Annotated in this window: 49 protein-coding genes, 3 tRNA genes and 1 riboswitch (1 of these 53 running past the window's edge); of the genes, 40 read left to right on the forward strand and 12 right to left on the reverse strand. The window is 53.6% G+C overall.

The window, feature by feature from the left end; all coding sequences use genetic code 11:
* The 4 genes from CULFRC11_RS04525 to CULFRC11_RS04540 all read left to right on the forward strand — a co-directional run.
* Positions 1-195 carry the 3' end of a THUMP-like domain-containing protein gene (locus tag CULFRC11_RS04525; protein ID WP_023635529.1) on the forward strand. The gene continues 1,017 nt to the left of window position 1, outside the view, so 195 of the gene's 1,212 nt are visible here — the last part of the coding sequence; the start codon falls outside the window, past its left edge; its stop codon occupies positions 193-195.
* Between the two features lie 118 nt (positions 196-313).
* Positions 314-1,108 carry an electron transfer flavoprotein subunit beta/FixA family protein gene (locus CULFRC11_RS04530; RefSeq protein WP_013911291.1) on the forward strand — a complete coding sequence of 265 codons (795 nt, stop codon included), beginning with the start codon at positions 314-316 and terminating at the stop codon, positions 1,106-1,108.
* Between the two features lie 19 nt (positions 1,109-1,127).
* Complete coding sequence (locus CULFRC11_RS04535) at positions 1,128-2,084, forward strand: electron transfer flavoprotein subunit alpha/FixB family protein (protein ID WP_023635530.1); 957 nt, start codon at positions 1,128-1,130, stop codon at positions 2,082-2,084.
* Positions 2,085-2,203: 119 nt separating this feature from the next.
* On the forward strand, positions 2,204-3,331 hold the full coding sequence (locus CULFRC11_RS04540) for a cysteine desulfurase family protein (protein ID WP_031270198.1): 1,128 nt from the start codon (positions 2,204-2,206) through the stop codon (positions 3,329-3,331).
* On the opposite strand, the gene CULFRC11_RS04545 is transcribed toward CULFRC11_RS04540, so the two are convergent.
* Positions 3,328-4,197 carry a spermidine synthase gene (locus CULFRC11_RS04545; protein ID WP_023635532.1) on the reverse strand — a complete coding sequence of 290 codons (870 nt, stop codon included), beginning with the start codon at positions 4,195-4,197 and terminating at the stop codon, positions 3,328-3,330. The two genes, CULFRC11_RS04540 and CULFRC11_RS04545, sit on opposite strands and share 4 nt — an antisense overlap.
* A gap of 118 nt (positions 4,198-4,315) precedes the next feature.
* Between CULFRC11_RS04545 and mnmA the strand changes: the two genes are divergently transcribed.
* Together mnmA and CULFRC11_RS04555 are read left to right on the forward strand one after the other, a co-directional pair.
* Entirely contained in the window at positions 4,316-5,440 is a 1,125-nt protein-coding gene (gene mnmA / locus CULFRC11_RS04550) for a tRNA 2-thiouridine(34) synthase MnmA (protein WP_031270201.1), read from the forward strand.
* Positions 5,441-5,457: 17 nt separating this feature from the next.
* Positions 5,458-6,429 carry a uroporphyrinogen decarboxylase/cobalamine-independent methonine synthase family protein gene (locus CULFRC11_RS04555; RefSeq protein ID WP_023635533.1) on the forward strand — a complete coding sequence of 324 codons (972 nt, stop codon included), beginning with the start codon at positions 5,458-5,460 and terminating at the stop codon, positions 6,427-6,429.
* Positions 6,430-6,452: 23 nt separating this feature from the next.
* Here CULFRC11_RS04555 and CULFRC11_RS04560 read toward each other — a convergent pair whose 3' ends face one another.
* Positions 6,453-7,151, reverse strand: coding sequence for a 3'-5' exonuclease (locus CULFRC11_RS04560; RefSeq protein WP_023635534.1), 699 nt, complete (start codon positions 7,149-7,151; stop codon positions 6,453-6,455).
* Positions 7,152-7,208: 57 nt separating this feature from the next.
* On the opposite strand from CULFRC11_RS04560, the gene ligA reads away from it, so the two are divergent.
* Entirely contained in the window at positions 7,209-9,308 is a 2,100-nt protein-coding gene (gene ligA / locus CULFRC11_RS04565; RefSeq protein WP_023635535.1) for an NAD-dependent DNA ligase LigA, read from the forward strand.
* 46 nt (positions 9,309-9,354) lie between these two features.
* Here the strand turns inward: ligA and CULFRC11_RS04570 are convergent, their stop codons facing one another.
* A complete protein-coding gene (locus CULFRC11_RS04570; RefSeq protein WP_023635536.1) occupies positions 9,355-10,017 on the reverse strand; it encodes an ACT domain-containing protein in 663 nt (220 codons plus the stop codon).
* Positions 10,018-10,416: 399 nt separating this feature from the next.
* Here CULFRC11_RS04570 and gatC point away from each other — a divergent pair, with 399 nt between their 5' ends.
* Together gatC and gatA are read left to right on the forward strand one after the other, a co-directional pair.
* Positions 10,417-10,710, forward strand: a complete 294-nt coding sequence (gene gatC / locus CULFRC11_RS04575) for an Asp-tRNA(Asn)/Glu-tRNA(Gln) amidotransferase subunit GatC (protein ID WP_013911300.1) — start codon at positions 10,417-10,419, stop codon at positions 10,708-10,710.
* 5 nt (positions 10,711-10,715) lie between these two features.
* Complete coding sequence (gatA, locus tag CULFRC11_RS04580) at positions 10,716-12,200, forward strand: Asp-tRNA(Asn)/Glu-tRNA(Gln) amidotransferase subunit GatA (RefSeq protein ID WP_023635537.1); 1,485 nt, start codon at positions 10,716-10,718, stop codon at positions 12,198-12,200.
* A 98-nt stretch (positions 12,201-12,298) separates the two neighbouring features.
* Here the strand turns inward: gatA and CULFRC11_RS04585 are convergent, their stop codons facing one another.
* A complete protein-coding gene (locus tag CULFRC11_RS04585; protein ID WP_031270206.1) occupies positions 12,299-12,793 on the reverse strand; it encodes a GNAT family N-acetyltransferase in 495 nt (164 codons plus the stop codon).
* Between the two features lie 222 nt (positions 12,794-13,015).
* On the opposite strand from CULFRC11_RS04585, the gene CULFRC11_RS04590 reads away from it, so the two are divergent.
* Positions 13,016-14,464 carry a DHA2 family efflux MFS transporter permease subunit gene (locus tag CULFRC11_RS04590; protein WP_023635539.1) on the forward strand — a complete coding sequence of 483 codons (1,449 nt, stop codon included), beginning with the start codon at positions 13,016-13,018 and terminating at the stop codon, positions 14,462-14,464.
* Positions 14,465-14,494: 30 nt separating this feature from the next.
* Here CULFRC11_RS04590 and CULFRC11_RS04595 read toward each other — a convergent pair whose 3' ends face one another.
* Positions 14,495-14,827 (reverse strand): hypothetical protein, encoded by a 333-nt coding sequence (locus tag CULFRC11_RS04595; RefSeq protein ID WP_038620477.1) that lies wholly within the window; start codon positions 14,825-14,827, stop codon positions 14,495-14,497.
* A gap of 132 nt (positions 14,828-14,959) precedes the next feature.
* Positions 14,960-15,152, forward strand: a riboswitch (cobalamin riboswitch).
* A 50-nt stretch (positions 15,153-15,202) separates the two neighbouring features.
* Here CULFRC11_RS04595 and CULFRC11_RS04600 point away from each other — a divergent pair.
* The 8 genes from CULFRC11_RS04600 to mgrA all read left to right on the forward strand — a co-directional run bounded on the left by CULFRC11_RS04600 (position 15,203) and on the right by mgrA (position 23,303).
* Positions 15,203-16,237, forward strand: a complete 1,035-nt coding sequence (locus CULFRC11_RS04600) for a FecCD family ABC transporter permease (RefSeq protein ID WP_013911305.1) — start codon at positions 15,203-15,205, stop codon at positions 16,235-16,237.
* 1 nt (position 16,238) lies between these two features.
* Entirely contained in the window at positions 16,239-17,006 is a 768-nt protein-coding gene (locus CULFRC11_RS04605; protein WP_023635541.1) for an ABC transporter ATP-binding protein, read from the forward strand.
* Between the two features lie 29 nt (positions 17,007-17,035).
* Positions 17,036-18,103 carry an ABC transporter substrate-binding protein gene (locus CULFRC11_RS04610; RefSeq protein WP_023635542.1) on the forward strand — a complete coding sequence of 356 codons (1,068 nt, stop codon included), beginning with the start codon at positions 17,036-17,038 and terminating at the stop codon, positions 18,101-18,103.
* A 193-nt stretch (positions 18,104-18,296) separates the two neighbouring features.
* Positions 18,297-18,800, forward strand: coding sequence for a hypothetical protein (locus tag CULFRC11_RS04615; protein ID WP_230478263.1), 504 nt, complete (start codon positions 18,297-18,299; stop codon positions 18,798-18,800).
* Between the two features lies 1 nt (position 18,801).
* Positions 18,802-19,164, forward strand: coding sequence for a transcriptional regulator (locus tag CULFRC11_RS04620; RefSeq protein WP_023635543.1), 363 nt, complete (start codon positions 18,802-18,804; stop codon positions 19,162-19,164).
* A 146-nt stretch (positions 19,165-19,310) separates the two neighbouring features.
* Positions 19,311-20,339 carry an ATP-dependent 6-phosphofructokinase gene (locus CULFRC11_RS04625; protein ID WP_014525642.1) on the forward strand — a complete coding sequence of 343 codons (1,029 nt, stop codon included), beginning with the start codon at positions 19,311-19,313 and terminating at the stop codon, positions 20,337-20,339.
* Between the two features lie 162 nt (positions 20,340-20,501).
* A complete protein-coding gene (gene gatB, locus CULFRC11_RS04630) occupies positions 20,502-22,007 on the forward strand; it encodes an Asp-tRNA(Asn)/Glu-tRNA(Gln) amidotransferase subunit GatB (RefSeq protein ID WP_023635544.1) in 1,506 nt (501 codons plus the stop codon).
* Positions 22,008-22,187: 180 nt separating this feature from the next.
* Positions 22,188-23,303 carry an L-glyceraldehyde 3-phosphate reductase gene (mgrA, locus tag CULFRC11_RS04635; protein ID WP_014836257.1) on the forward strand — a complete coding sequence of 372 codons (1,116 nt, stop codon included), beginning with the start codon at positions 22,188-22,190 and terminating at the stop codon, positions 23,301-23,303.
* A 47-nt stretch (positions 23,304-23,350) separates the two neighbouring features.
* Here mgrA and CULFRC11_RS04640 read toward each other — a convergent pair whose 3' ends face one another.
* Positions 23,351-24,085: a LysE/ArgO family amino acid transporter gene (locus CULFRC11_RS04640; protein ID WP_038620483.1), complete on the reverse strand. Its 735-nt coding sequence runs from the start codon at positions 24,083-24,085 to the stop codon at positions 23,351-23,353.
* A 70-nt stretch (positions 24,086-24,155) separates the two neighbouring features.
* Here CULFRC11_RS04640 and CULFRC11_RS04645 point away from each other — a divergent pair, with 70 nt between their 5' ends.
* On the forward strand, positions 24,156-25,046 hold the full coding sequence (locus CULFRC11_RS04645; RefSeq protein ID WP_023635546.1) for a LysR family transcriptional regulator ArgP: 891 nt from the start codon (positions 24,156-24,158) through the stop codon (positions 25,044-25,046).
* 109 nt (positions 25,047-25,155) lie between these two features.
* On the opposite strand, the gene CULFRC11_RS04650 is transcribed toward CULFRC11_RS04645, so the two are convergent.
* Positions 25,156-26,298: a glutathione S-transferase family protein gene (locus tag CULFRC11_RS04650; protein ID WP_023635547.1), complete on the reverse strand. Its 1,143-nt coding sequence runs from the start codon at positions 26,296-26,298 to the stop codon at positions 25,156-25,158.
* 107 nt (positions 26,299-26,405) lie between these two features.
* Here CULFRC11_RS04650 and CULFRC11_RS04655 point away from each other — a divergent pair, with 107 nt between their 5' ends.
* Positions 26,406-27,227, forward strand: coding sequence for an HNH endonuclease family protein (locus tag CULFRC11_RS04655; RefSeq protein ID WP_023635548.1), 822 nt, complete (start codon positions 26,406-26,408; stop codon positions 27,225-27,227).
* An 89-nt stretch (positions 27,228-27,316) separates the two neighbouring features.
* Positions 27,317-28,870, forward strand: coding sequence for a DoxX family protein (locus CULFRC11_RS04660; RefSeq protein ID WP_023635549.1), 1,554 nt, complete (start codon positions 27,317-27,319; stop codon positions 28,868-28,870).
* A gap of 68 nt (positions 28,871-28,938) precedes the next feature.
* On the opposite strand, the gene ilvD is transcribed toward CULFRC11_RS04660, so the two are convergent.
* The 3 genes from ilvD to CULFRC11_RS04675 form a co-directional block, all read right to left on the reverse strand.
* On the reverse strand, positions 28,939-30,780 hold the full coding sequence (ilvD, locus tag CULFRC11_RS04665) for a dihydroxy-acid dehydratase (RefSeq protein ID WP_023635550.1): 1,842 nt from the start codon (positions 30,778-30,780) through the stop codon (positions 28,939-28,941).
* A 216-nt stretch (positions 30,781-30,996) separates the two neighbouring features.
* Positions 30,997-31,548, reverse strand: a complete 552-nt coding sequence (locus CULFRC11_RS04670; RefSeq protein WP_038620487.1) for a PH domain-containing protein — start codon at positions 31,546-31,548, stop codon at positions 30,997-30,999.
* A 51-nt stretch (positions 31,549-31,599) separates the two neighbouring features.
* Positions 31,600-33,294: a mechanosensitive ion channel family protein gene (locus tag CULFRC11_RS04675; protein WP_023635552.1), complete on the reverse strand. Its 1,695-nt coding sequence runs from the start codon at positions 33,292-33,294 to the stop codon at positions 31,600-31,602.
* A gap of 427 nt (positions 33,295-33,721) precedes the next feature.
* On the opposite strand from CULFRC11_RS04675, the gene CULFRC11_RS04680 reads away from it, so the two are divergent.
* From CULFRC11_RS04680 to ilvC, 3 genes are all read left to right on the forward strand, one after another.
* On the forward strand, positions 33,722-35,653 hold the full coding sequence (locus CULFRC11_RS04680) for an acetolactate synthase large subunit (RefSeq protein WP_013911320.1): 1,932 nt from the start codon (positions 33,722-33,724) through the stop codon (positions 35,651-35,653).
* 9 nt (positions 35,654-35,662) lie between these two features.
* Complete coding sequence (gene ilvN, locus CULFRC11_RS04685) at positions 35,663-36,181, forward strand: acetolactate synthase small subunit (RefSeq protein ID WP_013911321.1); 519 nt, start codon at positions 35,663-35,665, stop codon at positions 36,179-36,181.
* A gap of 139 nt (positions 36,182-36,320) precedes the next feature.
* Positions 36,321-37,334 carry a ketol-acid reductoisomerase gene (gene ilvC, locus CULFRC11_RS04690; protein ID WP_014525652.1) on the forward strand — a complete coding sequence of 338 codons (1,014 nt, stop codon included), beginning with the start codon at positions 36,321-36,323 and terminating at the stop codon, positions 37,332-37,334.
* Positions 37,335-37,412: 78 nt separating this feature from the next.
* Here the strand turns inward: ilvC and CULFRC11_RS04695 are convergent, their stop codons facing one another.
* Complete coding sequence (locus CULFRC11_RS04695; protein ID WP_230478264.1) at positions 37,413-38,165, reverse strand: hypothetical protein; 753 nt, start codon at positions 38,163-38,165, stop codon at positions 37,413-37,415.
* Between the two features lie 139 nt (positions 38,166-38,304).
* Here CULFRC11_RS04695 and CULFRC11_RS04700 point away from each other — a divergent pair, with 139 nt between their 5' ends.
* From CULFRC11_RS04700 to CULFRC11_RS04745, 10 genes are all read left to right on the forward strand, one after another.
* Positions 38,305-39,288 carry a cation diffusion facilitator family transporter gene (locus tag CULFRC11_RS04700; RefSeq protein ID WP_023635554.1) on the forward strand — a complete coding sequence of 328 codons (984 nt, stop codon included), beginning with the start codon at positions 38,305-38,307 and terminating at the stop codon, positions 39,286-39,288.
* 121 nt (positions 39,289-39,409) lie between these two features.
* The gene (locus tag CULFRC11_RS04705; protein WP_031270217.1) at positions 39,410-41,224 is read left to right on the forward strand and encodes a GmrSD restriction endonuclease domain-containing protein; all 1,815 of its coding nucleotides are present in this window, start codon (positions 39,410-39,412) and stop codon (positions 41,222-41,224) included.
* A 59-nt stretch (positions 41,225-41,283) separates the two neighbouring features.
* The gene (locus CULFRC11_RS04710; protein WP_230478265.1) at positions 41,284-42,840 is read left to right on the forward strand and encodes a hypothetical protein; all 1,557 of its coding nucleotides are present in this window, start codon (positions 41,284-41,286) and stop codon (positions 42,838-42,840) included.
* Between the two features lie 154 nt (positions 42,841-42,994).
* Positions 42,995-44,590: a phosphoglycerate dehydrogenase gene (gene serA / locus CULFRC11_RS04715; protein WP_038620490.1), complete on the forward strand. Its 1,596-nt coding sequence runs from the start codon at positions 42,995-42,997 to the stop codon at positions 44,588-44,590.
* Between the two features lie 202 nt (positions 44,591-44,792).
* Entirely contained in the window at positions 44,793-45,812 is a 1,020-nt protein-coding gene (locus CULFRC11_RS04720) for a 3-isopropylmalate dehydrogenase (protein ID WP_038620495.1), read from the forward strand.
* Between the two features lie 120 nt (positions 45,813-45,932).
* Positions 45,933-47,801 carry a DUF294 nucleotidyltransferase-like domain-containing protein gene (locus CULFRC11_RS04725; protein ID WP_080742808.1) on the forward strand — a complete coding sequence of 623 codons (1,869 nt, stop codon included), beginning with the start codon at positions 45,933-45,935 and terminating at the stop codon, positions 47,799-47,801.
* Positions 47,801-48,412 carry a 3'-5' exonuclease gene (locus tag CULFRC11_RS04730; RefSeq protein WP_023635558.1) on the forward strand — a complete coding sequence of 204 codons (612 nt, stop codon included), beginning with the start codon at positions 47,801-47,803 and terminating at the stop codon, positions 48,410-48,412. The genes CULFRC11_RS04725 and CULFRC11_RS04730 overlap by 1 nt, the downstream gene beginning before the upstream one ends.
* Positions 48,413-48,474: 62 nt before the next feature.
* Complete coding sequence (locus tag CULFRC11_RS04735) at positions 48,475-48,813, forward strand: hypothetical protein (RefSeq protein WP_023635559.1); 339 nt, start codon at positions 48,475-48,477, stop codon at positions 48,811-48,813.
* Between the two features lie 118 nt (positions 48,814-48,931).
* Positions 48,932-49,729: a fumarylacetoacetate hydrolase family protein gene (locus CULFRC11_RS04740; protein WP_023635560.1), complete on the forward strand. Its 798-nt coding sequence runs from the start codon at positions 48,932-48,934 to the stop codon at positions 49,727-49,729.
* Between the two features lie 62 nt (positions 49,730-49,791).
* Positions 49,792-50,460 carry a class I SAM-dependent methyltransferase gene (locus CULFRC11_RS04745; RefSeq protein WP_023635561.1) on the forward strand — a complete coding sequence of 223 codons (669 nt, stop codon included), beginning with the start codon at positions 49,792-49,794 and terminating at the stop codon, positions 50,458-50,460.
* Between the two features lie 6 nt (positions 50,461-50,466).
* Here CULFRC11_RS04745 and CULFRC11_RS04750 read toward each other — a convergent pair whose 3' ends face one another.
* Complete coding sequence (locus CULFRC11_RS04750; protein WP_023635562.1) at positions 50,467-51,585, reverse strand: isochorismate synthase; 1,119 nt, start codon at positions 51,583-51,585, stop codon at positions 50,467-50,469.
* Positions 51,586-51,614: 29 nt separating this feature from the next.
* On the opposite strand from CULFRC11_RS04750, the gene gltX reads away from it, so the two are divergent.
* The 6 genes from gltX to CULFRC11_RS04780 all read left to right on the forward strand — a co-directional run bounded on the left by gltX (position 51,615) and on the right by CULFRC11_RS04780 (position 57,244).
* Complete coding sequence (gltX, locus tag CULFRC11_RS04755) at positions 51,615-53,102, forward strand: glutamate--tRNA ligase (protein WP_038620502.1); 1,488 nt, start codon at positions 51,615-51,617, stop codon at positions 53,100-53,102.
* 270 nt (positions 53,103-53,372) lie between these two features.
* Positions 53,373-54,506 carry a CE1 family esterase gene (locus CULFRC11_RS04760; RefSeq protein WP_023635564.1) on the forward strand — a complete coding sequence of 378 codons (1,134 nt, stop codon included), beginning with the start codon at positions 53,373-53,375 and terminating at the stop codon, positions 54,504-54,506.
* A gap of 102 nt (positions 54,507-54,608) precedes the next feature.
* A tRNA-Gln gene (locus tag CULFRC11_RS04765) sits at positions 54,609-54,680 on the forward strand.
* Between the two features lie 34 nt (positions 54,681-54,714).
* Positions 54,715-54,787, forward strand: a tRNA-Glu gene (locus CULFRC11_RS04770).
* Positions 54,788-55,040: 253 nt separating this feature from the next.
* Positions 55,041-56,450 (forward strand): cutinase family protein, encoded by a 1,410-nt coding sequence (locus CULFRC11_RS04775; RefSeq protein WP_023635565.1) that lies wholly within the window; start codon positions 55,041-55,043, stop codon positions 56,448-56,450.
* Positions 56,451-57,168: 718 nt separating this feature from the next.
* Positions 57,169-57,244 (forward strand) — tRNA-Glu (locus tag CULFRC11_RS04780).
* The last annotated feature ends 427 nt before the right edge of the window (positions 57,245-57,671 follow it).

Genomic DNA, 57,671 nt, shown 5'->3' on the forward strand with positions numbered 1-57,671 from the left:
AAACACGATTGCGGGAGTTTAGAGATTCTTGTACGTGGAGTAGACGTGGACCCTGATGTTCTACGAAAGAAACTCGGGCTTAAGGGGAAACGGCCTATGGCAGTCTTCTGCACTCGCGTTGGTTCTCAAGGTGTGGGGCTTATTTGTGAGGCCCGTGAGTACGCAGATGAGCCACCCCATACTTTTGTGCACTAGACTTGCCCAACGTGTGCGTCGTCGAGACGCGAGATAAAGCAAGAGACTGTTTCGATTTTTCGGTAGGGGTGTCACCTTGACTCCCTGCTCTGAGAGAAGAAAAGAAGGGATGACACCGATGCCCGCAATCGTGGCTCTGGTCAAAAATGTTCCCGATACATGGTCAACAAAGAAGCTTGAGAGTGATTTCACTCTTGATCGCGTCAACGTTGATTCTGTGATCGATGAGATTAACGAGTACGCGGTGGAACAAGCACTGCGGCTTAAAGAGTCCAATCCAGATGCTGGTTATACGGTAGTCGCCCTTTCCGCCGGTCCGGCAGGCTCTGAGGAAGCATTGCGCAAGGCGCTCGCTATGGGGGCAGATCAAGCGATTCTTCTCTCGGATGAAGCGCTCGCTGGCTCTGATGTTCTGGGAACCGCATGGGCACTGAATAACGCGATTAACCAGATTCCAGATGTCGCGCTTATCGTCGCGGGCTCTGCCTCTTCCGATGGCGCTATGGGAGCGGTTCCCGGAATACTTAGCGAGTATCGTCAGCAGCCCGCTCTCACCAGCATGCGTGAGATTACTCTGTCGGGGAATACCATCAGCGGTATCCGGGAGACCCATGACGGTGATTTTGCTCTTGAGGCAACGCTTCCTGCGATCGTGGCTGTCACAGAAAAAGCAGATAAGCCTCGATTCCCTAACTTCAAGGGCATCATGGCCGCTAAAAAGGCCGAAATCCAGCAGTTTAACTTGGTGTCCATAGGGGTCGCCCCAGAACACGTGGGGCTTGCACATGCCGCTACCGCTGTTACCGCTGCTACGGAGCGCGCGGCTCGTCAAGGCGGCGACGTGATCAACACAGACCCGCGTACCGCCGCTGCCGCCATCGCAGACTTCCTAGCCGCTGAGAAGCTCATCTAAAAAAGGAGAAGAACAGACAATGTCAACTGTTTACGTACTTGTCGAACACGCCGACGGACAGGTTCTTCCCGCAACCGGAGAGCTTTTCACCGCTGCGCGAGTGCTAGGCGACGTCACGGCCGTCGTCGTAGGCACCCCAGGGACTCATGAACCGCTCGTGTCTAAGCTGGCCGAGCTTGGCGCCACCTCCATCGTTGCGGCCCAGGCCGCCGACGTGGATTCTCGTATCGTGATCCCACAAGCAGATGCTCTATCGATGCTTGCGGCAGCCGCGCCGGGTCCGATCCTTTTGGACGCAGGAGTCCACGGTAATGAGATCGCGGGACGGCTTGCAGCGCGTCTTGCCTCTGGTGTGCTGTGCGATGTGGTCGGAATCAACCCTGATAGGACCGCACATCTTTCTGTGTTTGGCGATACGTTCGATGTTTCTGCCGCAGTCGGGGGCGCAAGCCCGATTTACACATTGCGTCCCGGAAGCGTGGAAGCTGTGCCTTCTCCTGCAGCAGGAACCGTATCTGTCATGGAGATTCCCACTGCCGCTGTGAAGGACGTAAAAGTAACCTCCTTTACTCCAGCGGTTAAGGGCGATCGCCCGGATCTGACCAGCGCGAAGGTCGTCGTGGCAGGTGGTCGCGGAGTGGAATCCGCGGAGAACTTTGGTTCTATCGTCGAGCCGCTTGCCGACGCCCTCGGCGGGGCTGTGGGTGCTACCCGCGATGCTGTTGACCTGGGATACTACTCGGCGCAGTATCAGATCGGGCAAACAGGCGTTACGGTCTCTCCCGATGTATACATTGGCCTCGGCATCTCTGGTGCTATTCAGCACACATCCGGAATGCAGACCTCAAAGAAGATCATCGTCATCAACAATGATGAGGATGCTCCGTTCTTCTCTATTGCAGACCTGGGCGTGGTGGGAGATATTCATGAGATCACCCCGCTACTTGTCCAGGAGATTGCGCAGCGGAAAGCCTAGGAGCACGAGCTTTGTTTCAAAGTATGCCGAGCCTTGTGTATCAAGGGACTCGGCATACTTTGTGTAAAAAGGGAACCGGCTTCCTACTCGGAGTGCAGCGCCGAGTAGAATCGGCCTCCATGCAGTCGAGTTATTTTGATCATGCCGCAACCACGCCAATCCGTAGGGTTGCGCGAGAAGCTTGGCTAGACAATGCTCATCTGGTTAATCCAGCAAGCCAATATGGTTCGGGGCGTGCAGCACGGAGCGTCCTTGACACCGCGCGCGAGGAAATTGCCGAGTTGCTCGGATGTGAGCCCATTGAAGTCTTATTCACTGGTTCAGGTACGGAGTCTGACAATATCGGCGTTGCAGGATTATGGCAGGCCAGTGATCTTACTCGGATCGTTAGCACGGGGATAGAACACCCCGCGGTGCTTGAGACACTGAAATACCTTGAGACGCGTGGCGCCGAGGTAGACATGCTGCCCGTCGGTTCAGACGGGATTGTCTCGGATCTTTCACAGTTGGATGAACCTGCTGCTGTGGCTGCGGTGATGTGGGCAAATAACGAGACTGGTGCGATACAGCCGATCCACAAAGTGGCTTCGTCTGCTGCCGCCGCGGGTACGCCTCTCCATGTTGATGCCGTGCAAGTGGTGGGGCATCTTCCCATGAATTTTCATGAGCTTGGGGCTACCACGCTTGCAGCAAGTGCCCACAAATTTGGTGGGCCTCGGGGCGTTGGTTTGTTGTTGGCTCGACGCTCGCCTGCTCCTCGTCCTATTTTCCATGGTGGTGGGCAAGAACGTGGCATTAGATCTGGAACCGTGGATGTGGCTGGGGCTGCGGCTACGGCTGCGGCTTTGTCTGAAGCAGTCGCTGAGATGGAGCAGGAACAACGCAGAGTAATGGCATTGCGCAACGAGCTTCGCAGTCGCATTCTAGAAACGATTGATAACGTTGTGCTGCATACCCCGGACGATGCATTGCCAGGGCACCTTCACGTGTCTTTCCCCGGAGCAGAAGGCGATAGCCTCATTATGCTTCTGGACTCGCTTGGTTTGGAAGCATCCACCGGTTCAGCATGCTCAAACGGAGTGAACAGGGCCAGCCATGTTCTTTTAGCTGCAGGGGTGGAAGAAAAGATTGCCCGCAGCACCATTCGCTTTACTCTTGGCCGGACAACGGGGGAGGCGGACGTCGAGAAGCTTGTGCAACAGCTACCCGACGTCGTCAGGCGTGCACGTTTAGCCGGTATGGCCTAGGCGGCTGGTGGATCGAATCGGGGTATCCCTGCGGCCATGAAGTTACGAGTCCAGGCATCGTCCTTGTAATGGGCAGGTACTCCGCCTCCTAGCAAGGAACGCGTTATGTGTTGCGTCGCTGTAAGGTCGGGGAGCGGAGAGTCTGTGCCGATCAGTATGAGGTTTCCGTACCTTCGCCCCTTGAGCATTGCAGGGTCCGAGATGCAGGCGACGTGTGTAAAAACTTCTGCCATGCCTTTAAGCTCAGCACGGGCACCCCGGAGATCGGAGTGGTCCCCGCAGTTGGCCACGTAGAGTCCTCCCGGCGCGAGGCTGCGGTGGCAGTGGCGGAAAAACTCGACGGTTGTTAGCGGGAGCGGGGTGGAATCGCCAGCGAAGACGTCTCTGATAATTACATCCCGGCTTGCATCGGTAAAAGAATTGGTTACCTCTCTGGCCTCACCCACGCGGATCTTTAACAACGGGGCGCGGGGAAGATCGAACCATACGCGAGCTAATCGAGCTAGCTCGCCATCCAATTCCACTACGGTGTTCCGCGACTTGGGGTATTGATGCGCTAAGTAGCGAGCCATCGTGCAGGCACCGCCACCTAAATGTGTGACTCTGAGTGCAGTCGGCGATGCATGGGCGGTGACAAACCACTCTACGGCTGCGGCAATCCACCGCATGTACTCGTATTCAAGCCTGCTGGGGTCTTCACATATATGGCTCGATGGTACCCCGTTGACGTAGACCTCCCAGGCATGAGACATGAAAGAATCTGGTCGAAGTTCCACTGTTCCCGTAGACGTGGGGTAAACCCCTGCTACGGGCCCATTACTAGCGTTGATATCCGGTGAAACCCGACCACCTTTTTTCCTACCCATGAGCGATAAGGTTACAGTGCCTATGCTGAGTGACTGGGAATAAGACTAAGATAGCTCCGTTGAACAAGTAGCGGGCGTGGTCGGCACTGAGGACAATATAAGGAGTACAAGGAATCACATGCGAGTTCTTGCAGCGATGAGTGGCGGAGTGGATTCAGCAGTGGCAGCAGCGCGAGCTGTCGCAGCGGGCCACGAGGTAGTAGGCGTACACCTTGCGCTCTCGCAGGATCCGCAAACAGTACGAGAATCTTCTCGTGGTTGTTGTTCACTAGAGGATTCCGCAGATGCCCGCAGGGTATGTGACAAACTGGGGATTCCTTTTTATGTGTGGGATTTTTCGGATCGTTTTAAAGAAGACGTGATTGATGACTTCATCTCCTCCTACGAAGCGGGAGAAACACCGAATCCCTGCCTTAGATGCAATGAAAAGATCAAGTTTGCTGCGTTGCTGGAACGCGGTATCGCTTTGGGATTCGATGCCGTAGTAACTGGCCACTACGCTCAGCTCACCCAGCCCGCAGATGGCGGTGACGGCTATTTGCGCCGTGCTATTGACCCGGAAAAAGATCAGTCGTATGTGCTTGGCGTGCTCAGCGAAAAAGAAATCGCGCATTGTATGTTCCCTGTGGGCGATACCGTTAAACCCAAGATTCGTGAAGAAGCGGCAGCTCAAGGCTTTTCCGTGGCAAAAAAGCCGGATTCCTATGACATTTGCTTCATTCCTGATGGCAATACGCAGGCGTTCCTGGGTCGGCATATTGGTCTTAGGCCGGGCATGATCGTGGATGTAGAGGGGCAGCCCTTGAAAGAGCACGACGGTGCTTGGAACTACACCATTGGTCAGCGCAAAGGGCTTGACATTAAGCAGCCTGCGGCAGATGGAAAACCGCGCTATGTCACCGATATTGATGCTGCGACAGGAACCGTAACCGTGGGATCGCGTGACGACCTTTCTGTGAGCCGGATTTACGCTGACCGCTTGAAGTATCTCCACCCAGCCCTCAGCGGAGAGTTCTCTGCAGAGGTTCAGGTTCGGGCACATGGTTCCGTGGTGCCCTGCCAGGTGAGCGTCGATTCGCACAACGATACGATGACTATCACCCTGCACAAGCCGTTGTCCGGCGTGGCGCGTGGTCAGGCCGCAGTGATTTACTTGCCGGATGCCGGCGGGGATATTGTGCTTGGGTCTGGAACAATCTACGACACCCAGAAGGCCACCGGTACGCACCTCACTAGCGCCTAGCTGCGGAGAGATTTTCTATGGCAACATTCGCTTTAGGCCCTATGCCTGGTACGAGCATGATCGATGCTGCAGATGTTATTGCAGGCGAAACCGGAGATATGAGAGCACTTCCGCAGCTTCCTAGTCGCGGTCTAGGATCCGATGCTGTCGGCCGGACGTGTACGTTGATGCCTGATCTTCCGGTAGAAAAGGGGCCAAGGTCCTGGCGCTTGAGCGCGCGGCCGCAGCTACTCACTCACCGGATCTGGGACCGCATGGAGGAAGACCTGGATCAGTTGCAAGAGCAGTGGGGAAGTACCCCTATGCTCAAAGCACAAGTGTTGGGCCCTTGGACGTTGGCGACTCACATGGAACTTCCCAATGGGCATCGAGCCGTCACTGATTCTGGCGCACTGAGAGACATCACAGAGGCTCTGACGCATGGGGTGAGAGAACACGTATCTGACTTGCATAAGCGTTTCGACGCTCACATCCGCATACAAATCGATGAACCAGCGCTCTCTGCGCTACGCCGTGGGGAGATCCAGGGCACAAGTGATTTTGATACGATCCCAGCCGTTCACCCTAAAGACCTAGGGGAACGTCTTGCCGGCGTTGTAGAAGCGGTGCGCGGAGAGAACGTAGACCTGGTGCTACTTAATGAGACTGGCAGGGAACCCAACGTGGACGTTGCTGTTCTTGCAACAGTAGATCAAATCCTCATCTCTCCTACTCGCGTTAAAGGAACGAGGCTTCTCGACGCCTTCGGGGAAGCACTCGCGTCGGGAATGCTCGCTGGTTTAGGGCTTTACGGTACGAATGCCCGCGATCTTGCTATTGCTGTGGCCAGGTTCTACGACGAGCTCGGTATAGAACGTCACGCCTTGGCGCACGCAGATATAACCCAGTCTTCCCCTAGGATTGACACAACTCTTGTGGAGGTGGCCCATGATCTAGCCACCTTGCGGGAAGTCGAGGAGATTCTGCAGCGCGATGCGGGCGATCTTTAGTTTTGGGTGAGCGGTAGTACGGTTCATCCCTGCATCGGCCAGGACGTATTGATAGAGGATACGTCTTTGCCCTTGCCCTCAAAATAGTTTTTGAGGTTCGTCTGAAATTCGTAGTATTCGACGGCTTGGAATTCCATGAGCTCATTGAGGGATTTTTGAGAAATCTCCTCTTTAAAGTTTCGATTTGCTTGCATCCACGCTATGCGCGCCGCCGCGAGTGCATCGGAGGTAGCCTCATGAGCATTGTCTAAACGCACGTTGTAGTGCTGGCAGAGATCCGTAAGCGTGCGCTTGCCCTTGCGGAATCGGTCGAGGGCTTTATCCATGACGTAAGGGTCAAACACCGGGCCGGTAACAACAAAATCACCAGTGAGCTTTCTTAGCACCGTGAGATCATATGCAGCGTTATAAACAATGAGCGTCAGCCCGTCAGCCCACGCTTGTTGGATAGCCGCTACGGTTTCCTGTAGCACTTCTTCATGCGGACGCCCGTGTTCGCGTGCATATTCCGTGGTGATGCCGTGGACCTTTGCGGCTTCCTCAGGGATCTCTATTCCAGGGTCTGCCAGAAGTTCCTGTGGGTGGGCACCGTTGCTATCGATCCTGACGAGCGCAGAGGACACGATGCGGGCTTCATGAGGGTTCGCAGAGGTGGTCTCGAGATCAAAACTTAAGACCTTCATCGGATCAAAGACAGCAACATTAGGGTCAAGAGAGTTCATGACTCACACCCTAGACAATCCCTTCAACACCCGGTGTAACCCGGTGGCTCATCAGCAATGAAGGGCAGCGTATGGGGTCAGAAGCCGCTGAAGTTAAGCACCAACGATAAACTAGCTAGCGTGACTGATTCCAATATCGAACTCCGCAGACAATGGGACGAACTCGCCGAACAAGTGCGGTATCACCGTGATGCGTACTACAACGGCACACCTGAGATCAGTGACCAAGACTTTGATGCACTGTTTCAGGCACTCCAAAGGCTTGAAACAGAACACCCCGAACTCGCAGTTCCAGATAGCCCTACTTTAGAAGTCGGAGCGCCTGTAGCTTTGGGCTCTAGTTTTAATAACGTAGAGCACCTGGAACGTCTCATGAGCTTGGATAACGTGTTTGATGCTGCGGAGCTTTCCGACTGGCTCCAAAGAACACCGGCGCAGTCGTACCTTACCGAGCTAAAGATCGACGGACTCTCGCTAGACCTCATTTACCGCGAGGGAAAACTATGGCGTGCGGCTACCCGCGGCGACGGCCGGATAGGCGAAGACGTCACGGAAAACGCAAAAGTGATTGCGGATGTGCCGCATCAGCTTTGTGAAAGCGCAGAGTTCCCTGTTCCCGAGCTATTGGAAGTTCGAGGCGAAGTCTTCATCGCCGTAGAAGATTTTGCAGCGGTTAACGAGCAACGCCAATTAGAGGGGGGGAAACCCTTTGCTAATCCGCGAAATGCTGCTGCCGGGTCATTGAGACAAAAAGACGTTGAGGCTGTTAAAAAGCGCCGACTTCGGATGATCTGTCATGGGCTTGGCGCTACCAAAGGCTTTACCCCAGCGTCGCAGTATCACGCGTACGAGGCGTTGGCGGCGTGGGGATTGCCTGTGTCTCCCTACACCGAGTTGGTTCACTCAGCGGCAGAAGTGCAGGAAAAAGTTCTGTATTGGGCAGAACACCGTCACGACGCAGCCCATGAGATGGACGGGGTTGTAGTCAAAGTAGACAGTATCTCAGAGCAGCGGGCATTGGGTGCTACAGCCCGTGCCCCTCGATGGGCTATCGCCTACAAATATCCACCAGAAGAAGTCACCACGGAGCTTTTAGATATTCAGGTGGGCGTAGGAAGGACCGGGCGTGTCACCCCCTTCGCCGTTATGCGCCCTGTTTTTGTCGCCGGATCCACTGTGTCCATGGCAACGCTGCACAACCAAACGGAAGTAAAACGTAAAGGGGTGCTCATAGGAGACACCGTGGTGATCCGCAAAGCCGGTGAGGTGATCCCAGAAGTCCTTGGACCGGTAGTGGAAAAGCGAGACGGGACTGAACGTGAGTTTATTTTCCCCACGTTGTGCCCTACCTGTGGTACCCGGCTTGCTCCGCAAAAAGAAGATGATGCGGACTGGCGCTGTCCCAATTCTCAGTCATGCCCGGCCCAGCTCAGCACGCGTCTAACCTATCTCGCAGGACGCGGTGCCTTTGATATTGAGGCTTTGGGAGAAAAAGCGGCGGAGGATCTTATCCGGACGGGCGTGCTTATCGACGAAGCCGGGTTGTTTAATCTCACAGAAGAAGACCTTCTCAAGACCCGTGTGTACACGACAAAGAAAAAGACACTAAATGCTACAGGGGCCAAGCTGCTGGCCAACTTAGAACAATCGAAAAAAGCTGACCTTTGGCGGGTTCTCGTTGCACTATCCATTAGGCACGTTGGTCCCACCGCCGCTCGAGCTCTAGCTGCCCGCTATCACTCTATGGACGCATTGCGCGCAGCCAGCGCGGAAGAAATCGCCGATACTGAAGGTGTAGGGGCCATCATTGCACAAAGCTTCAAGGATTGGTTCGAGCTTGATTGGCACGTCCACATCGTAGAACAGTGGGCTCTCGCCGGCGTGACTATGGCCGAAGAGACCTCTCAACTACCGGAACAGACATTGGCAGGCATGACCGTTGTTGTTACTGGTTCTTTGGAAGGATTTAGCCGCGACTCTGCTAAAGAAGCCATTATTAGCCGTGGCGGTAAGGCATCCACATCGGTTTCTAAAAAAACTGACTATGTTGTTGTCGGAGAAAACGCTGGTTCTAAGGAAACCAAAGCGCGAGAACTCGGACTCACCATTCTCGATGAAGCTGGCTTTATCCAACTACTAGAAAACGGGTCGGCATAAGCATCAGGTGTAGAGAGCAGTGGGGGAGACGCTCTCTACACCTGTCTTATTTATTCAAAATCCTGCCAAGGATCGTTCCCAGGTTTCCTAGGTGTTCCACCTCGCTGCTGAGGTAATCCGGTCCGCCCACACGCCCGATGACAAGCACAAGGTTTGTCCCGATGAGCGGGGCTGCAGCAAGGGAGGAATCTAGGAGCCCCCACGACTGTGGGATCCACGGCTCGGACTCAGGAATGAGTGTGCGCGCTTGCTCGATGGGGACTATGTCAGGGCTGGAACCGTCGTCCTCAGGGGCGGCAATAGAAGCGGTGACACGCGTGACTCCGCCGTGGACGTCGAGAAGCACTGCCCACGTAGAAGTAAGCGCCTGCGGCATATTGTTAACGAGTTTTGCCAAGGAATCAGAATGTGTATTAGCCCCGGCAACCGACGCCAGCATTGCGATTTGCCCACGACGATCAACACGGCCAGAAAATGGACGAATGGAATCGACGTCTACGCCCTCTACCTCGTGAGCGGCTGTGATTAAAGCGTCCGCCATCGTGCCTGCAGGAAGCTCGATCACCATATCGTCCATGACGGTGCCGTCGGGAAAAGACTCGACGACGTCTACGGAGGAAATATTGCCGTCGACAAGTCCAATGGCCTCTGCTAAGCGTCCGAGGCTACCTGGCGCATCGGGGATATGAACACGAATGAGGTAGGACATGAACAATCATCGCCTTTCTAGGGCGCAGCTCCGCTAAAAATGTAAGTCCGGTATATCGGACGGGATTTGGAAAATACCTATCAAATACTAGGCGCCGATAATAATACGTTGTCTACGTTATGTGGTGGCGCTCTAGGGGACAGTATTTACAATGTTTATCGATTCTATAAGGGAAAGTCCCATTAATCTTGTGCTACGGAAAACCAGTGAATGAAATGTTTTAAGGGGCATTAGGAAAGTCACAAAGCGGTTTCCTAGGGGCTAGCCCGGTGCAGATGCTGAAGCAGAGAACCTGTGCAGTAGTATGTTCAAGAATGACAATGACCTCGTGCCGGTAGAGCGTGGCATGTAGGTTTACGTATTTTAATTAGTACCCAATGTGAGAAGGATCGACGAAAAGTGCCTGAGATTTCGCGCGATGAAGTCGCACACCTGGCCAAGTTATCGCGCTTGGCATTGACTGACGAAGAACTCGACCGATTTGCAGCGCAAATTGACGGCATCATCGGTAACGTGAGCGCTGTTCAAAAAGTCGCTGCAGAGGGGGTAGAGCCGATGAGTCACCCGCACTCGATTAAGACCACCATGCGTGAAGACGTAATTGAACAGATTATGACTCCAGAGCAGGCTCTTGATCAGGCTCCAGCTGTTGACCAACAGCGTTTCGTCGTTCCACAGATTCTAGGGGAGTAGTCCGAATGACCAATTATCTCGTGCCGGAGTCCGGACTCACATCACTTTCTGCTGCCGAACTCGCCCAGAAGATTCATTCCCGTGAGGTTACCTCGCGTGAGGTCACCCAAGCTCATCTTGACCGCATCGCTGAGGTCGATCCCACTCTTAACGCATTCTTGCATGTGGGTGCCGCGGAAGCGCTTGCCGCTGCCGACGAAGTGGACGCCGCCTTAGACCGTGGAGAAGCTCCAGCATCTGCACTTGCCGGTGTTCCTATTGCTCTTAAAGACGTCTTTGTCACCACGGATGCACCAACCACGTGTGCCTCAAAGATGTTGGAAGGCTATGTTGCGCCTTATGACGCAACCGTCACCAAGAAACTTCGTGCCGCAGGCATTCCGATTTTGGGTAAGACAAACATGGATGAGTTCGCCATGGGCTCGTCCACGGAAAACTCCGCTTACGGCCCAACCCGCAACCCATGGGACACCGACCGCACACCAGGCGGCTCCGGTGGCGGTACATCCGCAGCTCTTGCATCCGGTGAAGCGCCACTCGGTATTGGCACCGACACAGGCGGTTCCATCCGCCAGCCGGCAGCCCTCACCAATACGGTGGGAGTGAAGCCAACCTATGGCACTGTCTCTCGCTACGGCTTGGTGGCCTGTGCATCGTCGCTAGATCAAGGCGGACCAACCGCAAGAACCGTTCTGGACACCGCGTTGCTCCATGAAGTCATTGCAGGCCATGATAAATATGACGCTACCAGCGTAGATCGGCCAGTTGCTCCTGTGGTGGCAGCAGCGCGGGAAGGTGCAAACGGAGATCTGAGCAGCGTTAAAATTGGCGTGGTCAAGCAATTCGACCGCGACGGTTATCAGCCGGGAGTATTGGAGCAATTCCATGCCGCCGTGGAACAGCTTACGTCCCAGGGCGCAGAGATCGTGGAAGTTGATTGCCCACACTTTGACGATGCTCTGGCAGCGTACTACCTGATCCTTCCATGTGAGGTTTCTTCCAACCTGGCGCGTTTCGACGGCATGCGTTACGGTCTGCGCGAAGGCGACGACGGAACGCATTCGGCGGATGAAGTCATGTCACTGTCTCGTGCGGCTGGATTCGGCCCCGAGGTAAAGCGTCGCATTATCCTGGGAACCTATGCACTTTCTGTGGGCTACTACGATGCGTATTACCTGCAAGCACAGCGCGTACGTACCCTCATCGCTCAAGATTTTGCTGCGGCCTATGAAAAGTGCGACGTCTTGGTTTCCCCAACTACGCCAACCACTGCCTTTAAGCTCGGCGAGAAAATCTCTGATCCTTTAGCTATGTACAACTTTGATTTGTGCACCCTGCCGTTGAATCTTGCCGGCTTGTGCGGAATGTCTGTTCCTGCAGGATTGGCAAAGGACACGGGGCTGCCCGTGGGCTTGCAAATCATGGCACCAGCATTCTGCGATGACCGCCTGTACAAGGTGGGCGCCGCATTTGAAGCAGGCCGTAAGTAAACTGCTTTTGTGCTATAATCCCTTTCTTTACTTAGCGGAATGTGCCGGTAAGGAAAGGGGTTTTACTATCCAATGCCTAGGGGTACGTGATGGAGCCTTCAGAACAAGATTTGCATCACATAAAAACCCGAGGCCTCATCAAAGGACACCTCGGAGAAACCAAGGTGTGAATAAACCTGATGAGCCTTGGCGTTTGCTTTATCCACGGAGAGTGAGATGCCCGGCGCTCCCAGATTTTTAGCTAACGTTATGGCGGCCTTGAGTAGGAGAGAGGCTACGCCTGTGCCGCGAAATCTCGACTCGATGGCAATGGCAACCTCGGGGATCTCCTCGTTGACGTAACCGTAGCCGTGGTTGGTTTCGGTTCCCCATAACAACCAAGCGCCGCCGGCAGGGATCCTGTTATTGTCCCAAGCGATAAAACCGCCATCTGTAGGATTCCAGTGATCTATATAAAAATATGTGTCGTTAATAAAGTTTTGGCTTAACTCGGAGGTTTCATCACCATACACATCCGTGAGGAAGTTGAGTCGCGCAATATACGTGCGGTCAACCTCGCGTGTTGGGAGAAGAACAATAGTCTGTTCGGTCATGACAGCAGAGTGTATACGTAGTGTCGCGGTGTATTGTGGGACGAGCGCAATGAGCATTGGCACGGAAGCCGTCTATATAACCTTGAAATTGTATCGCGGATGACGTGTTCGTAGGAGAAGAGCGGGTAGCGACGCACGCTGGGGAGCTTCTTCTGCTACCACTGGATGCGCACTACGTAGCGCAAGAAGATAGCCCCAGGTTCATAGAAAGAAGGAACGCCTATGAGCGTTGAGTCCCGTGATAAGCACGTTGATCCTGATGCGGGAAGATACAGCTCACAAGGTTCGGATCCCTATCCAGCTATGCCACTCCCAGAAAAGGAAGCCTGGCCAGCGCTGATTGCCTTGTGCATCGGCTTTTTTATGATTCTGCTTGATCAAACCATCGTGGTGGTGGCCACTCCAGCATTACAAAAAGAGCTGGGAGCATCATATAACGAGGTTATTTGGGTTACTTCGGCGTACCTTCTCACCTTCGCTGTGCCACTTCTTATCACGGGTCGTCTTGGTGATCGGCTTGGTTCACGAAATGTCTATGTTGCTGGAATGATCGTGTTCACGCTGAGTTCTCTGGCATGTGGCTTTGCCCCAAATATGATCACGCTGATTATTGCTCGGGCAGTGCAAGGCCTAGGGGCTTCCCTCCTTACACCGCAAACTATGAGCCTGATTAATCGGATGTTTGCTCGTGAACGACGAGGAGCCGCATTAGGAGTATGGGGCAGCGTGGCGGGCTTGGCTACCCTCACCGGCCCTATTTTAGGTGGCTTTATTACGGCTTCGTTTGGTTGGCAGTGGATCTTCTTTATTAATGTCCCGCTTGGGATCGTGTCAGTCTGGTCAGTGATCCGTCTAGTGCCACGGTTGCGGCCGACCAATCGCAGCATTGACGGCTTGAGCATGGTGCTCTCTGTTATCGCTGTTTTTTCCCTTGTGTTTGCTCTCCAAGAGGGTGAAAATGCCGGTTGGGGCTGGTGGATTTGGGTTCTTATCGTAGTAGGACTTGTGGTTTCTGTACTGTTTGTTTACCAGCAAGAGCGGGCAGAAAAAGCAGGAAAAGATGCTTTGATGCCCTTGTCACTCTTTTCGATCCGCAATTTTTCACTAGGAAACATCGGCATCACTGCCATGGGGTTTGCTATCGCGGGCACGCCTTTGCCGATCATGTTGTTTTTGCAGCAGGTGCACGGGTTAACAGCTTTTCAAGCAGGCCTATTTTTGGTTCCGCAAGCACTCATTTCTGTGATATTTTCCCCGTTCATCGGAAAGCTTTCAGATAAACGTTCGCCCCACCACATAGCAGCTTTTGGCTTTACGACGATGGCCATTGGACTTGGAAGCGTTGCGCTTGTGATGATTCTCGAGGTTTCTGTTTATTGGGTTCTTCTTGCGTTTGTCATCTATGGGCTGGGTAATGCGTTCGTATGGTCGCCCAACTCTACATCGACGATGCGGGATCTTCCGTTGCACCACATGGGAGTGGGATCTGGCGTGTATAACACCACGCGCCAGATCGGATCGGTCATGGGATCAGCGGCTATCGGGGCAGTATTGCAATGGCGAATCATGGTTGCCAGCCCAAGCTTGGCCTACGGCGAAGCCGTTTTGGTAGGTGCGGGATTCCTCATCTTCGGCATTATGTCTGCTCTTTTAGCTAAAGAAAACAGCTAGCCGGCCTCGGAGACGCCGCCAGAAAGCGACTTAACGAGTATCCGATAATGCGTAGGAGGCTGTTGCCGTTGCAGCGGTGACCGTTAGTACCGCAGGCCATGCGCCGATCTTTTTTGCAAGCGGATGGCTAAGGCCGAATGCTCCAATGTACGTTGCAGTGAGAGCGGAAGTGAGCGGGGCGCCACCTTTTGCCCACCAAGAACGCCCTGCCCACACACCTGCAGCTGCTAGGACTACGCCGCCAAGTGGTCGTATACCTGTCTCGCGTGCAGTAAGCCAGCCTCCTATAAGGCCACTAGCAATAACTGCAGATGTGTTGACCTCCGCGGGAGGCTTAATATCAAAACCCATAAATTGTGCCATGTTGCTCATGCTACAGGCTGAGATGTTTGTGCGATGTGAGCGTTTGGTAGGAGAGGGGCGTCGATACGCTTTTGCGTCAGGGGTGTCGCACTGAGAGATTCGTTTTCTTAGGATCTTGACATTTATAATGTAGAAGACTTTCAGTGACTGAGTGAGTGGCGATAGCGTCACATCGGGAATCTGGTGCAAAACCAGAACTGGCGCGCAGCGGTGAGGATACAACTTCAATTACCTTGAGATACCACTGGGCTTAGATTCCTGGGAAGGGCGTAATTGTGGGCTTGAGTATCTAAGTCCGAAGACCGGCTTAGTCAGCAGGCTTGTACTGCCGCCTCGCGATTTTAGGCGGACAGACTGACTCAAGTGGGTCTTGTAGTGCGTAAAATTGCCACTCCAGCGCTTTTCCTGATTATTGCAGGACTAGCCGCACTGAGTTTTGTGGTGTCTTTGTCTTTTGGGTCGGTTGATTATTCACGCTCGGAAGTGTGGGAAGTGGTGCGCCAGCACCTTGCAGGGGAGACCTATTCCGATCAAGCAGTAGACGCAGTGGTTTGGGAGCTTCGGGCACCCCGTGGTTTGCTTGCGCTTATCGTAGGAGCGGGGTTGGCCCTTGCCGGTGTGACAATGCAAACGCTTGTCCGAAATCCGCTGGCTGACCCGTATTTGCTGGGTATTTCTTCCGGCGCGAGTGTAGGTGCAACCGCAGTACTCGTGTTTGGCGTCTTGAGCGGCTTTGGCCTTTATTCGCTCTCAGCTGGTGCTTTGATTGGTGCACTTGTGGCCACGTTAACTGTGTATGCGGTGACTATTGCTCAAGGTGGGCTGACGCCACTGCGCCTCATCCTCTCAGGTGTAGTTCTGTCTTCCGCTTTCTCCGCGCTTGCTAGTTTTTTGGTGTTTAAAGGACCTGACGCTCGCGCTGCGCAGGGCGTGATGTTCTGGATGCTCGGATCAGTTGCCGGAGGACAATGGAACAAGCTCCTCATACCGGCAGTCGTGGTGCTTGTCGCTTTTGTTATTTTGATGCTGAGTAGTCGCCAGATGGATGCTCTTGCTGCAGGCCCAGACACGGCTGCCGCTTTAGGCGTTCGAGTGGGGTTGCTGCGCCAAGGCCTGTTTTTTGTGCAAGCTCTCCTCGTAGGTGCCATGGTTGCTGTGGCTGGCGGCATTGGATTTGTGGGCCTGGTAATTCCGCACTTGGCACGAATACTCGTGGGGTCGCTTCATCGTCGTCTTTTGCCTATCGCTGCAGTGTTTGGTGCGCTTTTTATGGTCTGGGTTGACGTGCTCGCCCGTGTTGCCGCACCGCCACAGGAGATTCCGCTGGGCGTGGTCACTGGAGTTATCGGAGCGCCGCTCTTCCTGATTCTTATGGGAAGAAAAAACTATCATTTTGGGGGTCAAGACTAAAATGACACGTTTTCAAGCAGCAGGCGTTGCGTGTGGATTTGACCGGACAGTATTGCTCCGAGATGTTGACTTTACGGTGGACAGCGGCACCATGACCGCGATAGTCGGCGTCAATGGAGTAGGAAAGTCAACTCTTTTGCGCGTCCTTGCCGGAATCCGGAAACCGCATGCCGGCAAGGTTTTCATAGACGATGTTGACGTACATTCCATGCGGTCAAAACAGCGGGCAAAGGCGCTAACTTTCGTGGGGCAGGAGGAGACTCCCCCCGGAGATTTGACTGTAAAAGAAGCAGTCTGCCTGGGCCGGCTTCCGCACACTAAAGTGTGGCAGTTTGATTCCAAGGAAGAAACGCGCTTGGTCAACGATGCCTTGCAACTTGTTGGCTTGCAGGATCGCGCGGCGATGGAATGTGCGTCGCTTTCTGGTGGGCAGCGCCGTCGAGTGCTTTTTGCTCGCGGATTTGTGCAAGGCACGGATCTCATTTTTCTTGATGAGCCGACCAACCACCTTGACGTGCACCACCAATTGCACTTGCTCAAAGTACTACGAGACTCTGGGCGCACAATCATCGCAACAGTCCACGATCTCGATCTAGCGATGAGCCATTTTGATCACGTAGTGGTTCTGGATCGCGGTGGCGTGGTTGCTTCAGGGCCTCCGGAGAGTGTGCTGATCCCGGAGACCTTGCGCAAGGTATTTGAGGTGGAAGCTTTTATAACCCGGCATCCCGGTGCCAGCAGCTCTCACGTCATCATTGATTCACTTTAAGATTTCTCTCTCTATTAAGGAGCATGACCATGAAGAAAGCTATTATCCCCATTCTTGGGGTATCCCTTGTTCTTAGCGCATGTGGTGGCGCTACTTCTGATTCCGCTAAAGAATCAACTGCTGCAAAAGCCAGCGGCGTGACCGTCACCAACTGTGGCAAGGAAGTAACTTTTGACAAGGCTAACGAGCTATTTGTCAATGATGGCAACATCATCTCTATTGCGCTTGCCGCAGGTGCCAGTGACAAGATCAAATACGTCAGCTCGTTGCAGCGCGATAAGGAGATCCTGCGTGCAAAGTTTGGCGAGCAAGTCGACTCTCTGAACGAAACGTCCAAGGACTACCCATCCCTAGAAACCATAGTGGCAAAGCACCCGGACGTCTTTGTCGCAGGTTGGAATTATGGCTTCTCTGAGGAAAAGAACCTCACCCCTGAATCCCTGAAAGCGCAGGGGATTTCTTCCTATATTCTGAGCGAGTCCTGCAAGCAGAGTGGATCCGATAAGCGTGGAGTCTATGACCCATGGGAAGCTGTCCAGATGGATATCTCCAACATCGGAGCCATCACCAATAACAAGGAAACAGCAGAATCCGCAGTGAAAGACCTCACTGATCGACTTGAAGCCTTGAAGAAGCTCAAGACAGCGGATAAGAAGCCGAATGTTTTCGTCTTTGACTCCGGAAGAGGCGATGCTGTTTACACCTCTGGAAAGTTTGGTGCTCCGCAGGCGATTCTGGAAGCAGCAGGCGCCCAGAATGCTTCAGGTGATATCGAGGACACCTGGACCAGCGTGGGTTGGGAAAAGATCGCTTCTGCTACCCCGGATGCTTTTGTCTTTGTGGATTACCCAGGTCAGGAGTTCAACGAAAAAGTAGAAGCGCTTCGCGCAAATCCTGCGACCAAGAACCTTCCGGCGGTAAAAGAGAATCGCTTTATCAATTTGCCATACACAATGTGGACCTCGGGTTCCCTCAACATCGATGCCGCCGAGCATGTGCGTAAGGGCCTAGAAAAGTTCAACCTTGCTCCACAGTCTGAGATGGCTCCAAAGCTGACGCTTCCTAGCTCTGTAGCTGGCCAGGAGTTTGTTTCTTAAAGTATCTGATCTCTCCTGATTGCTTTTGATTACTTTCCCTGATGGAAACTATGTACATTTTCCATCAGGGAAAGTAACGTTTTAGGCGAGGATCCCTCGCCCTTTTATGCGTTGCGAGGAACAGTGCTGTGTAGCTGACCCAATGCACGGCAAGGAGCTACATATCCGCAATCTGCGCAAAGGGGAGAAAGCTATGGGTGATAGACAGTTCCCGCGGGCTGTAGGAATGAATAAAGAGATCCAGCAGCCAGAAGTGGATCTGCGTGAACTTCTTGCTACCGCTGAAGATGCTCAACACAAAGTCTCAGCAAGCTCCCCTCAGTGGAGGAGAACTCTCATGGGAGTGTTGGTCTCGGCCATCTTTTATTCTCAACTCATTGAGATTCCTTGGCTGAGCATCTCTGTACTTTTCTTCTTTTTGGTTATCTTCATTGTTGCAGGTGTGTACGGTTATCGGACACGAGGAGTCCGGCAAGCCGTGCGAGGTAGCGGGAAACCCATGCAACAGTGGTGGCTTCACGACGTTCCCCCTGGCCAGCGAAAATGGGCGCTGGCAGGGTACATGCTGCTTATTCTGAGCCCCTTTCTTGTCTCTTCAGCACGAGATTTCGGCATCGTGGCGGGCGTTATCCTAGCGACGTTGTTGAGCGGTGTGTCCATATTCTGGTTTGCCAAGTACTCGGAAGCGATGTCTTGATATGGAAGAAAAAGAGACGCAGTCGTCGGGAGCCGCTAGCCCTGTGTTGTTGGACGAATATTTGCACACTGTGCCGCGGACGAAAATCTGTGCCACTTTATGGGCGGCAAAAGCGATTCCCGATCGTAATGAGATGAAGTTTTCTAAGCTTCGGGAGCTTACCTGTTTGAGTGAATCATCACTATCCAAACAATTAAGTTTTCTTGAGTCCGTAGGATATGTGCGTCGGTTTCGTGATTATGGCGCCAGCCGTTCTCAAGATGTTGTGTGGGTGTCTCTTACAGAAAAGGGGACTCTGAAATATGAGGAATATATGGCTGCGCTGAAGCAACTATTGCAATCTGGCTGTGGTGGCGGTTCTTGAAACCTTGTGCTGACGTCCGGGGGGGGGACTCTGGCCAGGTGATAAATCCCACAGGTTCGAGGGTATTCGCAACAAAAAGGGGACTAGCGGTTTCCGTGCGGGCATAAACAAACACAAAAGTGGCAGGAAGGACTAGACTAAAGCCTATGCGAATTGCGACTTTAACCTCCGGTGGCGATTGTCCCGGACTCAACGCTGTTATCCGCGGTATCGTCCGCACGTGTTCCGAATATGGTTCTACCGTTGTGGGGTACGAGGACGGTTGGGTTGGTCTCATGGAAGACAAACGCATTCAACTGTACGACGATGAAAATATCGATCGTATTCTTTTACGCGGCGGAACGATCTTGGGAACTGGTCGTCTTCACCCAGATAAGTTCAAAGCAGGACTTGAACAAATTAAAGAGAATCTGGCAGATGCAGAAATTGACGCATTGATTCCTATCGGCGGCGAAGGCACGCTCAAAGGTGCTCAGTGGCTTTCTGATAACGGGATCCCTGTGGTCGGCGTGCCAAAAACTATTGATAATGATGTCAACGGAACCGATTACACCTTCGGTTTTGACACAGCGGTGTCAGTAGCAACCGATGCCATTGACCGTCTCCATACCACGGCAGAGTCCCACAACCGCGTGATGATTGTGGAAGTGATGGGGCGCCATGTCGGATGGATCGCGCTGCACGCCGGAATGGCAGGCGGTGCGCACTATACAGTCATCCCGGAGCAGCCTTTTGACATCAATGAGGTCTGCAAAGCAATGGAACGTCGTTTCCAAATGGGGGAGAAATACGGAATTATCGTCGTTGCTGAGGGTGCCTTGCCTAAGGAAGGAACGATGAGCTTTGACCAAGGATGCGTAGATCAGTTTGGTCATCAAACCTTTAACGGCATCGGTCAGGTGATCGGGGAAGAGATAAAGAGGCGCCTAGGCCACGATGTGCGTACTACCGTGCTTGGACACATCCAGCGTGGTGGCACCCCAACTGCCTATGATCGTGTCTTGGCAACCCGATATGGTGTCCATGCTGCACGTGCATGCCATACGCAGGATTTTGGCAAGATGGTGGCACTTCACGGTGAGCATATTGACTTGATTCCTTTGGAAGAAGCCGTAGGAACGTTGAAGGTAGTTCCTGAGGCCCGGTATCGGACTGCTAGAGCGCTCTTCGGATAAAAGACTCGTGGTGGCCCTTCCTACTTTTAAGCCTAGGAAGGGTCATTGCTTTTCCTTGGTAGTCCGCGAAAGTCGCACCGATTTTGAGCATGAGCATGAGGAGCAGCGTTCTGACAACCTCAATGAGCCATTAATGGAAGCGATGAACTAGAATTTCGAGTCATGACCGCTGCAATGTATGACCTGATGGACTTTGATGAGGTCCTGGAGAAATTCGACCCTGTCATGGGCCTTGAAGTTCACGTGGAGTTGGCCACTGAAACTAAGATGTTTTCTGCTCCCTCGGCGCATTTTGGTGCCGAGCCTAACGCGAACGTTGACCCAGTTTCCCTAGGGTTGCCAGGTGCGTTGCCTGTGGTTAACGCCAAAGGCGTTGAGTGGGCTATCAAGATCGGTCTTGCACTGAACTGCCAAATTGCAGAGTCCTCCCGGTTTGCTCGTAAGAACTACTTTTATCCGGATCAGCCAAAGAACTACCAGATTTCACAATACGACGAGCCTATCGCTTACGACGGCTACCTTGATGTTGTACTGGATGATGGCACCCCGTGGCGCGTGGAGATCGAGCGCGCGCACATGGAAGAAGACACCGGAAAACTGACTCACCTCGGTGGTGCCGACGGACGTATTCACGGAGCTACGGCTTCGCTTGTCGACTGCAACCGTGCAGGTATCCCACTCATCGAGATCGTTACCAAACCAATTGAAGGCGCTGGAGAGCGAGCTCCGGAAGTTGCGCGTGCTTACGTGGGGGCGCTTCGGGACCTTGTGAAAGCCTTGGGTGTTTCTGATGCTCGTATGGATCAGGGATCGATGCGATGCGACGCTAACGTGTCGCTGCGTCCTGTTGGAACCGTCGAATTTGGTACGCGCACGGAGACCAAGAACATCAACTCCTTGAAGTCCGTTGAGCAGGCAGTGCGTTTTGAGATGCAGCGTCAGGCTCAGGTTTTGGAAGATGGTGGGACGATCGATCAGGAGACGCGCCACTATCAAGAAACCGACGGGACCACATCCAAGGGGCGTCCTAAAGAAACCGCTGAAGACTACCGCTACTTCAATGACCCAGACCTCCCACCGGTTATTGCACCGCGTGAATGGGTGGAGGAAATCCGCTCGACGCTTCCTGAACTTCCTTGGGTGCGTCGTGCGCGTATCCAGCAGGAGTGGAATCTCAAAGATGAGGAGATGCGTGACCTTGTTAACGCAGGTGCGCTTGATCTGATCGTTGAAACTGTCGAGGCAGGGGCCACCCCAGCAGAGGCGCGTTCCTGGTGGGTTGCTTACTTGTCGCAGAAAGCAAACGAGCAAGGAACAGACCTTGACGCTTTGCCAATTAGCGCAGCTCAGGTTGCTCGGGTAGCCGCTTTGGTTAAAGAAGGAAAGCTGACCAATAAGCTGGCACGCCAGGCCGTCGACGGCGTTCTTGCCGGTGAAGGCGACGTCGATCAGGTCGTTGCTTCTCGTGGCTTGGAGGTTGTGCGTGACGACGGTGCGATTGAAAAGGCCGTCGAAGAAGCACTAGCCGCTAATCCCGGTATCGTAGAAAAGTACCGAGCTGGAAACACAAAGGTCACAGGGGCAATCGTCGGAGCAGTGATGAAGGCTACCCGAGGTAAAGCTGACCCAGCTCAAGTAAATAAGCTCATTGCGGAGAAGCTTGCCTAATTGAGCTAAAAGAGCAATGCGTCCGCGCTGCTAAAAACGCAATGAGGCGTGCCACGATGCGCTAGTAAAAATCCACTAGCTATCGTGGCACGCCTCATTGTGCTTGGTCACTGCATTAAAATTCAAAGGTGTTGTATTTGTCCTCGACAACGAGCGGTGAGTGAGCGCACACTGGTAGGTATGACATATTCAAGAGAAACAGAACCTGTATACGTTCCTGCCGCGGATCGCTACAAGGATATGGAATATCGGATTGTCGGGCAGTCAGGTCTGAGGCTTCCTGCTATCAGTCTCGGGTTTTGGCATAACTTTGGAGATGACAAACCGTTAGCAACACAGCGCGCAATTGTTCATCGTGCGTTTGATCGGGGAATCACTCACTTTGATCTGGCCAACAATTACGGCCCACCTGCAGGATCTGCGGAAAAGAATTTTGGTCGGATTTTTTCAGAGGATCTCAAGGCGTATCGCGATGAGATAGTGATCTCAAGCAAAGCCGGTTGGAATATGGGGGCAGGCCCTTATAGTTTCGGTGGCTCGCGGAAGTATCTGATGGATTCTCTAGATGCTTCTTTATCTCGGCTCGGCCTAGATCACGTGGATATTTTCTATCACCATCGCCCGGACCCAGACACCCCGTTGGAGGAAACGGTATACGCGCTGCGCGATATTGTGGCCTCGGGTAAGGCCCGCTATGTGGGGATCTCATCGTATGGTGCAGAGCTCACTAGTGAGGCTGCGACGATGATGGCAGAAGAGGGCTGCCCGTTGCTTATTCATCAGCCGAGTTATTCCATTTTGAATCGCTGGGTGGAAGAACCCGGTGAAGACGGTGATTCCCTCCTGGAATCTGCTGCTGATTCTGGCCTCGGGGTTATCGCGTTTTCCCCTCTGGCACAAGGGTTGCTGACTGACCGTTACTTGGATGGGATTCCAGAAAACTCGCGTGCTGCGGCTGGGAAGTCTTTGGGAACGGACATGCTTTCTCCTAGCAACCTTGAGATGGTGGCCAAACTCAATGAGATTGCCAAGAGGCGTGGGCAGACCCTTGCGCAGATGGCAATTGCATGGGTGTTGCGAGAGCAAGGAGATTACGGGGTAGAGACCGTTACTAGTGCGTTGATTGGAGCTTCTTCAGTTGAACAGCTAGATCAAAACATTGATGCGCTCAACAATCTGAGCTTTACCACTGAAGAACTCAATGAAATCGATACGATTGCTAACGACGGTGGAATCAACATCTGGGCTGGAGCAACGAAATCGAAGACTCACGGTTCGGACTCTGAGCCTCAGTAAAATACTGTAAAAGGGGAGAGGGCACGCTGCCTTCTCCCCTCACTCAGTTAGTGCATCAGCAAACGGAAGCACATGATGAACATGATGATGCCGATGGCAATGTTGATGTAGCGCCAAACTGTCGGACGAGCAAGTACATGCGCAAATCGGAGTGACGTAAATCCGATGAACGGGAACCATACAAAGCTTGCCGCGAGAGCACCGGAAGCGAAGACCCAGCGCCCAGTTTCTCCATGCTGATTCGCGATGCCTCCGAGCATCACTAAAACGTCGATGTACGCGGCAGGGTTAAGCCACGTAAAAGCAAGCGCTGCCAAGACGGGCTTGACCCAGGGACGGGGGTCGTGTGCCTTGTTCTGCTGTTCCGTGGAACGTCGTGCAGGCTTTCCTATACGCGTTTTAGGGGCAGTAATCAGGCTAGAGCTGCCGTGTTGCTGGGAATGCATTTCGGAGCTTTCGGCGTACTCGGGCTCTGATTCTTCCACAGTGAGGGCGTCGCCACGTCGTTTAAGAGCGTCCCTCCAACAGCTAATACCGAAGTACAAGAGATACGCGGCACCGAGCCACTTCAACGCCACGAGGGCTACCGGCGCGCGTTCCACAAGCGCACCAACGCCTGCTGTGCCACCAAAGATCAGGATGACATCGGAAATGATGCAGACCAGAAGCACGGCCAGGACGCCCTCACGTTTGACGCCCTGTCTAATAATGAGAGCATTTTGCGGGCCGATGGCAACAATAAGGGACAAACCCATCAGGAATCCAGCGATTGCAATACTCATGTCTCAAGAATGCACCGTGCAGTAATGTTAAGTAAAATGAATGATTTTACACTTGGTTTAGAATAGCTTCATGAACCCACTTCACCTGCAAACATTGTCCGCGATCATAGATGAGGGAAGCTTTGAAGACGCAGCCTCCATTTTGGGGGTTTCGCCGTCCGCAGTAAGCCAGAGAATCAAGGCGCTAGAGAAAGAGATTGGCCGGGTGGTCATTCGTAGAACATCACCCCCTACTCCCACCGATGCGGGCACGATCCTGCTCCACACCGCGCGCAGAATGGAACTACTACAGGCTGAGGCAAACGCTCAGCTCCACGAGCGTATCGACCGCGTCCCGCTGACCGTGGCAGTCAACGCGGATTCGTTATCTGAGTGGTTTAAGCCAGTGCTTGCCGACGTTGCACGGTGGGATTCAGCTACCTTGCATGTTCGAGTCGATGACGAGGCTTATTCGCTTGACCTTCTCAAACGTGGAGATGTGCTCGGTGCAGTTACCGGTGAGGCCAAAGCTGCATCAGGTTGTGAGTCAATTGCGCTGGGAGCATTCCACTACGTATCCGTGGCAAACCCATGGCTTTTAGATCGCTACACCCATCAAGATGGGACAGTGGACTGGAATACGATGCCGGTGCTGCGTTTTGGCCCACGGGATGCGTTGCAGGATAGAGATCTTGAACGCAGATTAGGCCAGGTACCGCGTCGGCGTCGAGTGTCTGAAATACCTTCTGCAGAAGCGTTTTTCGAAGCGGCTCGGGTGGGCTTGGGGTGGGCATTGCTGCCGGAATCTCAGGCTGCGCCTTTGCTGGAAAGTGGTGAAGTAGTCATGCTGGATTCCACTGTTTTTGAAGTGCCGCTGTATTGGCAGCGGTGGCGGCTAGAGTCGCCGTCCCTTGACCGACTTACGGAGTCGGTCATCTCGGCTGCATCGCAGGTATTGCGCCCCGTGAGTGGTGCGGCGTAACGGGGTATGCAGAGTTGATAAATCTGATAGAAGTAGCCGACGTATTTGATGCGCTGATGTCTGATCTAAGGATGGCTGCGATGAAAAGAACCTCTGGCCTAGTGAGCTCCTAAGAGTGGGGAATGTGCGCCTGTCCGGGTACGGGATTTTTTAGCCGCTCTGAGTAGGAGAGTGGGGTGGGGAGGGAAACGCCTTCACGGAAAGGCGTGCCATCGAAAGCTTCCCGATGATGCTCTGTGAAGAATTGGGCAAAGTCGGGGCCGTTGGGCACGATCTGATTGGGGTTTATGTCGGCATGGGTGATGTAGTAGTGCTGCTTGATTTCGTGGAAGTCTGTGGTGTCGCCGAACCCGGGGGTCTGAAAGAGATCACGTAGGTATCCCCAGATCATGGGCATTTCCATAATTTTATTGCGATTGCACTTAAAGTGACCGTGGTACACCGCGTCGAATCTGATGAGAGTGGTGTAAAGGTAGACATCTGCGAGTGTGATGTGACGTCCTACGAGATAGCGCTGAGAAGAGAGCCGCTTTTCGATGGTGTCGAGAGCGGAGAAAAGTCGATCGTAGGCTGCATCATAAGCTTTTTGAGTTCCTGCAAATCCACATCTATAGACTCCGTTGTTGATCTCGGTGAACATAAACTTTGTTAGTGCGTCGATGTCTTTGCGCAGCTCTAACGGGTAGAGGTCTGGCGCGCCGGGACGCTCGTATGCGGACCATTGATCGTTAAGGTCGGGCACCATGCTGGGGTAATCGTTGGTGATTACTTTTCCTGAAGCAATCTCGACGATCGCCGGAACGGTGATCCCACGTGGGTAATTGGGGAATCGCTTGAGATAGGCGTCGCGAAGCCTTGGTATGTCGAGGACATGATCAACTTTTCCTGGGTCGAGATCGAACGTCCAAGAGCGCCAATCGTGGGTTGGTCCTGCTAACCCAAGAGAGATGGCATCTTCAAGACCTTTAAGGCGGCGTGTGATTACTGCTCTGTGCGCCCACGGGCAGGCACGGGCAGCGATGAGGCGATAGCGTCCCGGCTCAACGGGCCAGAGCGTTCGACCGTCTTTTTGCGGCGTGGGGTGGTCAACGGTGGAGAGAATGCGATCGTCGATATAAAGGGTGTCGCGTTGGAACTCTCCGTCGTTGTCTTTGGATGTGTAGCTTTCGTAGCCGTCGAAGTCTTCACTGTGTGTGGTGGTGTTCTCTGGTTCCTCTTCTGGGGAATTGGGATGCAAGGGTGCTGGTGACATGTCATCAAGTATAGATTTTTTAATATTAAATTCGTGATAAGGTTTGCCTAAAGCTGTGAGATTTTTTACATGCAATCGTTAGCATGGACTGTTACATTTAAATCATTATGAATATGAGAACCAATAACCTGCCCCGTGCAATAAAACGAGCGTTTATTCGTGCGACGATCCTGTCCCTTGCGATCGTAACGAGCATTGGTCTGTTTTCTGGAAATCTCACAGGTGCTTTTAGTCAGTGGGTATCCAATGCTGGTGCTGCAGATTCGCAGGATGCACCCCTACCTCTCATCGACGCGCAACCACTCCCGGCTCAAGAGGTGCCTCAAGAGGGGATCGCCCCTGAAACTTTCGCGGCAACTGCCGATGCTGCGACGCTGGAATCGCTTCCTATCGACGATGCTCTTGGAGGAAAGCCGGTATACAGCCGGGACCACTTTGGTCAAGCGTGGAGTGATGATGTGGATGTTGAAGGTGGACATAATGGTTGTGACACCAGAAACGACATCTTGCGTCGAGATCTCACCGACATAGTTGTTCGGAATAAGACCAAAGATTGCGTTATAGAAAAAGGAAAACTGGTAGATCCTTATACTGGAAACACCATTAATTTTGTTCGCGGCGGAAAGAAAACACACGGCGTAGACATCGATCATATCGTTCCTCTGGCTAACGCCTGGTACGCCGGCGCATACACATGGGACGAGCAAAAGCGTCGTAACTTTGCCAACGATCCGATCAACTTGGTGGCCACGTCGCTAGAAGCAAACCGCATTAAGAAAGCAAAAACTGCAGATCAATGGATGCCATCAAATAAAGCATTCACATGTGAGTATGCGCAGCGCCAGATCCGAGTAAAGTCCTTGTACTCTCTTACCGTAACAACCCGAGAAAAAGCGGCCTTAGCGGGAGCATTGAAGTCCTGTTCCTAGACTATCCGCCCGGATGCATCTAAAATTTAGCGTCCGGGCGCGCCGAGGACTTCCCCTCTTCTTCAAGTTTTTCGCATATTCTGGGGCGCATGAACGACAATGCCAAGCCCGACCGTGCTAGCGATCTTGACGATGAGATCCCCACATACCAAGCCCCCTCTGCGTCATCGCCACGTGAAGAGTCTCCTCAGTCGCCTCAGGAATCTTCACAGAAAACTGTAGATCCTGTAGACCCCGCCAAGAGTATTTACGAACGTGCGGGACGCGTGGCTCCCCAGTCGATTCAACCCTCAACGCGAAGCGACGCTTCCTCTGAATCTGCGCGTGTGCAGCCTCCGCACGTAGAAAAACCTGCTGAGAAGGAAGAGCGTGTTGACGCTACCTCTCACAAAGAATCCACACCGGAAGCTGTGTCGGATTCTCCTCTCATAGAACCGCCTCGCGATGCGGAAAAGACGGAAAAGGTAGTGACCGATGAGCCGGCTACTGTCTCGCAGAAGCCTTTAGCTTCGGAGAACGATGCCGCAGACGCTAAACCTGCCACGACATCAGAAGTGGTTTCTCAAGCAAAGGTGCAGCATCCACCCACGGAGTCTTTTAGTGCAGAGACTGTGGCAAAGCAGCCTGCGCCTGCGGAAGATAAAACCACTGTGTTCAGTGCTGCGCCGGCCGTTTCGACTGTCCCAGCAGCACCGGCTGCTCCATCTGCTCCGGACGCCCCTGTCGCAGAATCTGCGGTTCCTAGAACTCCGGGAGAGGAGAAGACGGCAACCCTAGGGCGGGATACTCAAACCCTAGGGCGGGACGCTCAGCGCCATAGCCAACCGCTTGCTTCAGATGCTCCCACTTCGATATACCGAGACCCTGCTCCTACTGAGCGTGCGGCTTATAGAGATGAGGATTTCGCACCCGCTGTGCCTCCGGCGCCACCTGCGCCACCTGCGGCGTCGACAAGCACGGTAGTAACGCCGACGCCGGTAACGGCACCTGATACTAGTGCCTTTGCTGAATCCCCAGTCGAGCAAGCACCTGCGGTCGCACCAATACCTACGGTTGCGCCAGCATCTCCGGTTGCGTCAGTGGCACCGCAGCCGGAACCGGTAGACGCACACGCTGTTGCTGTTGCGGCCAAACGCGGAACAATCGATTTTGGTTTGCTTGTGCTGCGCGTAGTCTTTGGTGCTTGGTTGATTTTGGACGCCGTCCAAGTGTTCTTTGCGATGGGGAATTCTGGAGGCATAAACGGCCTGCAGGATCAGTTCTCTTCCTACGCTTATGCCAGCACGTTGGCTGTTGCCGTACCGGCTATGGAATTGGCGGCAGGCGTCTTCCTTGTCTTTGGCTTGCTCACCCCAGTCGCTGCTGCTCTGGCTACTGTTGTGACGTCATTCCTTACTGTGCATCATATTGCGAGCGCGGAGTCGCTGAATCTCATCGACCTTAATGATTCCGTCTGGTTTGCATTCTTCCTCACCACTATCTCGTTAGTGCTGCAATTTACTGGCCCTGGCCTTATTTCCTTTGATGTGAGCCGGAGCTGGGCTAAGCGGCCACTTGCTAGCTCGTGGGTCTTTGCCATCTTGGGAATTGCGGGAGCAGTGGCGTTGTGGTGGTTCGGAGCCGCTGTAAATCCGCTGGTCTAAACCACGGAAAGCACTAAAGACCCTGACCTCCAGATTTTCGGAGGTCAGGGTCTTTGCTTGTACACGTGTTAATCTACGTGACGCACTGCGCCTTTGTCTGCGGAGGTCGCCATTTTGGCGTATGCACGCAGAGCCTTGGATACGGGGCGTTGACGGTTTTGCGGCTTCCACGGTTTTTCTCGTGCGTTCATAGCTTGACGACGCCGCTCGATTTCATCCTCAGCCACATCCAGGTGCAACAGTCTCTGCTGAATGTCGATCGTGATCCGATCACCATTTTCGATCAATCCGATGAGGCCGCCATGAGCTGCTTCCGGAGAGATGTGGCCGATTGATAGGCCTGATGTGCCTCCTGAGAAGCGACCATCGGTAATCAGTGCGCACGCTTTGCCTAGGCCAGCACCTTTAAGGAATGAGGTTGGATGAAGCATCTCTTGCATGCCGGGGCCGCCGGAAGGGCCTTCATAGCGGATCACCACCACGTCGCCAGGTTGGACCTCTTTATTCAGGATGATGGAGACGGCTTCTTCTTGGCTTTCAACCACGCGAGCGGGACCAGAGAACGTCCATACGGATTTATCAACTCCGGCAGATTTTACTACCGCGCCGTCGGGTGCGAGATTACCTCGCAAAATAGCTAAACCTCCGTCAGCAGAATACGCATGGTCAGCATCATGGATACATCCATTGGCGGCGTCTAGATCGAGCGAATCCCAACGGTTTGATTGAGAGAATGGCTCAGTAGTGCGTACGCCTCCAGGAGCCGCATGGAATAGCTCGATGGCTTCTTGTGAAGGGTTATTGCTGCGTACATCCCAGTCGCCAAGCCACTCATCCAACGATGAATAGAGGACAGAGTGGACAGTTTTTTCTAGTAGGCCGTTCCTGTGGAGCTCCCCAAGGATGGCTGGAATTCCTCCGGCTCTGTGGACATCTTCGATGTGGTAGCTGCCATTCGGGGCGACTTTAGATAAACAAGGGATCCGGTGTGAGAGCTCATCAATATCGGCGAGCGAGAAATCGACTTCACCCTCCTGCGCCGCGGCCAGCGTGTGGAGAACCGTATTGGTTGAGCCACCCATCGCCATATCAAGGGCCATGGCATTAAGGAATGCTTCTTTTGTGGCCACGTTACGGGGAAGCACCGACTCGTCTTCTTGGCCGTAGTATCGCTGACACATGTCCACGATCATGGTGCCTGCCTGTTCAAACAGCTGCTTACGTGCAGTATGTGTAGCCAACGTAGTGCCGTTACCTGGCAACGAAAGCCCGAGTGCTTCCGTTAAACAGTTCATTGAGTTAGCGGTAAACATTCCGGAACAGGATCCGCAGGTGGGGCAGGCGGATTCCTCAATAGCTTGTAAAGAGTCATCGTCTACAGCTTCATTAGCTGATGCGGTGATAGCGGTGATGAGGTCGGTTGAGGCATGCGCTATCCCGTCAACAACTACGGCTTTGCCAGCTTCCATAGGGCCGCCAGAGACAAAAATGGCGGGGATGTTTAAGCGCATTGCGGCGTTGAGCATCCCAGGAGTGATTTTGTCGCAGTTGGAAATGCAGACCATGGCATCGGCAGTATGCGCATTGACCATGTATTCCACCGAGTCCGCAATAATCTCCCTACTAGGAAGGGAGTAGAGCATACCTCCGTGCCCCATGGCGATACCATCATCCACCGCGATGGTATTGAATTCCTTGGGAACTCCACCTGCTGCGCGAACTGCATCGGCAACGATATCGCCAACATTTTTAAGATGCACGTGGCCGGGAACAAACTGCGTGTAGGAGTTGACAATCGCTACAATTGGCTTCCCAAACTCGTGCTCTTTAGTTCCAGTGGCCCGCCAAAGCGCGCGAGCGCCCGAGGCGTTTCGACCGACAGTAGTGACGCGTGAACGGAGTGGAAACATGCTGTTCCTAACGTGTGGGCTGATTATATAGATGTGGTGCTGCGTTAGGTGGGGTTGTGGCAGCGTAGAGCAGTAAGCGCTTGTTTCAACTGTGTGCTCTCTTAGCAAGGCACCCTAGGAAAGTAGGTGGCTCGTGCAGACTCATTATGGGTGGATGAGGCGGCGATGATGATTATTCCTACTCTGTAGGATAGCTCATCTCATAAGGCTCTATGACTAGGGCTCGTTGCGATTTTTTGCAGCCTCGCGTCGCTCAAACTCTTCTTTTGTGAGCATCTCTTGGTAGCCGTCACGATGCACGATGACGACCTTATCGTCTGCGGCCTTCTTACCTTGGGACAAGACATCGGGAATGCGTCCTGCAGATGCTTCCTCTAACCGGGGGAGTGAATTGAACGTAATTGCAGGTAGCGGGAAGGTCTTATGCGTGGTCTTGAGCATGGCTCGGGACCCCTTGAACTCGATCCCCTGAATGTCTTTCCAAGCCGCATGAGCGGGAGCCTGGAGAAAGTACTTAGCCGTAATGCCCGAATCATCGACGATGGTCTTCGTTTTGAGTACCCAGATAATAAAGAGTACGGGGAAGGCTAATAACCAGAACAAGTAGAGCGGTGCTGCGCCGATGATAAGGAGAAGCATTGCAGCCATAATGCCAGCCGCCAAGATATGGGTGCGCTCTTGGGAGAAAACAACTTTTGTTTTTGGCGATTGCGCACCGGAGGTTTTAGTGGGATCGGCAGGGGAGCCGGCTGAAGGTTTTTCGCTCATGGGAAAACATCCTAATGGACGAGGAATCAACGGGGTGGTCTGCCGCAGCCCTTAAGGCGTTACTGCACGCGAATTATGTGTACCCGCATCGGTCGTGCCGCCTTCTGCCTGAGGATCTCCTACTGGGGTGGGGCCGGTTGAGTCTGCCGGAAGATCCTGTGGACTTGTGGGGCTTGCTGGTTCTTCTGAAGCGCCTCCGCTTGAGCCCGAGCTACCGTGCGGTGCAGGGGGTGGAGTCTCTGAAGAAGGTTGTTGGCTTGAGGTCTGCGGTACTGAGGTTTCCGTCGTTTCTGGCGTGGTGATGACAGGGGGAGGCGGTGGCGCAACGGAGGTTGTAGGTTGCGGAGTTGGAGGAGCTACGCTGCGGGACTTTTGATAGGCGTCGTCAGGCTCTAGCGTGAAGCCCTTGAGTAAAACTATGAGCGCAAAGCCGATAACAAGCATAGTTGTGGAGACTCGGGTACGGCCCCCGACTGTGAGAATTCGACGCCACGTTGTCGTAGAAGAATCGGATGAGGCGCGTGGTGATTGTACGTCTTTATCGTGGATTCCTTGATCGGTGGAATCTTGTTGTTCATTAGTGGAGATGGCGGCGTCCATGAGGCCAGTTTCCACAACTGCGGGATCTTCTTTTGCATGGTTGCCGCGGTTAGGTGATTGTGCGTCGGGAAGCTCCGTGGTGCGTGAATCTTCTGCGGGGGTGATAGGGGAAGCGCCTGGGAAAACCTTGGTGGTTTCGGTGCTTCCTGTGTCAGTCAGGGGCCGGGATATCTCGTCTGTGGAGCCAGTCGACGCAGCCGTCTTCGGGGTATCCGTGTTGGCGATTATTGCTGGTCGGAAGAGTGAATCGGCGATATCTGAAGGCGAGGATGTCTCAAGGGTGTCTGCCCTGGAACCTGTGAGAGTAGGTGCAGTGCCGTATTCTTGCCAGAATTCATCAATGATGGAGGTGCGAATCGCGCGTTCCACAAGCCACTGAGACCCTGGATTGACCTGGCATACAAAGCGCATATCCACTGTCCAAGGTTGTCCGACTGTGCTGGGTTGATGTACGGCGACAGAAGGGTGCACGCTGAGTTCGCCGAGTACTTCTGGTGCAATATCACTGCGACGTAAAGCCCGTTGGGTAGCGTGCGTTGAACGTTCTATGGCTTCTTCGATTGAATCCGAACCGAGGAGGGGGATAGGCATGGTAACCACTGCGCTCGACCAATAATTTGAGTTATTGATGGATACCCCGGCTTTAGAGTTGGGGATGATGACGGTTTCCTCTGCGAGCGTTCTGATCCTCGTTGCACGCATCGTGATCTGGATGACCGTGCCTTCAATTGTGGTGGCTCCGCCTTCAAATCGAACCCAGTCGCCCACGCCATAGTGCTTCTCGCTCAGGATGAAGAAGCCTGCAAGGAAATCGGCGATGATGGATTGTGCACCTAAGCCGATTGCGGCAGATGCGGCTGTGGCAGGGATGGCGGCACCGGCGAGCGTAAAGCCGATTTGTTGCAAAACAAAAACAAAGATCACAAAGTAGGCGATCATCTGCGCGATGTAGATCATCACGCCGGCGAAAGCAAGATGTGCCTTCGACTCATCCTCATGCTCGTCTATGACCTTCTTTTCCACGATGCGCATGGCTAAACGCCCAAGGCGAGGCACAAGAAAGGCCAGGAAGGCCAAGATCAGGAGGTTAAGGCCCGTGTCGATGAACCAGTCCCACGTTTGGTGCAAGAGGAATTGAGTTCGCATGACTACCGAGGATAGCGATGTTGGTGGGGTTGGTGGGTGTGCTAGTTCTTATGTGCGAATAGAGAAGTGACCCACACCATATGGGGGTAAGCTAAGGAAAAACACCAATATTCCATTGTGTGGCGTGTAGTATCCCATCCTATGAACATTATTCGACTTGTAGTGCTATCCGAGCGGCGCCTGCCGTAACGGCCACCAAGTCGTAACGTAAGCGCCCTCGCCAGCATCACAAGTGCTGATCGGGGGCTTTTTTCGTAGCGGACCACCATCATCCGCTTAATGTTCAACTATTGAATAAGCAGATCGTTTAAACCGGCAACTAATGGTTTTAGCGGTGCTGTGTATTGGCATATGACCTAGTCCAGGCAACCACGCCTTTGGCTAGATCCGAGCAGAACATCCGTAAACAATCAAGGAGCTAGAAGTCGTGGCAGCCTCCACAAAGACCACAAAGACCACATCTTCGGTCCCGCCTTCTCCCGCTGCGATGGCTAAGCGGTCCCAGTCACAAAGGCCTGAGCGCATGACAGGCGCAGAGGCGATCGTACGATCGCTTGAGGCACTGGGTACAGACATTGTCTTCGGCCTACCCGGTGGAGCGGTCCTCCCTCTTTATGATGCGTTGTATTCCGCCCAAAAACTAAGGCATGTTCTAGTCCGACATGAGCAAGGGGCCGGGCATGCTGCAACGGGATATGCGCAGGCAACTGGCAGGGTTGGGGTTTGTATCGCTACCTCTGGCCCAGGGGCGACTAACTTGGTCACACCTATTGCTGATGCAAACTTGGATTCAGTGCCTCTAGTCGCTATTACCGGCCAAGTAGGGCGTTCCCTGCTGGGCACAGACGCTTTCCAAGAAGCGGACATCCGCGGTATTACCATGCCTGTGACTAAACACAACGTGATGGTCACGGATGTGAATAAGATTCCGCAGGCGCTAGCGGAAGCTTTCTATCTTGCGCAGACCGGTCGTCCAGGTCCAGTGCTTGTCGACGTCCCCAAGGACATCCAGCAAGCAGAGGTGGACTTCATATGGCCTCCAAAGATCGATCTTCCCGGGTATAAGCCTGTTAGTGTGCCCCACAATCGGCCAATTGAGCAGGCAGTAAAACTGATATCTTCTGCGCGGCGACCTGTCCTCTACATCGGTGGCGGAGTTATTAAGGCTAATGCCGCAGAGGCTTTGCGAGCCTTTGCCGAATATGCCCAGATTCCAGTGGTTACAACCCTTATGGCCCTGGGTTCTTTCCCTAGCTCGCATGACTTGCACATGGGGATGCCCGGAATGCATGGCACTGTTCCGGCGGTGGGAGCAATGCAGATGAGTGATCTTCTGATTGCCATCGGCGCTCGATTTGATGATCGTGTCACTGGAGCTTTGAATTCGTTTGCACCGGACGCTCAAGTGATTCATGCGGATATTGATCCTGCTGAAATCGGGAAAATTCGTTCTGTTGATGTTCCGATAGTGGGCGATGCTAAAGAAGTTCTGGAAGCGCTTCTTAATACGTATAAGGCTTCTCAAGCTGCTCTACCTCGCAGTGCTCGCTGGTTGAAATATTTGGCAGGTTTGAAAGAACATTTCCCTCGTGGTTGGGAAAAGAGCGAGAACGGCTTGATCGAGCCTCAGCGGGTTATCAGGGAATTATCCAAGGAAGTCGGACCCGATGCTATCTATGCGGCAGGCGTAGGTCAGCACCAAATGTGGTCTGCGCAATTCCTGGACTTTGAAAAACCCCGTACCTGGCTTAATTCCGGTGGTTTGGGAACGATGGGTTATGCCATACCTGCTGCCCTTGGAGCCAAAGCAGGGGCTCCCGATACTGAAGTATGGGCTATCGACGGTGATGGGTGTTTCCAGATGACTAATCAAGAACTTGCTACGGCTGCTGTGGAGGGCATGCCGATCAAGGTTGCTTTGATTAACAATGGAAACTTGGGAATGGTGCGCCAGTGGCAGACTCTGTTCTACGACGGAAACTACTCCAACACTAAATTGCGTGAAAAAGATAACTACATGCCTGATTTTGTTGGGCTTGCAGAAGCACTTGGTTGTGCTGCTTTCCGCGTTACTCGCGCAGAGGACATCGTTCCGACAATCCGTAAGGCGCGAGCAATTAATGACCGTCCGGTGGTGATCGATTTTATCGTGGGCGAGGATGCCCAAGTGTGGCCCATGGTTGCGGCTGGCCACTCAAATTCGGATATTCAGTACGCCAAGGGACTTCGTCCCTTCTTTGACGGAGAAGAATCTGCTGCGGAGTCTCCCGATGAGATTGATGATTTGATCGAAGAGGCAACTTTATTGTCCTTGGAAAAGCAGGCGAAAAGAAACCTTGCCCCGCGGGAACAAATCTAGGAGATGGTGATGACTAATAAGGATATTTCTCGCCATATCTTGAGCGTTTTGGTTCAAGACACTGACGGCATTACGTCTCGCGTTGTGGCGATGTTTACTCGCCGTAGTTTCAGCATCGTGTCATTTGTCTCGGGAAAGACCGAAGAGCCCGGTGTTAACCGCTTTACCATTGTTGTAGACGCAGACGAGGTGAATATTGAGCAGATCACCAAGCAGCTCAATAAGTTAATTCCAGTCCTTAAAGTGGTACGGCTAGAAAAAGAAACCACTATTGCTAGAGCCTTGATGCTGGTTAAAGTAGCTGCAGATGCGTCGAATCGTCCGCAGGTAGTTGACGCCGCAAATATCTTCCGCGCTCGAATCGTGGATGTTGCACCTGACTCGGTTGTCATTGAAGCGACAGGCAACAAAGGAAAACTCAACGCCCTTTTGGACGTGCTTGAACCCTTTGGGGTGCTGGAATTGATTTCATCTGGGCAGATTGCCCTGCATCGCGGATCAAAAACAATGGCACCGGGTAACCGGTAGCTCTTGGAAAGAAAAGTATTTCAGAACCCGGTATGTGCTTCAGATTTCTCTAGCTTTGGAAAACATTTCTTCATTTCCACGTCGTACTATTCGCTACGTGGGTTGATAGCATAGTTGTAACGGAAAGGTATACATCATTATGGCAATTGAACTTCTCTACGATGCAGACGCAGACCTCTCTTTGATTCAGGGGCGCAAAGTAGCCGTTATTGGTTACGGATCACAAGGGCATGCTCATGCTCAATGTCTCCGGGATTCCGGGGTTGAGGTTGTTATTGGTTTGCGCGAGGGCTCCAAGTCTGCAGAAAAAGCAGAGGAAGCTGGCTTTGAAGTAAAAAACAATGCCGACGCTGCGCAGTGGGCGGATGTCATCATGATTCTGGCTCCGGACACGTCTCAAGCAGAAATCTTTAAGACTGATATTGAACCCAATCTTCAGCCAGGTAATGCGCTGTTCTTTGGACATGGTTTGAACATTCATTTCAATCTGATTGAGCCAAGCAGTGACATAACAGTGGGTATGGTCGCCCCAAAGGGACCTGGTCACTTGGTTCGTCGTCAGTTCGTCGACGGCAAAGGCGTTCCGTGCCTGATCGCTGTGGATCAAGATCCACGAGGTGAGGGCCGCGACCTTGCGCTATCCTATGCGGCCGCCATCGGTGGAGCGCGTGCTGGGGTTATCCAGACTACTTTCCGTGAAGAGACTGAAACAGACTTGTTTGGAGAGCAGGCTGTTCTGTGTGGTGGGCTCGAACACCTCATGATGAAGGGCTTCGAGGTTCTTACGGAGGCTGGATATGCTCCGGAGATGGCTTATTTTGAGGTTCTTCACGAGATGAAGTTGATTGTTGACCTCATCTGGGAAGGCGGCATCGAGAACATGAATTATTCGATTTCGGAGACCGCAGAACTGGGCGGATACATGGCAGGGCCACGAATCATTACGCCTGAAGTCAAGGAGAACATGAAAGCAGTTCTCGCAGATATCCAATCTGGAAAGTTTGTTCGCGATATGGTCGCAGACGTAGAGGCTGGTCAGCCAAAGCTGAAGGCATATCGCGAGGAAATTGCAGCGCATCCGATTGAGGAGACCGGTACTAAACTGCGTGATCTCATGAGTTGGGTTAAAAACCCACTCGATGCGACGGCCTAATACATAAAAAGGGAGCACCGCGACTAGGTAATGAAGTCGAGGTGCTCCCTTTTTTATTGTGCTATCTGTGTTCCCTCATTAGAGACGAAGGACATTTTTGATGAGGTGCCACACGCCACCACCGATAAGCGTAAGAATGCCGGCAATGCCTCCGATCCACGCGAAGACTTTGCCCAGTATGCTTCCTCCATCAGTGTCTTTAACTACGACGGTAAGGGGCAGTTCTTTTTCCATATATTCTTTTGTGCTTGGGTCTTTCATCTGAAAACTTGTGACGAAGGTGCCAGGCTGATTGGCTGCAGTATAGGAGTATTCGTACGTTATCTGAGCACCTGCGGTGCCAAAAATGCTAGTACCATGCGTTATAGATTCGATTGTTTGTAAATCTTTTTGCTCAAATGTTCTGTTATGGAGTTTGTCCAGGGATTCTACAGCGGTCCCTTCTGGTTTTCTAAAGAAAATGGTTTTCTTTCCAGTGCTTGGGTCGAAAGAACCGATAGGTGAGAGGTGCTCCATAAAATCGGTAAAGGCAATATTGTTTCTTGGGATTTTTAACTCGAGTTTGACGTTAATGGTGTCGCCTGGATTCACTGTGACCGTTTTGCCGTCTCCTGTTTGGGGTCCATCTTGTGGTGTGTCGACAGTGATGCTGCGGGTGAGAGTGACGTCACCGATCCTCTGGGTGCTTGCACTGATGGTCGTGGTTGTACTTTCCTGCTGCTGTGCCTGGGCTACAGGAGAAGCCGTTGTGAACAGTGCGACAGCAAGAATTGGGGTTAAGAGGCGTTTTATACGCAGCATGTAATTTTCCTTAAATGTAATTGAGAACATGTCAACAATTAAGGTATAGCACAGGTTGAATTTAATAAAATGACAGAAGTGTGATTTTTATTTCAGAAAGATCCCCTGAGGTGATGTTCGATATTTTCAATAATTCCATTTAATGGAAATTTGGTGTAGGGTCAAGCGCATGTATAGGGGACAAGGATCAGAGGAAAAGACTGGCTCTCGTAATGGCGGGCAGCATGAGCACACGCACACGCACGAGCATGGACATGGTCACGAGCACTCTCATGGACATGTTCCGTCGAGTATGAGAGCACTTCTGACTGTTGTTGCCGTTACGAGTGTGTTTTTCCTGGTAGAGCTGCTGGGTGGCCTCTGGGCTGGTTCTTTAGCTTTGCTTTCTGACGCAATGCATATGCTTTCTGACTCCACAGGTTTGATCGTTGCTCTTGCTGCCATGCTCGTAGCTCGGCGCCCTGCTTCTGTAAAAGCCACCTTTGGTAATAAAAGGGTTGAGGTTATAGCTGCGTTTTTTAATGCTGTGGCAGTTTCCGTGATCTCCGTATGGATCGTGGTGGAGGCTATTCAGCGGTTGGGGCAGAAAACCGAGATTGATGCGCCTCTTACGCTAGCGATCGGAGTGGTCGGTTTGTTGGCCAATATCGTGGGAGCGATCCTTCTGCATGGGCATAAAGATGAGAGCATCAACGTCAAGGGTGCCTACCTGCATATTGTGCTAGATATGGTGGGTTCCATTGCTGTGATTGTGTCGGCAGCCATTATCTATCTCACGTCGTGGCTGTGGGTGGATACGGTGGCCTCGCTCGCGATCGCGGCGCTCATTTTGCCAAGGTCGTTGGCTTTGGCATGGAGTGCACTCGGGGTGCTGTTGGAGCGAACTCCTGCTGGCTATGATCTTGATTCCATTGCAGAAGGGCTGCTGGGCATTCGCGGGGTCGTGGAGGTTCATGACCTTCATGTGTGGACCATAGATGGACATGAAGCGATGGGGACGTGTCACCTTGTTGTCGATGAGCATATTGATGCAGGTTGTGCTCCTCTTGACGCAGCACAGGACTATCTTAAGAGCGTGGGAGTCGCACACGCTACGATTCAGATTGAGGAACAGGGGCACGATGCTCACGAGGATTATTGTCGCCGTTTCTGATTGATATAAACCACGCATCAAGGGCTCGGGTAGAGGCTTAACGTGACGATGTGTAGGAAGCGTTGCGCATCATATGTTTCGGACTCTGCACCTACGGGCTGTGATGGCTAGAATCATGCCCATGGGTTTTTCTACGCCAAGCTATGATCTTGCAGACTTGTTTAACCGCATTGATCGTGGTGACCTGCAACTACCGGATTTTCAACGTTCGTATTGCTGGGACGTGGATCGGATTCGTTCGTTACTCGTTACCGTATTGCGAGGCTATCCGGTCGGCGCGTTGATGGCGTTAGATACTCGAAACGAGCCCATGCGATTTAGGCCGCGGCCCCTTCAGGGAGCGCCGGAGCATCATGTATCACCGGGACTTTTGCTTCTCGACGGGCAACAGCGCCTTACCTCCCTGTATCAGTGCTTGCGTGGCGAGGGACTCGTGGAGTCAGTCGATTTCCGCAGCAAGAATGTTCGTCGTCGTTTTTATGTGGATGTAGAAAAAGCTGTTTCCTCGGAGGTTATGCCGGACGAGGCCGTAATTTCTGTGGATGAGTCGGGCGTCGTTCGTTCCCATTTTGCAGAGACTCCAGAAGGCGGCATCACTTCACGCGAGGCGGCGCTGGCTCATGGCTGTATCCCCGTGTCAGCTTTGTTGTCGGATGAGGCTACGGACATGCTCTTTGACATGGCTGCTGGGGCAGATGCCCAGGCGCGTGATAATGTTCGCCGCTTTAACAATAAGGTGGTCAAGCCTCTTGCTGGCTATTCGATTCCGATGGTGCGTCTCGACAGGGCAACCGCTCAGGGTGGCATAGGTTCTATCTTTGCTCAGGCAAATTCTTCTGGCATGCAGATGGATGTGTTTGAGCTTCTTACCTCATTGTTTGCTGCGCAGGATCCAGATTTTGACCTGCTAAGAGATTGGGAGAAAACCGACGAGGTACTCAGGAAGTACCCGGCTTTGGATGGAATAGGAAAGACGGAGTTTCTCACAGCTGTGGCGCTGTATGTCTCTGCACGCAACGGTAAGGCGAGTGCACAGAGGGAATCGATCCTGAAATTGAGCGTGGCGGACTATGCTCCGGCAGCCAAAAAGATGCGTGCGGCGTTCCATGAGTCAGCTCATTACATGAGCGAGCGGTGCATTTTGTCCACCTCACAGGTGCCTTACACCCCACAGTTGATTCCCCTTGCCGTGATTATTGCGCTGCTGGCGGAGGAACCTGGCCTGCTGTCCAAGCAGGAAGCGTGGAACCGCCTAAACAGGTGGTTCTGGTGTGGGGTCTTCGGGGAGCTGTACGGTTCGCCAGCGCTTACTGTCCGCATGGGAACTGATGTGGATGAGGTCACCTCTTGGATCCGGGCGGCCGAGGCTGGCAAGGATAATGAGGTAGAGACTCCAAAATCTATCCGTAATGCCCGGTTTGTGGAATCGCGGTTGCTCAGTGCCGGTCCCGAGTCTGGCCTTTATAAAGGAATCTATGCCTTATTGATGGGTCGAGGCGCGCGGGATTGGCGTACAGGGCAGGCCTTTGATCGGCATAATGCGGCGACCTTGGGAGTGCACTTCCGTCCGGTTTTCCCGGAGGTATGGTGCGATGACAATGACGTGGATCGAGTGCTGGCTGACAGCGTGTTAAATTACACGCCGATGGGCCGTCGCACGTACGTGATGATAGAAGGATCTTCTCCTGCTCGTTACCTGGCGAGGATACAATCCAAGTCCTTGATGGACGATCAGGAGTTTGATGAGGTACTAGCCACGCACATGATGGACCCACATCTTGTGTTGAGCGCGAATGCCAATGAGTTTTTCCGAGACCGGCGCCAACGCTTGATCGCTATGATCGAAGAGGCTATCGGTGGCTCTGCGGTGATGGACGTCGATGAGGAGAACTTGGGTGGCGGCGAAGAAGGTCCTGATGCCTTCCGCCCGCAGTAAAAAGTGTCTTATCGTCAGGACATGGGGATACGGCGCGCAAGGCTATGGATTCGGGGTTTATGTTGACGCCGTATGAGAATCCGTTGCGTGGTTTTTCACAGAAAGGCCTGGCCGCGCGCGGCTTTCTTGTCCTTGTTGTGGCCATGCTTCTTGTCTCGTGTTCAACGTCGGCACGGCGGGCAGAACAAAGCAAGAATGCGCTCGTCAATTCGGTGCTGGAAGAAGCTCGGGTGCGCAATCTCAACCGTCACGTGGCATCGAGTTTTATACCCGAACCACAGGTGATCGGCACCCCTTATGATTCGGGCGCAGCAGCATCGCAGTTGCTTTTCGACGCCTCCGATACGGTTGTCGTCTCCGATTCCGCGATGGCATCTCAACTGCGCGCGTCCTCAATTGCGGTGGTCGCCCATGCGCCAATGCTGACCATGACCGATCAATCGCGGGCGGAAGTCATCGCGGAGATTGGCCGGTTGGGTGCCAGGTACGTGCTGGCCGTAGGCGATGTGCCGTTGAGCTCTGTGGATGGGAGCCGTCGGGTAATCAAAGACGATGGTTCTTTTGAGGCATTGGGCCGACTGACCTCGCTAAAGTTTACGCCGAGGAAAATTTCGGAGGGGGAGGCGCTTGAAAAGGTAGCAACACTCAATCCTGCGGATATTGCCCTTTTGACGCTAGAAGACTCTCCGCAACCTCCGTCAGGTCCGAGTCAAGAGAAGATTATGGCGTTTCCTCTGCAATCAAAAAGGGATGCGGAGGCGGCGCCCATCGTGATTGCGAGTCCGGAATCTGGGATTGCTGCCGTAGCTACTGCCAGGTCCTATGGTGCCACGATCAGGGTGATGCCCGTCGCTGATCCTAGGTATAGCGAAGAGACGATGTCGATGGTTGCAGGCCTTTCCGATGAAGCACTCATTGCCCTAGGCTCTCAGTTTGGTACGGCGGAAAACTTGGCCAAGGTCATTCGTTTTGGGGAGAAGACGCGAGTGTGGCCTCACAGCGGACATGGGCTTGTTTTCTCTCATCAGCCAATCATTGCGACGTGGGCTGTGGACAAACGCGCAGATAATACAAGCGATACTCAAGCCTTCCATCTTTCAGAAACACATGGTTCCTTTGACGGCCAGGACATTCGTTCTGCCAAGGAATGGGCTCAGGGGCTAGAAGAACAAGGCAAACGCGGGTTTTTGGTTATTGATCCAGCGGTTACTGGTGGCGTCGCAAAGCTTGCTGCGCTCAAGGACATACTTATGTTCCCTTCAATGGGCGTGGCCGTGAGTGCAGAGCGCCATGATGGTTCGGTTACGGATGCTGCCGCTTGGCTCGATCGATTTGTGCGCGAGCATGGGCTGCCGCAAAAGGCATTGGTGGTGTTGAGCCAATCACCAACATCGCTTCCGGAGCTGCATTATCCAACACTTGCTCCGGTGGCTGGGACCTGGTTGCGCTGTGCCTCGGGCGAACGCGTGAGGGAGATCGGGCAGAGCTTTGATCGCCTTCCTCAAGGGTGGCTTGGAGGGGTGCTCAAGGATCCTGAATGTGGGGAGGAATCTGCACTTCCTGAGATGGCAGAGCTTCTACATTCCCCCCGACTTGGGCTAATAATTTCGCGCTAGGCGAGCGTCATATCGGAAAACTGTCGACCAGTAGGTTCTGGTAGGACTCCTCATCTACACTGTGGAGGTCGCACGCCAGCGAACCGGCGTGGGCCCGGGTATTGTGGCGCGGTCGTGTCAGAGTATCCGGACATTACGGATCGAGGAGAATACCGTGAGCCAGAATGGCCGACCTGTCGTTCTAATTGCAGATAAACTTGCGCAGTCCACCGTCGATGCTCTGGGTGACTCGGTTGAAGTCCGGTGGGTCGATGGGCCCAAGAGGGAAGAACTCCTTGCAGCGGTTACCGATGCAGATGCCCTGCTAGTGCGCTCTGCAACCACTGTGGATAAAGAAGTATTTGATGCGGCGTCGAAACTCAAGATCGTCGGCCGTGCGGGTGTTGGACTAGACAACGTAGACATTGCTGCCGCTACTGAACGCGGAGTCATGGTTGTTAATGCCCCCACCTCAAACATTCACTCTGCGTGCGAGCACGCAATTTCCCTCCTACTCTCTACCGCTCGGCAGATACCTGCTGCGGATGCGTCGCTTCGCGGACAAGAGTGGAAGCGTTCCTCGTTTACGGGCGTGGAAATTTACGGGAAAACCATAGGAATTGTTGGATTCGGCCACATCGGTCAGCTTTTTGCTCACCGGCTCGCAGCCTTTGAAACCACGGTTATCGCCTATGACCCTTATGCAAACCCCGCCCGCGCTGCTCAGCTCGGCGTGGAATTGGTTGACCTGGAAGAGCTGATGGGACGTTCAGACTTTGTCACCATCCACCTCCCCAAGACCGCAGAAACCCAAGGGATGTTTGACGCGGAGCTGCTGGCTAAAGCCAAGCCGGGGCAAATCATCATTAATGCGGCGCGCGGCGGCCTGGTCAACGAGCAGGCGCTTGCCGACGCCATCACCTCCGGACACATCCGTGGCGCAGGATTCGATGTGTTTGCTACCGAGCCATGTACCGACTCGCCATTATTTGCGCTGCCGCAGGTTGTGGTCACTCCGCATCTGGGTGCCTCAACTGTGGAGGCTCAAGATCGCGCAGGAACAGACGTGGCTGAATCCGTGCTTAAAGCACTGGCTGGCGAGTTTGTCCCGGACGCAGTGAACGTGTCCGGTGGCCGAGTCGGCGAGGAAGTCGCGCTATGGCTAGACCTGGCTAGGAAGCTGGGGCTGGTTGCCGGCAAACTGCTAGATAAAGCTGCGGTTGCCTTGGAAGTTGAGGCTCGCGGTGAGCTTTCCACGGAAGACATTGACGCCCTGGGGCTCTCCGCCCTACGCGGTTTGTTCTCCGCAGTGATAGAAGAGCCTGTCACGTTTGTGAACGCCCCGAGAATCGCTGAAGAGCGAGGAGTGAAACTCGATGTCACCACGGCGAGCGAATCCCTTACGCATCGCTCTGTTCTTGAGGTCCGAGCTATTGGGGCAGACGGTGAAGCCGTATCCGTGATCGGTGCTCTCACGGGTCTTGAGCATGTGGAGAAGATCGTGCGAATCAACAAGCGCGGTCTGGACCTGCGCGCGCATGGCTTCAACGTCTTCTTCCAATACACCGACACACCTGGCGCTTTGGGTAAGGTCGGAACGGCCTTCGGTGCAGCGGGCTTTAATATCGACGCTGCTGCATTGTCTCAAAACTCTGAAGGAACGGGTGCAACGCTTGTGCTGCGCATAGACAAGCCTGCCTCCGAGTCGCTGGTGGACGCAATTGCGCAGTCAATTGAGGCAGAATCCTTTGCCGTAGATTTTGACGCCTAATCGCATTCTGCGATCCCCGCTTATTGCCTGAAACCGCCTTTGTGTAGCGCAATAAGCGGGGATATCTCTTTTACATGGATGCGGGACCCCAAGAACAGGGGGACGGTATGCCGCTTTGGTCAGTAGGAGGTTAGCGGCATCATCAATAGGTTTGATACACTGCCAGAAACATTCCACAGTGTGAGAAAAGGGGTTCCGCAAAATGAAATTAGCGGTTATTGGTGGCGACGGAATCGGTCCCGAAGTTACAGCAGAAGCACTCAAAGTCCTTCATGCGGTACGCGATGGCATCCACGTCACCAATTTTGACCTAGGGGCACGTCGATACCTGCGCACTGGAGAACTCCTCACCCAAGCCGACCTTGGTGAACTACGCGAACACGACGCAATCCTGCTGGGTGCTATTGGCGCGCCGGGAGAAGTTGCGCCAGGAGTTTTGGAACGCGGTCTTTTGCTCGCCATGCGGTTTGAGCTGGATCATCATGTCAATGTGCGCCCCTCAAAGCTGTACCCAACGTCTACGTCTCCGCTGGCTAACCCGGGCGACATTGATTTTGTCGTGGTGAGAGAGGGGACAGAAGGTCTGTACTGCGGAAATGGTGGGGTGCTGCGAAAGGGCACGAGCCATGAGGTCGCTTCCGAGGTCTCACAAAACACCCGCTATGGCGTAGAAAGAGTGGTCCGTGATGCATTCCGGAGGGCTCAGGAGCGCAGAAAACACCTGACATTGGTGCACAAGACTAACGTTTTGGTTCATGCAGGTGATCTGTGGCAGCGCACGGTAGATGAGGTTTCTCGGGAATTCCCAGAAGTGCAGGTCGATTACAACCATATTGATGCCGCCACGATTTATATGGTTACCGATCCATCGCGTTATGACGTCATTGTGACGGACAACTTGTTTGGAGACATCCTCACTGATCTCGCGGGCGCAGTAACCGGAGGAATTGGTCTTGCGGCTTCCGCAAACATCGATGCAAGCGGCGCTAATCCGTCGATGTTTGAGCCTGTTCATGGCTCAGCCCCGGATATCGCCGGTCAAGGTATCGCAGATCCTACGGCAGCGATCCTTTCTGCGGGAATGCTCTTGCGTCACCTGGGAGACGAGGAAAACGCCTGCCGAATCGACGCTGCGGTTGCTGCGGATGTTTCTGCGCGCGCTGGCGCAAAAATTGTGACCTCAGAGGTAGGCGATCGCATCGCGTCGTCACTGCGCGGATAGAAGAAGCACAGGGGCGAGTAGGAAAGAGGAACCCCCTGAAAGAAGACGGCCGGGTGTAAAAGGACCTATTAAAGGTTCATTTTCGTGACGTGAGCTAACTCACGATATATGATTCGCTTCATGACCGTCGAACTAGACGAGGTGCAGCATTTCCTTGCAGAAAATGCACCTTACGCCCAGCTTCCTGCGGAATCGCGTGCGCTGCTTACACGCTCTGCCGAGATACGCTACTGCAAACGTGGCTCGGTTATCTTACGCTGCGGAGAGTCCAATGATTTGTGTTGGGTGATCCGCAGCGGTGCAGTGGATATAACTGATGAAAATGGAGTGCTCCTGGATAGGAGAGAAGCCGGGCGCTCTTTTGGCTATTCCACGATTCTCGGAGAGAACCGGAATCGCTATTCGATGATCGCAGTGGAAGACTCCCTCCTGATCACTATTACTCGCGCGGATTTCCTCGCTGTCGCTGAGAAGGATGCTAGTTTCACGCGTTTCTTTTCTAGCCAATCAACTCGGATGCGTGCAGCGGCTGAACAGGTGCGCAACAACGACGGCTCTCAATCGCTGCGGGCGCAGCTGGGGGATTTTATGACCACCCAGCCCGCCACACTGCATCCGACGGAATCTATTCAGTCTGCGGCGCGTGTTATGCGAGATAAAAATGTGTCTTCGCTGGTTGTTGCTACTGATGAGGACATCTGTGGAATCGTGACTGACCGCGACCTGCGCAGTAAAGTCGTCGCGGATGATGTGGACGTCAACTTGCCGGTGTCGGGGATCATGACCCTGAACCCCATAACGGCGACTACCACAACGCCAGCGTTTGAGGCGATGATGATTATGGCGGAACACGGCATCCATCATCTCCCCGTGCGTGATACAACACAGCCGCAGAAGCCGCTTGTGGGAATCGTCAGTTCTCCCGACATCATGCGGTTGTTGCGCAATGATCCCATTTACATCACCGCGGATATTTCCAGGCGCAGCTCTGCGGAAGAACTCGCAGAGGTCTTCGCTCGCAGCAAGGACGTAGCAGCACGTTTCGTGGAGCGTTCAGCACGCCCGGAGGAAGTATCGGCGCTGCTCTCTCACTCGGCGGATGCAGTGGCGCGTCGATTGCTGAGCCTTGCAGAAGAAGAACTCGGTCCTCCTCCCGTTCCTTATGCGTTTGTTGTGGTGGGTTCCCAAGGGCGCAAAGAATTGGGTTTTGCCTCAGATCAAGATAACGCCCTTATTCTTTCCAATGCGTTCAAGCCGGAAGAACACGGTGAGTATTTCACGGTGCTCGCCAACCGGGTGTGTCAAGGCCTAGCCCTGGCCGGTCAGGTGCTTTGTCCTGGAGACATGATGGCATCTAACCCACAGTGGCGACTCGCCGAAAGCGAGTGGATATCTACCTTTACCTCGTGGATTACTGCACCTGAGCCAGAGGCTCTCATGTTTGCGCAGACCTTCTTTGACATGAGGCTCGTGCATGGCGATGAGTCCTTGTACTCCAACGTCCGCACCAGCTCCCTGGATCAGGCGCGCTCTGCGAGGCGTTTCCATGCCCACCTTGCAACGGTTGCTTCACGACGAGAACCGCCACTAGGTTTTTTCCGTGGTTTTGTGGTGGAACGCGGCGGTGACTATGCCCATACCTTGGACATCAAAAAGGGAGGGATTCACGCGATTGTTCAGATGGCGCGTTTGTATGCGTTGACCTGTGGGGCAGATGCGTTGGACACTCGTCAGAGGCTGAATGCTGCGGCGAGCCTCGGGGCCGTGTCTGAAAAAGGCGCACATGACCTGTTGGATGCTTTTGACGTGCTTAACACCATTGCGTTTGATCATCAGGCAACGGATCTCCGCGTGGGCAATGCGCCAAGCTATCACGTGGATCCGGAGCAGCTCGGAAAGATGGATCGTGAGCATGTGCGCGATGCCTTCCACATCATCAAGGGGATGCAGCAAGCGTTGAGCACTAAATATCCCACCCGGAGCATGTGATGTGGTGGGGGAGTAACGCCATCCGCAAGGCGCAGGGGCCGTTGGCGCAGGTTTATCAAGAGCTTCCGGAGAAAAACGATCACACCCGGCTCTTGGCGGTAGACATGGAAACGACTGCGCTCCTTCCTACGGAGGGACGAATCCTTTCCATCGGTTGGGTGCCCATCGATGATGGAAAAATACAACTCGCAGGTGCTGGACATGTGTTGATTAAGCCGGACAACCTGGACAGGGATTCTGTGGGTAAGTCTGCAGCTCTCCACAACATTACGGACGCGATGTTGGAAGAAGGGGCGAGCGAACAGAGCGCGGTGGGCATGCTTCTCGACGCCCTCCGTGGGCGCGTACTCCTTGCCCACTTTGCCCCTATAGAAGTGCGCTTTGGGGATGCTGCTTGCCGTCGGCACTTCGGAGCGCCGCTGCGGGTGCCATACGTGGACACAATGGAATTAGAGCGTAGACATATGGAACGTATGGGCACGTATCCGCGGGGAGAAGACTTAAGGCTTGCGCGAGTACGCAATAGATATGGATTACCCCATTACCGCAGTCACAATGCGCTGACAGACGCTTTGGCGTGCGCGGAGCTTTATCTAGCGTTGAACGGATAACGTCTCTATAAAATAATAAAATTTTTGTGAGTATAACTACCGGGGGCACGTAAAGTGGAGCCATGAAGACCTACCTTTATCGCGCGTGCCTCGTCTTGTGTTGTGTCTACTTGCTGTTCATGATTGGACACAATTTTTACTATGGTGAGAATCTTCTTATCACGTGGATAGGTGTGGTTGGGGTCATACTGTTTATTACGGGGTCCGTCCTCAAAATTATTTCAGATAAAAAACTGAAACGGACAACAGGCGGGGAGCTGAGGGAGTTTTCTGAGGCGCAACTTGATGAGCTGCGGGCGTTAAAAGCTACAGGCCAGACGGTTGCGGCTGTGAAAAAGGCGCGGATCTGGTACCCAGGCTTAGGCTTGCTTGAGGCGAAAAATTTGGTTGACAGTATGTAAAAGTGCGTGCCGCCATGTGTGCCAGCTGATGGGATTCGTCGGAAGCCAGTACCTCACGCGATACCCCAGAAAAACCGTGGTGGTGGGAAAAATCGACTGAGTGAGTACTATCTTTGCTATGCGTTTTGGACGAATAGCTACCCCAGATGGCATGTGCTTCTGCGTTGTCGAGGGCGACGGTGCAGAAACTGTGTGCAAAGAAATTGAAGGCACTCCGTTTACCGAGCCGAAAAAGACGGGTCGGGAGTGGAAACTAGAAAACGTGCGGGTGTTAGCCCCTATGCTTCCGTCCAAGATCGTGGCTATTGGTCGCAATTATGCGGATCACGTTAAAGAAGTTTTCCAAAAGAGCGCAGAGCATCTTCCTCCTACGCTGTTCCTCAAGCCTCCGACCGCCGTCATTGGCCCGGGTGCGCCCATTAGGATTCCGGAGTTTGCCACCAAGGTGGAGTTTGAGGGCGAGCTGGCTATGGTGATCGGCAAGCCTTGCAAAAATGTTAAGAAGGAAGACTGGAAGTCTGTCGTTCTTGGGTTCACCATCATTAACGATGTTTCTTCCCGTGATCTCCAATTTGCAGACGGCCAATGGGCACGCGCTAAAGGAATCGACACTTTTGCGCCGCTTGGGCCGTGGATTGAAACAGACCTGGATTCTATTGACACCACCAATCTTCCGATCAAAGCTCACCTCACACATGATGGCGTGACGGAAACTAAGCAGGATTCCAACTCTGATCAGATGATTATGAACCTGGGCGAGATCATAGAGTTCATCACGGCTTCTTTCACGCTTCTGCCAGGTGATGTGATCTGCACCGGATCGCCAGCAGGTACTGCGGAGATGGTCCCAGGCGACTTTATTGAGGTAGAAATCCCAGGACTGGGAAGCCTCGGAAACCCCGTAGAGCGGGCATAACAGGAAGTCTCGTTGTAAAAAAGCTACTGCACGGCACGCGCCAGTGCGGTAGCTTTTTGCATATGACTACTGAACACCGCCATTCACATCACGATGCCCCTCCTAGGCATCCAGAGGATGATATTTATACAGATTCAGCAGGACCGGTGTGGTCGGGCAACCCTAATAGCTCATTAGTGGCGGTGATTCAGGAGCTGGATCTAAACGCCTCACCTTCTCAGAGCCTTGATGTCGGCTGTGGCGAGGGTGCGGATGTTCTGTGGCTGGCAGAGCATGGTTGGAAAGCCGTGGGGGTGGATCCGTCGGAGATTGCTATTTCTCGTGCCATAGCTGCGGCAACAGAACGCGGGATCGCTGCGGATTTTGAAGTGGCAAAGCTACCCGATAATTCTGGCACTGCACAGGCGTTGCAGGAGCGCTACGGCCTAGTTACCGGCTTCTATATTCCCGTGAAGGGGGATGAGGGGCTTGCAGCGATTACCAGCTTGGTGGCCCCAGGCGGCTACCTTGTTCTCGTGCACCACGATCTTGAAGAGATGATCGCTACGGGGCACCAGAGTCCCGACGTGCTAAAGGACTATCTCTTTCCCTCACGCATCGCAGAAATGCTGCCAGCGTCGCAGTGGACAATCGTGATCAATGAGTCCCGTGAGCGTCATGTGGCTACCGGGCTTGGTCACGGCCATACCCTTGACAATGTGCTCGTCGCGCGTCTTAAGCAGGGCTCTTAATCAGAGCTAGAGTCCGAGTGCTCGCATGATAGTGCGCAGCTTTGCGGAGGTCTCTTCGACCTCTGCATCCGCGTCGGAATCTGCGACGATGCCGCCGCCGGCCCACGCCCGTGCGGCGGTTCCGCTTCCGTTAACCTCCGCGCACCGGATGGCGACCATGTATTCACCGTCGCCGGCTGCGTCGGACCATCCCACGGCTCCGGAATAAAAGCGGCGGTCGCCCTCAGCAATTCCGATAATTTCTTCGGCTGCGTCTGTCGGCGTGCCGCAGATAGCAGGAGTGGGGTGCACGACCAACGCGAGTTCTAGTGCGGTCATCGCGGGGTCTTTGAGCGTGCCCACGACGGGGGTAGCTAGGTGCCACATCTCGTTAGTCCGCGTGAGCTCTGGGCACTGGGGGATATCAAGGGAGGAACACAAAGGCGCGAGAAGCGTTCGCAGGTGATCGACAACGTAGGAATGTTCGGCGAGATCTTTCGGTGAACGGCGTAGTTCTTCCCCCGCGCGGGCGTCGAGAAGCTTATCTGCGCTGCGGGGAGCCGAACCAGCTAATGGGTACGCGGAAATCGTTGACCCCTGTTTTTTAATCAGTACTTCCGGGGAAGAGCCCACAAGCATTGCGCCCACAAAGTCTTCACCAGCAGGAGAGAGGTCTGCGATGAATCCATCGCGATTCTGGGAAAGATCGATCAAACGTGCAGCTATCAGGCGTGGATCCACGGGGGGATCAAAACGCATATCCACTGCTCGCGCCAGGACGACTTTTTCTAACGTGCTTGCTTTGAGCGTCTCAATCGCTGCGATGACGCGATCCCGGTGCTCATCCAATTCGGGTACCAGAGCATCGAGATGGGCATGCATAATGCTGCCCTCACCGTGGCGATAATACGCATGCGGCTCTAGTGGTCCTTCTTCCCGGATAACCGTTTCCGGCACAGTCAGCGCACACGCGTGATCACGGCGAAAGGGTAGGGCTCCCACCACAAGATCTGCGGTGCCGTTGTGTAGCGCTTCTATGGCTTCCCAGGGGTCGGAGAAGGTTTTCTGAGCGCCTTGGGTTCGGATGGAACCATGGGCACGTGACAACAAAAAGTCGGGCGCAGTTGAGGGGCGGTGGGCACACATGACAAACCAGTCTAGTGCACTGGTCTACGATGAAAGACATGTCTGAAGTACGCGTACGTTTTTGCCCATCACCCACAGGAACTCCACACGTGGGTATGGTGCGCACAGCCTTGTTCAACTGGGCACAGGCCCGTCACACCGGCGGCAAGCTTGTATTCCGCATCGAAGACACAGATGCAGCCCGTGATTCTGAAGAGTCTTATCAAGCAATCATTGACTCCCTGACGTGGCTTGGGATGGATTGGGATGAAGGCGTAGTGGTCGGTGGACCACACGAACCATACCGCCAGAGCCAGCGCATGGATATTTACGCTGAGGTACTGGAGAAGCTTAAAACCGCAGGTTTTGTGTATCCCGCGTATTCCACAGCAGCAGAGGTAGAGGAACGCCATCGCGCTAAGGGTGAGGATCCCAAGCTTGGCTACGATAACTACGATCGCACCCTCACCGAAGAACAAATCGCCGCTTTTGAGGCCGAGGGCCGCCAGCCGGTTTGGCGCTTGCGCATGCCAGACCAGGACTGGAAGTGGAATGACCTGGTGCGCGGCGAGATCGAGTTTAAGGCCGCTACCCAGCCCGACTATGTAGTGGCCCGCTCCAATGGGGCACCGCTCTACACGCTGGTTAACCCGGTTGATGATGCCCTCATGGGCATCACGCACGTTCTTCGCGGCGAGGATCTGCTTCCCTCAACCCCTAGGCAGCTGGCGCTGTATGAGGCGCTGAAGGCAATCGGGGTGGCGGAGCAGACTCCTGAGTTTGGGCACCTTCCCTTTGTGATGGGCGAGGGCAACAAGAAGCTCTCCAAGCGCGATCCGCAGTCGAACCTGTTCAACCACCGAGATGCCGGCATCATCCCTGAAGGCATGATGAACTACCTCGCGCTGCTTGGTTGGTCGCTGTCTTCGGAGAAGGACATTTTCTCTGTAGATGAGCTCGTTGCCAACTTTGATGTGAAGAACGTTTTGGCTAACCCAGCTCGTTTTGACCAGAAGAAGCTTGAAGCCATTAACGCCGACCACATCCGGCTTCTGGCCCCAGAAGACTTCAAACAGCGCCTGCGCGACTACCTCACGGAGTACACGGATTTCTCTGCGGATTACCCAGAGGAGAAGTTTGCTATCGCCGCCGACTTGGTTCAGACCCGCATCAAGATGCTTGGCGACGCCTATGCGCTTCTGAAATTCCTCGATACCGCGGATGAGGACCTCGTGCTTGATGAGAAATCCGCAAAGAAGAACCTCAAAGAGACCGCTGTGCAGCCACTGGAAGCCGGCATTGCGGCTCTGGAAGCCCTTGGCGAGTGGACCACTCCTAGTATCGAGGCTGCGTTGCAGAAGGCCCTCATCGAGGACCTGGAGCTCAAACCACGCGTTGCCTATGGCGCATTGCGTGTGGGCGTCTCCGGCCAGGCTATCTCGCCGCCGCTGTTCGAGTCGATGGAGCTTTTGGGCCGTGAATCCACGCTCAACCGCTTGCGTGCTGTCCTTAAGGTGACGCCTTACTCGGCACAGTAGGGCAGTAGCTCGGTGGGCTTAGTGCCCAGTGGGCTCGATGGAAAGTAAAACGAGAAAAACCCCGAACCGGCAATCATACAGGCAGGTTAAGCTGCTGTTTTAGCCGCTGGTTCGGGGATTTTTGCATCCTTATAAAAGTTGATGCATAACCATGGCTTATGGGGAACAGGATGGGCTTATAAGATTGGGCTTGCGATTGATGGTGAATGAGACGCGCCGTAAATGAATGTACCGTTGAAAATGCCGATAAAGCAGTTAAAGTAAATCTTTGTGATATTTGGATTCGGCGAGAAAACCTCGCACACCGAAGGTTATAGGCCGCGCCATGCACGGCCCACGGCCCAAAGGCGCGCGTGGAGGGCTCTGACGCGGGATCGTCGTGTGGCGATAGCAGTCGCCTCAGCTGCCCTCATTGGTTGTCTTGCCGTACCGATTTCTCTAATTACTGACGTTGAAGCGAACCCTACGTTGGTGAGCAAAAGTGTGGTGAGGCAAACTCCCGCCATTCCACAAGACAACGATGCTCCTGCTCAGAGTGCTGCTGCACCCTACGGCGGTGCGGCGGAAACAGTGCCTGTGTTTTCCGGTCCTTATCCTTTTGACTCCACGTATAACCCGCATCCGTCCGTTCTGCCTGGCCAGATGCGCAATATAGAGATCACAGCAGCTAATGGCGTTCGTCGTAGGTATCTCTTACACGTGGGGAAAAACTACAGGCCGGAGCGGCCGGCGCCCTCTCCCGTCTTGTTTGCGTTTGCGGGATGGCGGGTAGACCCTGAGCACTTTGCTCGTGAATCCAAATTTGCTGATGGGGAAGCCGGCAATGATGCCTTGTTAGTTTTTCCTGCTGGGCGTGAAAACTCTTGGGAAGGAGCTCCTTATTCAATTGCCGCTCCCGGGGAAGACATAGCGTTTGTTAAGCAGATCCTTGACGCCATCGACCGCGATTATCTGATCGACCGCACCCGCGTGTACGCCGCGGGTATGTCTAACGGCGGGGGAATGGCTGCGATCCTTGGGTGTCATGCTTCTGATGTCTTTGCCGGAATCGTAAGTGTCTCATCCGCGTACTATCTTCCGGTTACCGCAGGATGTAAGGGGAAGCCGGTGCCTACGCTGGATATACACGGCACGGTTGACCATGTGGTGGCTTATGAAGGCGGACATCGTCATGGCGTCCCATATCACTCCGTTCCGGACTACCTTGCCACTGTCTCGCAGCGTAACGGCTGCCTGCCGGAAAAGCCGACGCAGCTCAAGGTTGGGGATGTTGAGATCGAAAGATTTAACGGGTGCGCTGCCGAGACCGAACACATGCGAGTGTTGGGTCAAGGTCACGTATGGAACCAAGCCCCCAATGCTTCTACCGCTGCATGGAACTTTTTGAGCCGGCAGCATTTATAAAAAGGGCTATGACCACCAGATTTGTGCACTTCTAGTGGTTGTGGTTATATTAGTTCCCGTTGCACAGCAAGGTGTTGAGAAACAAACCAAGCTGTTAAGCGATGGCCTATGGTGTAATTGGCAACACTACGGTTTCTGGTACCGTCATTCTAGGTTCGAGTCCTGGTAGGCCAGCAGCGAGAAATCGCTTCTGATAGAAAAGTTCTATGCCCCGTTCGTCTAGCGGCCTAGGACGCCGGCCTCTCACGCCGGTAACACGGGTTCAAATCCCGTACGGGGTACAAAATGACCACCCAAAGCGCAATGCTTTGGGTGGTTTTTTCATGTTTTATCCTGTTATTAGGTGGGGTGTGACAAGTTTTGCATGGTTATGGGAAATTTTTGGGGAATTTTCGGGTAAGCCTTCAAACAATCCAGGCTAAAGGTATATATTTGCTTAACGTAAAGGAGTTTTTTCCTATCCGTTCACTTTATGTGGGCACATTCCAAGTGGTTTGAGATTGATGTGAAGATGCAGGGAGGAATAGGTCGCTTATGGGTGGTGGGATAAAGCGTTATCTTGGCCTGGTGGCAGTAGCATGCGCTGGCAGCACTATCGTGGGAATACCGGTAGCGGGGGCGCAACCGGCGCAGTGTCCGAGGATAGAGATTGCGGTAACTGGGGGATCGGGAAACTCAAGCCCCTTGGATGACCCCCAAGACATCCTCAGCTTCGGCGGAACAAACTTTGCCAAGCACGTTGCTCGTCTGCATTCGGATGTGCGCGTGTGGCAAACTCCGTATTACTCCTCGATCGGTGTTGTCGGTGGCGGAAGCAAAACCGGATTCGATCGCTTTTTAACCTACGGTGACTCCTACCGGGGCGGCGTGGACACATTACATAAGCACGTTGAAGAAGTCGCTGCCGCTTGCCCAGGGACGTCCTTTATCTTGGCTGGATACTCCCAGGGTGCGGATATCGCCGGGGCGATCACTGAGCGTATTTCGCGCGGTGAGATTAAAGGCGTGACTGCGGAAAAACTTCTCGCCTCGTACCTCCTAGCGGATCCTGGTCGGTCGCGCATAACGGCTAATAGCGCCACCACGACCACCGGTTACTCCGGCAGGGTGACAGAAAATGGGGCGATCATGGTTGACACAAACTATGGTCTCCCAGACCCAGGTTCGGTGGGTATTGCCAGCCCACGTCCTGCTGGTGCCTTTAGCAACCTGCCTGGAAAAGTTCGTTCCGTGTGTAGCTCGGGCGACCCGGTGTGCAGTGTGATCCCCAATGGGGCACTGGCTGCGGTAGCTCAATGGGCTACCAAAGAGGGCAAAGAGATTAATTACGACCGTCCCAGCGTTTCTTTGGGCTCGATGTTTAAAGACGGCAGCTTTGTCATCTCCGTGGGGCCTTACCTTGGCCAGATCCTCTCTGGATTTTATTATGGGGAGCCGCAGCCGGTTCGCGACGGCTTCTACGCGGCATCGCGCAACACATGGCTTAACGACGCCCAGCGCAATGCCTTGGAAATCGTAGCCGAGGAAACCTCAAGTTTGATGCGTTACCTGGATAGCGCGAAGATCTTTGGCATTACCCAAGAACATCTGACTGGCAACATGGCCATGGATCGCCTCATCAACATCGTCGGCTCGCTGCACAGCAAAATTGGGCTTGCAGAAACCTCCCTGGCACTTGGCGCGACCTCCAGGCACGTCTCTTATACCGGTGATAGCAGCACGCCTACCACGATCCAGGGGCAGCGGGTAGACGACTGGATCCAAACCGATATGTCCAAAGTGGTAGCGGCGCATCTGGGTGGGCCAGCATTGCCGGAAATTCCTCAGACTGCGCGCATGGGGCTTCTCCAGAAAGTGGGAGCACCAATCTGGTGGCTGACCAAAAAGATTTTTGGAGAACGCAGCAAGATGACGCGTGAAGTATGGGAGTATTTTGACCTCTGATAAAAGGCGCTGTCCCCGTAATGTCGAGTAATGCCGATCGGGGACAGTGCTTATAAAATCCTATTGAGCTGGGTATTTGAGGAAATTTAGCAAAAGTGCTTCACAACGAGGTGTGACCCGCCTAGACTGTGAGGTGTCGGACCGATTAGGTCACAACTTTAAGGGTGAAGATCCTAGAGGAAATAAAACGACGCTGCTAGGAATCTAACGCCTCCTTAGGGACTGGCCTTCATGGTCGACAGCTCACGCTAGTCGAGCCAGCAAAGGAGGTTGCGTGGCAGCAAGTGATTCAACAGAACATTCCGGTTACCGCGTCGGCAGCTCTTTCAACGCCGGCAGTGCCCTAATCCGGACTTCTAAACGCCAGGGATGCGTGAAGCCGGAGCTACTAAGAACTACTGGAGCGGTAACGTCCCTTAGTTTCAAGAGGTATTAGCAATCCCGACATACTTCCCCTTCAGGGTTGCGCGGACGAAGCGGCGAGATGCCGGCTTACGAAACTTTCGCATTACATGTCGATGAGATTCGAGCGTTCCTCAAGATTGATAAGGAAGAGCCCCTAGTGCTGAAACCATTAATCTACTCAAGAAGGGTTCCCACCGTCTTTCTAGGCGGTGGGGATTTTGATTTCTGGCCATCTACGTGCCGATTTGCTACTTCATGGCAGTTGCACTTAATATCTTATGAGTCCGCAGCGAAAGCTTGCGATGAACGACTTGCCCCGTTCGTCTAGCGGCCTAGGACGCCGGCCTCTCACGCCGGTAACACGGGTTCAAATCCCGTACGGGGTACCACTTACCGCCCAAAGCTCAGCGCTTTGGGTGGTTTTTGTTATGCAGGCGGGGTTGGAGTGAGAGGCGTTTTTATTAGACGCTTTCATTATCGCGCACTCCTAAACATTCGATACCCTGCGATGCTTATCCGTCCAAGGCTGATCTTGGTCGGTGAATCGTTATAAACAACCCATATGATCTGCAATCGCATCGTCAAAACTTTGAGGAATCTTCTACCTCTTCCCGTAGAGCGTTTCATTCTTCATCTTTTCTGAAGAGAACTTCGAATGCCCCCCTTGTCATGGCATTGAATGAACAGATGGCGTATTAAACTGTCAGCCCATACTTATACTAAAATCTGCATAATTCGAATAATCCGTTGGTAATAAAAGACGCTGCGCCGCAACCGTATTGTGAAGGGCTATTGTTGACGGTTCTATCGTGAGAT

Origin of the sequence: Corynebacterium ulcerans (assembly GCF_000767685.1) — a bacterium.
Lineage (GTDB): Bacteria > Actinomycetota > Actinomycetes > Mycobacteriales > Mycobacteriaceae > Corynebacterium > Corynebacterium ulcerans.

Coding starts and splice junctions, on each gene's coding strand:
- CULFRC11_RS04530 (WP_013911291.1), top strand. CDS start 314: ATGCCCGCAATCGTGGCTCTGGTCAAAAATGTTCCCGATACATGGTCA.
- CULFRC11_RS04535 (WP_023635530.1), top strand. CDS start 1,128: ATGTCAACTGTTTACGTACTTGTCGAACACGCCGACGGACAGGTTCTT.
- CULFRC11_RS04540 (WP_031270198.1), top strand. CDS start 2,204: ATGCAGTCGAGTTATTTTGATCATGCCGCAACCACGCCAATCCGTAGG.
- CULFRC11_RS04545 (WP_023635532.1), bottom strand. CDS start 4,197: ATGGGTAGGAAAAAAGGTGGTCGGGTTTCACCGGATATCAACGCTAGT.
- mnmA (WP_031270201.1), top strand. CDS start 4,316: ATGCGAGTTCTTGCAGCGATGAGTGGCGGAGTGGATTCAGCAGTGGCA.
- CULFRC11_RS04555 (WP_023635533.1), top strand. CDS start 5,458: ATGGCAACATTCGCTTTAGGCCCTATGCCTGGTACGAGCATGATCGAT.
- CULFRC11_RS04560 (WP_023635534.1), bottom strand. CDS start 7,151: ATGAACTCTCTTGACCCTAATGTTGCTGTCTTTGATCCGATGAAGGTC.
- ligA (WP_023635535.1), top strand. CDS start 7,209: ATGAAGGGCAGCGTATGGGGTCAGAAGCCGCTGAAGTTAAGCACCAAC.
- CULFRC11_RS04570 (WP_023635536.1), bottom strand. CDS start 10,017: ATGTCCTACCTCATTCGTGTTCATATCCCCGATGCGCCAGGTAGCCTC.
- gatA (WP_023635537.1), top strand. CDS start 10,716: ATGACCAATTATCTCGTGCCGGAGTCCGGACTCACATCACTTTCTGCT.
- CULFRC11_RS04585 (WP_031270206.1), bottom strand. CDS start 12,793: ATGACCGAACAGACTATTGTTCTTCTCCCAACACGCGAGGTTGACCGC.
- CULFRC11_RS04590 (WP_023635539.1), top strand. CDS start 13,016: ATGAGCGTTGAGTCCCGTGATAAGCACGTTGATCCTGATGCGGGAAGA.
- CULFRC11_RS04595 (WP_038620477.1), bottom strand. CDS start 14,827: ATGGCACAATTTATGGGTTTTGATATTAAGCCTCCCGCGGAGGTCAAC.
- CULFRC11_RS04605 (WP_023635541.1), top strand. CDS start 16,239: ATGACACGTTTTCAAGCAGCAGGCGTTGCGTGTGGATTTGACCGGACA.
- CULFRC11_RS04610 (WP_023635542.1), top strand. CDS start 17,036: ATGAAGAAAGCTATTATCCCCATTCTTGGGGTATCCCTTGTTCTTAGC.
- CULFRC11_RS04615 (WP_230478263.1), top strand. CDS start 18,297: ATGGGTGATAGACAGTTCCCGCGGGCTGTAGGAATGAATAAAGAGATC.
- CULFRC11_RS04620 (WP_023635543.1), top strand. CDS start 18,802: ATGGAAGAAAAAGAGACGCAGTCGTCGGGAGCCGCTAGCCCTGTGTTG.
- CULFRC11_RS04625 (WP_014525642.1), top strand. CDS start 19,311: ATGCGAATTGCGACTTTAACCTCCGGTGGCGATTGTCCCGGACTCAAC.
- gatB (WP_023635544.1), top strand. CDS start 20,502: ATGACCGCTGCAATGTATGACCTGATGGACTTTGATGAGGTCCTGGAG.
- mgrA (WP_014836257.1), top strand. CDS start 22,188: ATGACATATTCAAGAGAAACAGAACCTGTATACGTTCCTGCCGCGGAT.
- CULFRC11_RS04640 (WP_038620483.1), bottom strand. CDS start 24,085: ATGAGTATTGCAATCGCTGGATTCCTGATGGGTTTGTCCCTTATTGTT.
- CULFRC11_RS04645 (WP_023635546.1), top strand. CDS start 24,156: ATGAACCCACTTCACCTGCAAACATTGTCCGCGATCATAGATGAGGGA.
- CULFRC11_RS04650 (WP_023635547.1), bottom strand. CDS start 26,298: ATGTCACCAGCACCCTTGCATCCCAATTCCCCAGAAGAGGAACCAGAG.
- CULFRC11_RS04655 (WP_023635548.1), top strand. CDS start 26,406: ATGAATATGAGAACCAATAACCTGCCCCGTGCAATAAAACGAGCGTTT.
- CULFRC11_RS04660 (WP_023635549.1), top strand. CDS start 27,317: ATGAACGACAATGCCAAGCCCGACCGTGCTAGCGATCTTGACGATGAG.
- ilvD (WP_023635550.1), bottom strand. CDS start 30,780: ATGTTTCCACTCCGTTCACGCGTCACTACTGTCGGTCGAAACGCCTCG.
- CULFRC11_RS04670 (WP_038620487.1), bottom strand. CDS start 31,548: ATGAGCGAAAAACCTTCAGCCGGCTCCCCTGCCGATCCCACTAAAACC.
- CULFRC11_RS04675 (WP_023635552.1), bottom strand. CDS start 33,294: ATGCGAACTCAATTCCTCTTGCACCAAACGTGGGACTGGTTCATCGAC.
- ilvN (WP_013911321.1), top strand. CDS start 35,663: ATGACTAATAAGGATATTTCTCGCCATATCTTGAGCGTTTTGGTTCAA.
- ilvC (WP_014525652.1), top strand. CDS start 36,321: ATGGCAATTGAACTTCTCTACGATGCAGACGCAGACCTCTCTTTGATT.
- CULFRC11_RS04695 (WP_230478264.1), bottom strand. CDS start 38,165: ATGTTCTCAATTACATTTAAGGAAAATTACATGCTGCGTATAAAACGC.
- CULFRC11_RS04700 (WP_023635554.1), top strand. CDS start 38,305: ATGTATAGGGGACAAGGATCAGAGGAAAAGACTGGCTCTCGTAATGGC.
- CULFRC11_RS04705 (WP_031270217.1), top strand. CDS start 39,410: ATGGGTTTTTCTACGCCAAGCTATGATCTTGCAGACTTGTTTAACCGC.
- CULFRC11_RS04710 (WP_230478265.1), top strand. CDS start 41,284: ATGTTGACGCCGTATGAGAATCCGTTGCGTGGTTTTTCACAGAAAGGC.
- CULFRC11_RS04720 (WP_038620495.1), top strand. CDS start 44,793: ATGAAATTAGCGGTTATTGGTGGCGACGGAATCGGTCCCGAAGTTACA.
- CULFRC11_RS04725 (WP_080742808.1), top strand. CDS start 45,933: ATGACCGTCGAACTAGACGAGGTGCAGCATTTCCTTGCAGAAAATGCA.
- CULFRC11_RS04730 (WP_023635558.1), top strand. CDS start 47,801: ATGTGGTGGGGGAGTAACGCCATCCGCAAGGCGCAGGGGCCGTTGGCG.
- CULFRC11_RS04735 (WP_023635559.1), top strand. CDS start 48,475: ATGAAGACCTACCTTTATCGCGCGTGCCTCGTCTTGTGTTGTGTCTAC.
- CULFRC11_RS04740 (WP_023635560.1), top strand. CDS start 48,932: ATGCGTTTTGGACGAATAGCTACCCCAGATGGCATGTGCTTCTGCGTT.
- CULFRC11_RS04745 (WP_023635561.1), top strand. CDS start 49,792: ATGACTACTGAACACCGCCATTCACATCACGATGCCCCTCCTAGGCAT.
- CULFRC11_RS04750 (WP_023635562.1), bottom strand. CDS start 51,585: ATGTGTGCCCACCGCCCCTCAACTGCGCCCGACTTTTTGTTGTCACGT.
- gltX (WP_038620502.1), top strand. CDS start 51,615: ATGAAAGACATGTCTGAAGTACGCGTACGTTTTTGCCCATCACCCACA.
- CULFRC11_RS04775 (WP_023635565.1), top strand. CDS start 55,041: ATGGGTGGTGGGATAAAGCGTTATCTTGGCCTGGTGGCAGTAGCATGC.